This window comes from Mannheimia pernigra (assembly GCF_013377995.1).
Classification (GTDB): Bacteria; Pseudomonadota; Gammaproteobacteria; order Enterobacterales; family Pasteurellaceae; genus Mannheimia; species Mannheimia pernigra.
The window spans coordinates 403,701-461,371 of sequence record NZ_CP055305.1; the positions used below are offsets into that span (position 1 = coordinate 403,701).

The 57,671-nt window shown below is 38.9% G+C and carries 50 protein-coding genes, 2 tRNA genes, 4 rRNA genes and 2 pseudogenes (2 of these 58 cut by a window edge); 32 read left to right on the forward strand and 26 right to left on the reverse strand.

Going from position 1 to position 57,671, the window contains the following annotated elements:
- From rlmH to HV560_RS02035, 7 genes are all read right to left on the reverse strand, one after another.
- Positions 1-342: the 5' portion of a 23S rRNA (pseudouridine(1915)-N(3))-methyltransferase RlmH gene (rlmH, locus tag HV560_RS02005; protein ID WP_159628767.1), read on the reverse strand. It extends 126 nt beyond the left edge of the window; 342 of the gene's 468 nt are visible here — the first part of the coding sequence; the start codon lies at positions 340-342; its stop codon lies beyond the left edge, outside the window.
- 91 nt (positions 343-433) lie between these two features.
- Complete coding sequence (gene rsfS / locus HV560_RS02010; RefSeq protein WP_420371384.1) at positions 434-766, reverse strand: ribosome silencing factor; 333 nt, start codon at positions 764-766, stop codon at positions 434-436.
- Positions 767-1,030: 264 nt separating this feature from the next.
- Complete coding sequence (gene uxuA, locus HV560_RS02015) at positions 1,031-2,215, reverse strand: mannonate dehydratase (RefSeq protein ID WP_176812040.1); 1,185 nt, start codon at positions 2,213-2,215, stop codon at positions 1,031-1,033.
- A gap of 24 nt (positions 2,216-2,239) precedes the next feature.
- A complete protein-coding gene (locus HV560_RS02020; RefSeq protein ID WP_176812041.1) occupies positions 2,240-2,989 on the reverse strand; it encodes an FCD domain-containing protein in 750 nt (249 codons plus the stop codon).
- 29 nt (positions 2,990-3,018) lie between these two features.
- Positions 3,019-5,397, reverse strand: coding sequence for a glycoside hydrolase family 31 protein (locus HV560_RS02025; RefSeq protein ID WP_176812042.1), 2,379 nt, complete (start codon positions 5,395-5,397; stop codon positions 3,019-3,021).
- A 16-nt stretch (positions 5,398-5,413) separates the two neighbouring features.
- Complete coding sequence (locus tag HV560_RS02030; RefSeq protein WP_176812043.1) at positions 5,414-6,715, reverse strand: TRAP transporter large permease; 1,302 nt, start codon at positions 6,713-6,715, stop codon at positions 5,414-5,416.
- 17 nt (positions 6,716-6,732) lie between these two features.
- The gene (locus tag HV560_RS02035; RefSeq protein ID WP_176809472.1) at positions 6,733-7,224 is read right to left on the reverse strand and encodes a TRAP transporter small permease; all 492 of its coding nucleotides are present in this window, start codon (positions 7,222-7,224) and stop codon (positions 6,733-6,735) included.
- Positions 7,225-7,458: 234 nt separating this feature from the next.
- Here HV560_RS02035 and HV560_RS02040 point away from each other — a divergent pair, with 234 nt between their 5' ends.
- The 6 genes from HV560_RS02040 (at position 7,459) to HV560_RS02065 (ending at position 14,044) form a co-directional block, all read left to right on the forward strand.
- Complete coding sequence (locus HV560_RS02040) at positions 7,459-8,457, forward strand: TRAP transporter substrate-binding protein (protein ID WP_176809471.1); 999 nt, start codon at positions 7,459-7,461, stop codon at positions 8,455-8,457.
- Between the two features lie 77 nt (positions 8,458-8,534).
- Entirely contained in the window at positions 8,535-9,380 is an 846-nt protein-coding gene (locus tag HV560_RS02045; RefSeq protein ID WP_025247015.1) for an SDR family oxidoreductase, read from the forward strand.
- A 15-nt stretch (positions 9,381-9,395) separates the two neighbouring features.
- Entirely contained in the window at positions 9,396-10,799 is a 1,404-nt protein-coding gene (gene uxaC, locus HV560_RS02050) for a glucuronate isomerase (protein ID WP_176812044.1), read from the forward strand.
- Positions 10,800-10,808: 9 nt separating this feature from the next.
- Positions 10,809-11,750, forward strand: a complete 942-nt coding sequence (locus HV560_RS02055; protein WP_176812045.1) for a sugar kinase — start codon at positions 10,809-10,811, stop codon at positions 11,748-11,750.
- Between the two features lie 69 nt (positions 11,751-11,819).
- A complete protein-coding gene (locus HV560_RS02060; RefSeq protein WP_176812046.1) occupies positions 11,820-12,458 on the forward strand; it encodes a bifunctional 4-hydroxy-2-oxoglutarate aldolase/2-dehydro-3-deoxy-phosphogluconate aldolase in 639 nt (212 codons plus the stop codon).
- Between the two features lie 134 nt (positions 12,459-12,592).
- Positions 12,593-14,044, forward strand: coding sequence for a surface lipoprotein assembly modifier (locus HV560_RS02065; RefSeq protein ID WP_176809467.1), 1,452 nt, complete (start codon positions 12,593-12,595; stop codon positions 14,042-14,044).
- A gap of 33 nt (positions 14,045-14,077) precedes the next feature.
- Here the strand turns inward: HV560_RS02065 and mutS are convergent, their stop codons facing one another.
- Entirely contained in the window at positions 14,078-16,753 is a 2,676-nt protein-coding gene (mutS, locus tag HV560_RS02070; RefSeq protein ID WP_176812047.1) for a DNA mismatch repair protein MutS, read from the reverse strand.
- 188 nt (positions 16,754-16,941) lie between these two features.
- Here mutS and HV560_RS02075 point away from each other — a divergent pair, with 188 nt between their 5' ends.
- The gene (locus HV560_RS02075) at positions 16,942-18,222 is read left to right on the forward strand and encodes a tyrosine-type recombinase/integrase (protein WP_176812048.1); all 1,281 of its coding nucleotides are present in this window, start codon (positions 16,942-16,944) and stop codon (positions 18,220-18,222) included.
- Positions 18,223-18,229: 7 nt separating this feature from the next.
- Here HV560_RS02075 and HV560_RS02080 read toward each other — a convergent pair.
- The 3 genes and pseudogenes from HV560_RS02080 to HV560_RS02090 form a co-directional block, all read right to left on the reverse strand.
- Positions 18,230-19,375 (reverse strand): annotated as a pseudogene (locus tag HV560_RS02080) (DNA translocase FtsK); the annotation flags it as partial.
- A gap of 347 nt (positions 19,376-19,722) precedes the next feature.
- Complete coding sequence (locus tag HV560_RS02085) at positions 19,723-20,097, reverse strand: hypothetical protein (protein WP_176807771.1); 375 nt, start codon at positions 20,095-20,097, stop codon at positions 19,723-19,725.
- A gap of 6 nt (positions 20,098-20,103) precedes the next feature.
- Complete coding sequence (locus HV560_RS02090) at positions 20,104-20,607, reverse strand: hypothetical protein (protein ID WP_176807772.1); 504 nt, start codon at positions 20,605-20,607, stop codon at positions 20,104-20,106.
- A 107-nt stretch (positions 20,608-20,714) separates the two neighbouring features.
- Here HV560_RS02090 and HV560_RS02095 point away from each other — a divergent pair, with 107 nt between their 5' ends.
- Both HV560_RS02095 and HV560_RS02100 read left to right on the forward strand, forming a co-directional pair.
- Positions 20,715-21,083: a helix-turn-helix domain-containing protein gene (locus HV560_RS02095; protein WP_176809463.1), complete on the forward strand. Its 369-nt coding sequence runs from the start codon at positions 20,715-20,717 to the stop codon at positions 21,081-21,083.
- Positions 21,084-21,136: 53 nt separating this feature from the next.
- Positions 21,137-21,592, forward strand: a complete 456-nt coding sequence (locus HV560_RS02100) for a hypothetical protein (RefSeq protein ID WP_176807774.1) — start codon at positions 21,137-21,139, stop codon at positions 21,590-21,592.
- Here HV560_RS02100 and HV560_RS02105 read toward each other — a convergent pair.
- A complete protein-coding gene (locus HV560_RS02105; RefSeq protein WP_159628786.1) occupies positions 21,582-21,989 on the reverse strand; it encodes a hypothetical protein in 408 nt (135 codons plus the stop codon). The genes HV560_RS02100 and HV560_RS02105 overlap by 11 nt on opposite strands.
- A 145-nt stretch (positions 21,990-22,134) precedes the next feature.
- Between HV560_RS02105 and HV560_RS02110 the strand changes: the two genes are divergently transcribed.
- The 6 genes and pseudogenes from HV560_RS02110 to HV560_RS02135 all read left to right on the forward strand — a co-directional run bounded on the left by HV560_RS02110 (position 22,135) and on the right by HV560_RS02135 (position 27,465).
- Positions 22,135-22,377 (forward strand): AlpA family transcriptional regulator, encoded by a 243-nt coding sequence (locus tag HV560_RS02110; RefSeq protein ID WP_176807775.1) that lies wholly within the window; start codon positions 22,135-22,137, stop codon positions 22,375-22,377.
- 10 nt (positions 22,378-22,387) lie between these two features.
- A complete protein-coding gene (locus HV560_RS02115; protein WP_176812049.1) occupies positions 22,388-23,431 on the forward strand; it encodes a hypothetical protein in 1,044 nt (347 codons plus the stop codon).
- A gap of 333 nt (positions 23,432-23,764) precedes the next feature.
- Positions 23,765-24,394, forward strand: a complete 630-nt coding sequence (locus tag HV560_RS02120) for a BamJ family beta-barrel-assembly machinery protein (protein WP_176812050.1) — start codon at positions 23,765-23,767, stop codon at positions 24,392-24,394.
- Positions 24,395-24,464: 70 nt separating this feature from the next.
- Positions 24,465-24,983 carry a protein disulfide oxidoreductase gene (locus HV560_RS02125; protein ID WP_176809461.1) on the forward strand — a complete coding sequence of 173 codons (519 nt, stop codon included), beginning with the start codon at positions 24,465-24,467 and terminating at the stop codon, positions 24,981-24,983.
- Between the two features lie 78 nt (positions 24,984-25,061).
- Positions 25,062-26,383 (forward strand): annotated as a pseudogene (locus HV560_RS02130) (IS3 family transposase).
- A gap of 146 nt (positions 26,384-26,529) precedes the next feature.
- Positions 26,530-27,465, forward strand: coding sequence for a hypothetical protein (locus tag HV560_RS02135; protein ID WP_176812051.1), 936 nt, complete (start codon positions 26,530-26,532; stop codon positions 27,463-27,465).
- 87 nt (positions 27,466-27,552) lie between these two features.
- On the opposite strand, the gene HV560_RS02140 is transcribed toward HV560_RS02135, so the two are convergent.
- Positions 27,553-28,617 carry an MFS transporter gene (locus HV560_RS02140; RefSeq protein ID WP_176812052.1) on the reverse strand — a complete coding sequence of 355 codons (1,065 nt, stop codon included), beginning with the start codon at positions 28,615-28,617 and terminating at the stop codon, positions 27,553-27,555.
- A 190-nt stretch (positions 28,618-28,807) separates the two neighbouring features.
- Here HV560_RS02140 and mnmE point away from each other — a divergent pair, with 190 nt between their 5' ends.
- Both mnmE and tilS read left to right on the forward strand, forming a co-directional pair.
- Positions 28,808-30,166 (forward strand): tRNA uridine-5-carboxymethylaminomethyl(34) synthesis GTPase MnmE, encoded by a 1,359-nt coding sequence (gene mnmE / locus HV560_RS02145; RefSeq protein WP_176812818.1) that lies wholly within the window; start codon positions 28,808-28,810, stop codon positions 30,164-30,166.
- Between the two features lies 1 nt (position 30,167).
- On the forward strand, positions 30,168-31,430 hold the full coding sequence (gene tilS / locus HV560_RS02150; RefSeq protein WP_176812053.1) for a tRNA lysidine(34) synthetase TilS: 1,263 nt from the start codon (positions 30,168-30,170) through the stop codon (positions 31,428-31,430).
- Here the strand turns inward: tilS and xerD are convergent.
- The 8 genes from xerD to murI form a co-directional block, all read right to left on the reverse strand.
- Positions 31,427-32,320 (reverse strand): site-specific tyrosine recombinase XerD, encoded by an 894-nt coding sequence (gene xerD, locus HV560_RS02155; RefSeq protein WP_176812054.1) that lies wholly within the window; start codon positions 32,318-32,320, stop codon positions 31,427-31,429. The genes tilS and xerD overlap by 4 nt on opposite strands.
- A 102-nt stretch (positions 32,321-32,422) precedes the next feature.
- Positions 32,423-32,499 (reverse strand) — tRNA-Asp (locus HV560_RS02160).
- 10 nt (positions 32,500-32,509) lie between these two features.
- Positions 32,510-32,625 (reverse strand): 5S ribosomal RNA (gene rrf, locus HV560_RS02165).
- A gap of 59 nt (positions 32,626-32,684) precedes the next feature.
- Positions 32,685-32,800: ribosomal RNA gene (gene rrf / locus HV560_RS02170) — 5S ribosomal RNA — on the reverse strand.
- 160 nt (positions 32,801-32,960) lie between these two features.
- Positions 32,961-35,861, reverse strand: a 23S ribosomal RNA gene (locus HV560_RS02175).
- A 221-nt stretch (positions 35,862-36,082) separates the two neighbouring features.
- Positions 36,083-36,158, reverse strand: a tRNA-Glu gene (locus tag HV560_RS02180).
- A 199-nt stretch (positions 36,159-36,357) separates the two neighbouring features.
- Positions 36,358-37,898, reverse strand: a 16S ribosomal RNA gene (locus tag HV560_RS02185).
- Together the 16S, 23S and 5S rRNA genes with 2 tRNA genes alongside form the textbook arrangement of a ribosomal RNA operon.
- Before the next feature lie 349 nt (positions 37,899-38,247).
- On the reverse strand, positions 38,248-39,048 hold the full coding sequence (gene murI / locus HV560_RS02190) for a glutamate racemase (RefSeq protein WP_176807784.1): 801 nt from the start codon (positions 39,046-39,048) through the stop codon (positions 38,248-38,250).
- Between the two features lie 79 nt (positions 39,049-39,127).
- Here murI and HV560_RS02195 point away from each other — a divergent pair, with 79 nt between their 5' ends.
- The 14 genes from HV560_RS02195 (at position 39,128) to cas2 (HV560_RS02260) (ending at position 52,640) form a co-directional block, all read left to right on the forward strand.
- Complete coding sequence (locus HV560_RS02195) at positions 39,128-40,051, forward strand: NAD(P)-dependent oxidoreductase (RefSeq protein ID WP_337790846.1); 924 nt, start codon at positions 39,128-39,130, stop codon at positions 40,049-40,051.
- Positions 40,052-40,195: 144 nt separating this feature from the next.
- Complete coding sequence (gene cas10, locus HV560_RS02200; protein ID WP_176812056.1) at positions 40,196-42,367, forward strand: type III-A CRISPR-associated protein Cas10/Csm1; 2,172 nt, start codon at positions 40,196-40,198, stop codon at positions 42,365-42,367.
- A gap of 9 nt (positions 42,368-42,376) precedes the next feature.
- Positions 42,377-42,769: a type III-A CRISPR-associated protein Csm2 gene (csm2, locus tag HV560_RS02205; protein ID WP_176812057.1), complete on the forward strand. Its 393-nt coding sequence runs from the start codon at positions 42,377-42,379 to the stop codon at positions 42,767-42,769.
- A gap of 11 nt (positions 42,770-42,780) precedes the next feature.
- On the forward strand, positions 42,781-43,479 hold the full coding sequence (gene csm3 / locus HV560_RS02210) for a type III-A CRISPR-associated RAMP protein Csm3 (RefSeq protein ID WP_176812058.1): 699 nt from the start codon (positions 42,781-42,783) through the stop codon (positions 43,477-43,479).
- A gap of 9 nt (positions 43,480-43,488) precedes the next feature.
- Positions 43,489-44,433, forward strand: a complete 945-nt coding sequence (csm4, locus tag HV560_RS02215) for a type III-A CRISPR-associated RAMP protein Csm4 (protein ID WP_176812059.1) — start codon at positions 43,489-43,491, stop codon at positions 44,431-44,433.
- Positions 44,434-44,443: 10 nt separating this feature from the next.
- Complete coding sequence (locus tag HV560_RS02220) at positions 44,444-45,985, forward strand: RAMP superfamily CRISPR-associated protein (RefSeq protein WP_176809451.1); 1,542 nt, start codon at positions 44,444-44,446, stop codon at positions 45,983-45,985.
- On the forward strand, positions 45,985-46,905 hold the full coding sequence (gene cas6, locus HV560_RS02225) for a CRISPR system precrRNA processing endoribonuclease RAMP protein Cas6 (RefSeq protein ID WP_176809450.1): 921 nt from the start codon (positions 45,985-45,987) through the stop codon (positions 46,903-46,905). Before HV560_RS02220 ends, cas6 begins: the two co-directional genes overlap by 1 nt.
- 111 nt (positions 46,906-47,016) lie before the next feature.
- Positions 47,017-47,307, forward strand: a complete 291-nt coding sequence (csx16, locus tag HV560_RS02230) for a CRISPR-associated protein Csx16 (RefSeq protein ID WP_176809449.1) — start codon at positions 47,017-47,019, stop codon at positions 47,305-47,307.
- Positions 47,308-47,315: 8 nt separating this feature from the next.
- Positions 47,316-48,491 carry a Card1-like endonuclease domain-containing protein gene (locus tag HV560_RS02235; protein ID WP_176809448.1) on the forward strand — a complete coding sequence of 392 codons (1,176 nt, stop codon included), beginning with the start codon at positions 47,316-47,318 and terminating at the stop codon, positions 48,489-48,491.
- The gene (gene csm6, locus HV560_RS02240; RefSeq protein WP_176809447.1) at positions 48,491-49,648 is read left to right on the forward strand and encodes a CRISPR-associated ring nuclease Csm6; all 1,158 of its coding nucleotides are present in this window, start codon (positions 48,491-48,493) and stop codon (positions 49,646-49,648) included. The genes HV560_RS02235 and csm6 overlap by 1 nt, the downstream gene beginning before the upstream one ends.
- A 656-nt stretch (positions 49,649-50,304) precedes the next feature.
- Positions 50,305-50,664, forward strand: coding sequence for a hypothetical protein (locus HV560_RS02245; protein ID WP_176809446.1), 360 nt, complete (start codon positions 50,305-50,307; stop codon positions 50,662-50,664).
- 263 nt (positions 50,665-50,927) lie between these two features.
- Positions 50,928-51,212 (forward strand): CRISPR-associated endonuclease Cas2, encoded by a 285-nt coding sequence (gene cas2 / locus HV560_RS02250; RefSeq protein WP_176809445.1) that lies wholly within the window; start codon positions 50,928-50,930, stop codon positions 51,210-51,212.
- Between the two features lie 8 nt (positions 51,213-51,220).
- Positions 51,221-52,291, forward strand: a complete 1,071-nt coding sequence (gene cas1, locus HV560_RS02255; protein ID WP_176809444.1) for a CRISPR-associated endonuclease Cas1 — start codon at positions 51,221-51,223, stop codon at positions 52,289-52,291.
- Positions 52,292-52,349: 58 nt separating this feature from the next.
- A complete protein-coding gene (gene cas2, locus HV560_RS02260; RefSeq protein ID WP_176812060.1) occupies positions 52,350-52,640 on the forward strand; it encodes a CRISPR-associated endonuclease Cas2 in 291 nt (96 codons plus the stop codon).
- A gap of 4 nt (positions 52,641-52,644) precedes the next feature.
- On the opposite strand, the gene HV560_RS02265 is transcribed toward cas2 (HV560_RS02260), so the two are convergent.
- The 4 genes from HV560_RS02265 to asnC form a co-directional block, all read right to left on the reverse strand.
- Positions 52,645-53,130: a chorismate--pyruvate lyase family protein gene (locus HV560_RS02265; RefSeq protein WP_176809442.1), complete on the reverse strand. Its 486-nt coding sequence runs from the start codon at positions 53,128-53,130 to the stop codon at positions 52,645-52,647.
- Between the two features lie 66 nt (positions 53,131-53,196).
- Complete coding sequence (gene udp, locus HV560_RS02270) at positions 53,197-53,952, reverse strand: uridine phosphorylase (RefSeq protein ID WP_176807787.1); 756 nt, start codon at positions 53,950-53,952, stop codon at positions 53,197-53,199.
- 125 nt (positions 53,953-54,077) lie between these two features.
- Positions 54,078-54,575: a PT domain-containing protein gene (locus HV560_RS02275; protein ID WP_176812061.1), complete on the reverse strand. Its 498-nt coding sequence runs from the start codon at positions 54,573-54,575 to the stop codon at positions 54,078-54,080.
- A 79-nt stretch (positions 54,576-54,654) separates the two neighbouring features.
- Positions 54,655-55,128 carry a transcriptional regulator AsnC gene (gene asnC / locus HV560_RS02280; protein ID WP_176807789.1) on the reverse strand — a complete coding sequence of 158 codons (474 nt, stop codon included), beginning with the start codon at positions 55,126-55,128 and terminating at the stop codon, positions 54,655-54,657.
- 178 nt (positions 55,129-55,306) lie between these two features.
- Here asnC and asnA point away from each other — a divergent pair, with 178 nt between their 5' ends.
- A complete protein-coding gene (gene asnA, locus HV560_RS02285) occupies positions 55,307-56,299 on the forward strand; it encodes an aspartate--ammonia ligase (protein WP_176807790.1) in 993 nt (330 codons plus the stop codon).
- A 92-nt stretch (positions 56,300-56,391) separates the two neighbouring features.
- Here asnA and HV560_RS02290 read toward each other — a convergent pair whose 3' ends face one another.
- Positions 56,392-57,671, reverse strand: the 3' portion of a protein-coding gene (locus HV560_RS02290) for a factor H binding protein domain-containing protein (protein ID WP_176812062.1). Its footprint extends 145 nt past the window's final position; the window shows 1,280 of its 1,425 coding nt (coding positions 146-1,425); the start codon falls outside the window, past its right edge — the gene reads right to left on this strand; the stop codon is at positions 56,392-56,394.

The following is a 57,671-nucleotide window of genomic DNA, read 5'->3' on the forward strand; positions in this document are numbered from 1 at the left end:
CGCCTTACATTCAGGCGACAACCCTTCAGGTCCACCAATTAACAAAGCAATATCTCGCCCGTCATTTTTCCAACCATCTAACTGAGAGGCTAACTGCTCTGTCGTCCACGTCTTACCTGGAATATCAAGCGTAACGATTTTTGCCTTACCCGCAGCCGCTAACATCGCCCTCCCCTCAAGCTCTAGAATGCGTTTAGTATCGGCATTCTTACCTCGTTTTCCGGCTGGAATTTCTATCAACTCAAACGGCATCTCTTTCGGGAAGCGACGTTGATATTCTTCAAACCCCATTGTCACCCAAACTGGCATTTTTGTGCCAACTGCAATTAATTGAATTTTCATTTTCTTGATACTCACAAGCGGTTGAATTTACAGAATAATTTGCAAAAAATCTTACAAAAATAACCGCTTGCAATCCTACTCAAAACACAATTTACGCCCAAAGTTTCTCTAATTGATACATCTCACGGCTATCTTCTTGCAACAAGTGAACAATCGCCTGCCCGAAATCTACCACAATCCAATCTGCAACCGCTTTACCCTCATCACCAAAAACCTCAATTCCCGCTTGCTTTGCTTCACTCACCAAACGATCCGCCGTTGAAGCCACATGGCGACTTGATGTCCCAGTTGCTAAAATCATCGTATCCGTAATGCTTGATTTACCTTTCACATCAATGGCTAAAATATCCTTTGCCTTTAAATCATCTAACGTTTTTGTTAAAAATTCGACTAAATTTTGTTCCACTCTATTTTTCTCTCTCATCATAAAAACGTGGGATTTTAACATAAATTGGGCAGCTATAAGACAACAAGCGGCTATTTTTGCAAAAAATCTTACAAAAATAGCCGCTTGCATATATCACCAACTCTTCAAACTTACTATGCCTAAAAAAGCTCAATTATCCTGTTGAAAAATTTTTAATATTGCGGTGAAAATTACTAGAGTAGTGGCAATGTCTCTAACATATTCTCATGAAAACAAAAAAACGGTTCTCCTATTTAAAGAGAACCGTTCAGTTAAAACAATTTAGTCATTAAAATAGACCCTTTTTAATGCAAATTCTAAACCTCGAATTTCCGCCAAACCTCTCAAACGGCCAATTGCAGAATACCCTGGATTGGTTTTTTTCTTGAGATCATCCAACATTTGATGACCATGATCAGGACGCATTGGAATTAAACGGTTATCTCCCTTTGCTTTACGACGACTTTCTTCTGTTAAAATTGCCTTTACTACACCAAACATATCTACATCGCCCGCCAGATGATCCGCTTCGTGGAAGCTTTGTATATTCTTTTCACGTTGAGTCGCTCGTAAATGCACGAAATAAATACGATCCGCAAACTTTTCTGCCATTTTAACCAAATCATTATCGGCTAACACACCATACGAGCCAGTACAGAAAGTAAAGCCGTTCGCAGTAAGCGATTGAGTTTCAACAAACCATTGCATATCCTCAATAGTAGAGACAATACGCGGCAACCCTAAAATTGGGCGAGGAGGATCATCTGGATGAATTGCCATACGGATCCCTACTTCCTGAGCAACAGGCACAATTTCATTTAAGAAATAAGCTAAATGGGCACGGAATTTCTCAGCCGAAATATTTTTATAGCGATCAAGCTGAGCTTGGAACTCTTCTAAGGTATAGCCTTCTTCAGAGCCTGGTAATCCAGCAATAATATTCTTAGTTAATTTTGCTATATCCGCTTCGCTCATTTTTTCAAAATAAGTCTTGGCTTCTACTCTCTCTGCTTCTGAATAGGTTTCTTCCGCCCCTGGGCGTTTTAAAATATAGAGTTCAAATGCCGCAAAAGCAACTTGATCAAAACGCAGAGCTTTTGAGCCGTCTGGCATTTCATATTCAAGGTCGGTTCGGGTCCAATCTAAAACTGGCATAAAATTATAACAAACGGTATCAATACCACATTCCGCCAAATTACGTAATGTTTGCTTATAGTTATCAATCCATTGTTGAAAATTACCAGTTTGGGTTTTAATTTCTTCGTGAACTGGCACGCTCTCAACAACAGACCAAACTAGCCCTTTTTCTTCTAATTGAGCTTTACGTTTATTAATTTCCTCAATAGACCACACCTGCCCATTGGGAATATGGTGCAATGCAGTTACAATACCTGTTGCCCCTGCTTGTCTTATATCGTCTAAAGAGACTGGATCGTTTGGTCCATACCAACGCCATGCTTGTTCCATAGTAAACTCCTGGTTATAGTTATATTAAAAATTAACAGCTAACGGACTAACATTAAACAAGTAACCATCAAAGTTTGGATCGTCTAAATCCGATAACTCAAATAGTTTTTGTTTTACATTTTCTAAATGTTGCCACATCATTTTTCTCGCCATCACAGGATCTTTTCTCTGTATAGCTGCAATAATATTTTCGTGATCTTTCAACCATAAATAGCGGTAACTTTGATCAGGAATATGAGCGTGTAATCCTTTCCACATGGGGCTATTTGTCCTATACTCCCAAAGATCTTTCTGCATACGAATAATCACCTCATTTTGCGTAATTTCTGCAATCGTTTTGTGAAAATCTTCATCTGCAACATAGTCTTCATCACCATGCTCTAGGTTTTTACGTTCACGCTCTAAGATGTCTTTGAGTTGTAAAACATCTGCTCTGGTTGCTTGAATTGCTGCAAATTCAGCAATACTGCTTTCCAATAATTGCCTTGCTTGTAACAATTCAAATGGTCCAACATCGGGTAAATCATCCGTTTCTTCAACATTTACCTTTGGTAAATTGATCACATAAACACCCGAACCTTTACGAACTTCTACTAAATTTTCAAGCTCAAGCATAATAAGCGCCTCACGAATCACTGTGCGACTTACATTGAAGTAGTTTGATAAATCACGTTCTGCTGGTAATTTGTCGCCTACTTTATAAGCTCCACTCAGTAATTCTGCTTTTAGCTCTTGCCCTATTTTTTTATAAGAACGTAAATCTTCAGGTGCCATAATGTTTCTAATAATGCCTCTAATCTAAATTAAATTTCTGAAATGGATAACTTATAGCCATTTTCAACAGGTTTGCCATTTACAATTAATTGACGTTTCTCAGGGTGAGGCAATCTAAAGACAAGTTCTTTATATTGTGGCTCATATTCACCTGTTTTAGTTAAATTGACTTCAACTGCTGTATTTGAGCAATTTAACTCAATGTCTAAGGTTAAATGTGTACCATTTAAATAATCAAAACTTGCTCCATCATCATCAAAAATAGATGATATTGCTTTACCTTGATCAATAAACGGCATAATTAATAATTCACGGTAATTATCTATCAATGTGTTAGAGCGTCCTTTTGAACCAAGAGGAATAATAGAACCAGCTCTTAGGAATAATGGAATACGCTCTATAGGTGCATCAACCGTAATTGTTTCTCCACCATAATACCATTGATGTGTATAAAAATCATACCAACCTGTATAATTACAAGGTAAGTAAACATCTCGTTTACGTTGCCCTTCTTCTACTATTGATGCAATCAACAAATCCTTACCAAACAGATAATCATCGTTTTCAGCAAATGTCTTTGTATCGTGCTCATGATCTAAGAATGTCGGACGTAACATTGGCTCTGCTTGTGTATGTGCTTGCCATAGTAAATTATAGATATATGGCATTAAGCGGTAACGTAACTGAATTGCATCACGGATAATATTAGTTACTTCAGGATACATCCAAGGCTCATTAACTGTTTTATCATCATTCCAAGAATGGATAGTAAAACGAGGGTGCATTACCCCATTTTGAACCCAACGCACAAACAGCTCTGGCTCTGGCTTATTACCAGAGAAACCACCAACATCGTGCCCAACATTATATAGAGCAGATAAGCTCATACCTAAGCCCATTTTGATATTATATTTCAATGTATGCCAACTAGTACGGTTATCACCAGACCAAGTTTGGACATAACGGTTCATACCTGATGAACCAGAACGAGAGATCAAATAAGGTCGAAGATTCGGCGCAAACTCTTTTTGAGCCTCAAAGGACGATTTCATCATCAACAATGGCTGAAGTGGTCGAATAAGTTTAATCGGTAGCCCCTTACCAAAGAAATGGCACTTAGCATAATCGTCCCAAACTTCATACTCATTATTGTCATTCCAAGTTGAACCAATCCCCATTTCCATTAATAGGGTTTTCACATTAGATTTCCACCAATCTACTGTTGCCGGATTGGTAAAATCTAAGTGTGATCCCTCATCGTCCCAAAACATTGAACGCTCTGGATTATCTGACTCTGAATCCTTAATGAATAATCCTTTTTCTGCAATCTCATTATAGCGAGGGTGATCTTGCAATAAACAAGGCTTAATATTTGCGGCCAAATTCATTCCTGCATCCAAAAAGTATTTACTCATTAATTTCGGTTGTGGAACTTTGTCATAATTCCAGTTAAACACATAGCGTTTACCGCTAATCGAAGTATAGCCTGATGATAATTGGAATGAATCACACGGGATATTATGCTCACGACATAAATCAACAAATTTTTTCAGCTGTTCTTGAGCATCAGGTGCATCGGTATAACTCATTGTTGAGCCACTATAGCCTAGGCTCCAACGAGGTCCAAAAATAGTACCACCTGTTAATTGAGTATATTTCTTGGTTACATCTAAAATTTGCGGACCTAAAATCATATAGTAATCTAGATCACCATCTTCGGCTTTGTAATTGCGATAATAAGCGTGGTAGTTATCAATTTCACTACCTAACACAAACCAACAAGGAGCTAAGTTGTCGTAATAAATACCGTAGCTTGCTTCTTCAGCGTGAGTAATATAAAACGGAATATGTTTATAAAGTGGATCCATATGCTCCGCGTTATAGCCCATAGCATCAATATTACGCATCTCAAAACGACGACCGTGTCGGTTTAAATTCCCTGTTTTTTCTCCCAAACCATAATATTGCTCATTCATGCTACGATTTAGATAGTGAGTAACGTTAGTATTAGAAATACCGAATAAATAAGCCCCTGTTTTACGATCTGATGCAAAGGTTTTCCACTCTCCATCAACTTTACGCTGCCATTCCAAATAAAGTGGCTGATGTACAATGACTTTTAAACAAGCGGTCGAAATTTCTAAAGAATTTGCAGATTCATTCACCTCATAATCAGGTAATGAAAAACCTTCTACAGACCACTTATCTCTACCTTCCCATTGCACATCATCTGTATTAGGACTAACCGCCCAAGTTGCAGGAACCCTAAATTCATTGTTACGGGTAAAGGCTATACGGAAAATATCTTTTTCTAATACAAAAATATGCAATCCAATATCACGTTCACATTGGATATCAATGCGATTATTTTCGTGCTTGCTAAACTGCCAATTTTTTAATGTTTTCATATTGACTATTCCTGGATTAATAACCTAATAGCAATTGTGGTAAGGCAAGGCTTAATGAAGGCACATAAGTTACTAATAACAATGCTAAGATTAAGACTGCATAGAAAGGTAGTAATGGTTTGATCACCTGATTGATTCTCACACCACCAACAGAACAACCAATGAACAAGGCACTACCTACTGGAGGCGTACAAATACCAATTGATAAGTTAAATGCCATTAAGATACCGAAATGTACAGGATCCATACCTAAATCGGTAACAATAGGGAAGAAAATTGGTGTAAAGATAAGTAATGCTGGTGTCATATCCATAAATACACCTACAATCAATAAGATAATATTGATGATTAAGAGAATCACGATTGGATTATCTGATATTGCCAATAAACCATCGCTAATAGTATAAGGAATATCTGCATTTGCCATTACCCAAGACATTCCCATTGATGTGCCGATTAAAAGCAATACAATTGCAGTAGTAACTACGGATTCTAAAATCACTTTCGGCAATTCCTTAATTGATACCTCACGATAAATCAATACAGCAAGAATAAGGGTATAAACAACTGCAAAAGCTGATGCTTCAGTTGCTGTGAAAATACCAACGATTATCCCTCCCATAATAACAACAATTAAACCAAGGCTTGGTAACGCATCTAAAGTTTTCTTAAACACCTCAGATTTAGTTGGTTTCAGTGAAACTGGGTAATTACGTTTTTTAGCAATATAACCAATAATCAACATAATCGATAATCCCATTAAAATACCAGGAATATAGCCAGCTAAAAATAATGCACCGATTGATGTGCCACCAGTTACCAATGAATAAACGATAAAAGTATTACTTGGTGGAATTAATAACCCTGTTGGACAAGAAGCAATGTTTACTGCTGCTGAAAATGCAGGATCATAACCTTCTTTCTTTTGTAATGGAGACATAATTCCCCCCATTGCTGCACCAGATGCAACTGCAGAACCTGAAATTGAACCAAACATCATATTAGCTAACACGTTTACGTGAGCCAAAGAACCTGGCAAGCGCCCACCTATTACTTTTGCAAATTCAATTAAACGTAAAGCAATACCACCTCTATTCATAATATTACCTGCAAGGATAAAAAATGGGATTGCAAGCAATGAAAAACTATCTAAGCCAGAAGCCATTTTCTGTGTAATTACAGTAATTGCTGCATCAAAAGGTACAGACATCATTACAGTAATTAGAGATGCTAAGCCGATAGAGAATGAAATTGGTACACCAATAAAAAGGAAGAGAAAGAATGTAGAACAAAGTACAAGAACAACTGACCATTCCATAATATGTTCTCCTTATATTAATTTAATGAGGATACTGGTTTAGCTAACGTAAATAAATCACGAATCACATAAACCAACATAAAGAAACCACTTAATGGAATGGCACTATAAACCAACCCCATTTCTATACCTAATACAGGGGAAATTTGCCCCGCATTTATTGTAGAGACCACTAATTTAATGCCTCCATAACACATAACTAGCACTATGAAACACAAGCTAATTAAGTTCACCACAAAATTTAGGCGTCTTAATTTATCTGGCGAAGATTCTAATCTTGTTGCTAATAAATCAATAGCTAAATGTTTTTTCTGACCAAACGCATAAGCTGCTCCAATTAAACCAACCCAAATAAATGAAAAACGGGCCAGTTCATCGGTATAGACACTCGGGTCCTGTAATACAAATCGTGAAAACACTTGCCAAACAACACAAATAACAAGAAGAATACTGATGATGACACATAAGGCAGATAATGCTTTATCAATCTTAGATACAAAATTATCCATACAACCCTCTTTAACAAGTAATGACTCAATAAACAAAATTGGTAAACCAATTCTGCTCAATATAGTTATTTTTTGCAATAAAAAATTATTAATTTTGTGATCTGGATCACCAATTTAGAAATTTTGGTTTGATATGTAAAAAATAGCTTTGTATGATAGATTAACAATTCAACTAATGGATACATTAACGAATTGTAGATTTTGAAATTTTAACTTTATCTAGGAGAACTCAATATGTTCACTAAAAAAACACTTCTTTCAACTTCATTAGCAACTGTTTTATCACTAGGTTTAGCATTTTCTGCGTCAGCAAAAACAACATTAAAACTAAATCACAATAATGATAAAACTCACCCAGTTCATATTTCTATGCAAAAAATGGCAGATGAAGTCAAAGAATTAACGAATGGAGAAATTGTAATTCGTATCTATCCAAATAGCCAGCTAGGAACACAACGTGAATCTATCGAATTACTGCAAGCAGGCTCACTAGATATGGCGAAATCAAATGCAAGTGAAATGGAATCATTTGAGCCATCTTATGGTGCATTTAATATTCCGTACTTATTTCATAACGTAGATCACTACTACGCAGCATTAAAAGATTCCGAAGTAGGTCAAAAAATCTTAGAAGCTTCTAAAGGTAAAGGTTTCCTAGGTTTAACTTATTATGATGGTGGTGCTCGTAGTTTCTATGCAAATAAAGAAATCAGAACGCCAGCTGATTTGAAAGGCTTAAAAGTTCGTGTTCAACCAAGCCCAAGTGCTGTAAAAATGATGGAGCTTCTTGGCGGTTCAGCAACACCTTTAGCATATGGTGAACTTTATACAGCCTTACAGCAAAAAGTAGTCGATGCTGCAGAAAATAACGAAACAGCACTAACACTTGCTCGCCATGGTGAAGTGTCAAAAGTCTTTAGCCAAGATGAACACACTATGATTCCTGATGTTCTACTAATTAGTGAAAAAACTTGGGCTAAATTAACACCTGAACAACAAAAGGCAATAAAAACAGCAGCGGATAATTCAATGATGTCTCATAAAGATTTATGGACGAAAATGATTGAAGAAGAGAAGAAAAAAGCACAAGAACAAATGGGAGTTAAATTCATTACCGTTGAAAAACAACCATTTATTGATGCAACTAAACCAATGAAAGATGAAGTAAAAGCAGATCCTGTAATTGGCAGCTTAGTAGAAAAAATTGATGCCCTAGCACCAACAGCTAAATAGTTAAAACACACAAAAATCTATTGCCACCTAAGGTAGCAATAGATTTTTATAAGAATATAAATAAAGAGGATAAATTAATGAATATTGCACAAAACCACAATTTAAAAAATAAAGTCGTCGTCGTAACAGGTGCTGGTGGCGTTTTATGTGCATTCTTAGCCAAAGAATTAGCAAAAACCAAAGCAAAGATTGCTTTACTTGATTTAAATTTAGAAGCTGCACAAAAAATAGCTGATGAAATATCTTCCGAAGGTGGAGTTGCTAAAGCGTATCAAACTAACGTTCTAGAATTAGATAATATTAAAGCCGTACGCGACCAAATTACTGCTGATTTAGGAACTTGTGATATTTTAATCAACGGAGCAGGTGGTAATAATCCGAAAGCAACTACCGATAATGAATTTCACGAGGTAGATTTGCCAGAAAATACTAAATCTTTCTTTGAATTGGATAAAGGTGGTATTGAGTTTGTCTTCAACTTAAACTACTTAGGTACATTGTTACCAACCCAAGTCTTCGCAAAAGATATGATTGGTAAAGAGGGCGCAAATATCGTCAATATTTCGAGTATGAATGCTTTCACGCCATTAACCAAAATTCCAGCTTACTCTGGAGCCAAAGCTGCTATCAGCAACTTTACTCAATGGCTTGCCGTTTACTTCTCAAAAGTGGGGATTCGTTGTAATGCAATTGCACCAGGTTTCTTAGTCAGTAACCAAAATCGTGGACTGCTCTTTGATAGCGAAGGTAACCCAACTGCTCGAGCGAATAAAATCTTAACGAATACGCCAATGGGACGTTTTGGTGAACCAGAAGAATTATTAGGTGCATTACTGTTCTTAGTTGATAGCCAATATTCCAGCTTTGTAAATGGTGTTATTATTCCAGTAGATGGTGGTTTTTCTGCTTATAGCGGTGTATAGCCTAACGAGGTTTATATGAAACAATTTTTATATGAAGATTTTTTACTCTCAACGCCAACCGCTAGAAAGCTCTATCACGACTATGCTAAAGATCAGCCCATCTTTGACTATCACTGCCACTTAAATCCAAAGGAAATCGCAGAAAATCGTCAATTTAATGATTTAGCCGAAATTTGGTTAGAAGGTGATCACTATAAATGGCGGGCAATGCGTTCAGCAGGCGTTGAAGAGCGTTTAATCACTGGTGATGCAGATAAATACAGTAAATACTTAGCATTTTCGGAAACTGTACCAAAATGTATTGGTAACCCAATTTACCATTGGACACATTTAGAATTACGCCGTCCATTTGGCATTACGAACACGCTTTTCTCGCCTGAAACAGCAGAAAAAATTTGGCATCAAGGCAAAGAATTACTGCAACAGCCTGAATTTTCAGCTCGTGGCATTATGCAGCAGATGAATGTGAAATTAGTAGGTACAACTGATGATCCTATTGATTCACTAAAACATCACAAAGCGATTGCCCAAGACAACACGTTTGATATTGAAGTAGTGCCAAGTTTCCGACCAGACCGTGCATTCAAAATTGAGTTACCGTTATTCAATGATTACATTGAACAGTTAGGTAAAGTGACCGATATTGAGATCAATACCTTTGATAAATTAAAACAAGCCTTACTAAAACGCATTGAGCATTTTGATCAACAGGGTTGTAAATCTGCTGATCATGGTATTGAAATCGTCCGTTTTACACCTATTCCTGATGAAAAAACTCTCGATCAGATTTTGCAAAAAAGATTACAAAATCAACCGCTTGCAGAAGAGGAAATCGCTCAATTTAGTACCGCTTTATTAGTTTGGTTAGGTACAGAATATCATAAACGAAATTGGGTAATGCAAATGCACATTGGGGCAATCCGTAACAATAATACGAGAATGTTCAAATTATTGGGTGCAGATTCAGGATTTGATTCGATTGGCGATCGTCCATTTGCTGAAGCACTTTCTTGCTTATTGGACAATATGGATCAAACCGACCAACTACCAAAAACCATTTTGTACTGCTTAAACCCTCGTGATAACGAAATGTTAGGCAGTATGATCGGCAATTTCCAAACAGGTGGCATTGCAGGCAAAATCCAATTCGGTTCAGGTTGGTGGTTTAATGACCAAAAAGATGGAATGGAACGCCAATTACAGCAGCTTTCACAATTAGGTTTACTCAGCCAATTTGTTGGAATGCTAACCGATTCCCGCAGCTTCCTATCCTATACCCGCCACGAATATTTCCGCAGAATCCTATGTGAAATGATTGGCGGCTGGGTAGCACGAGGCGAAGCACCAAATGATCTGAAGTTACTTGGCACTATGGTAAAAGATATTTGCTACAGTAACGCAAAACGTTATTTCAAATAGGAGATAACAATGAAAAAACTCTCCATCATCGGGGAATGTATGATTGAGTTAAATGGCGAGCCGTTTGGGAATATGTATCAAACTTATGGCGGTGATTCGCTGAATACCGCCACTTATCTGACTCGGGTGACTCCGCCTGAGCAGATTGAAGTGCGTTATATTTCCGCTCTTGGCACAGATAAACTCAGTCAAGGTATGCTGGACGCTTGGCAGGCGGATAATATCAATACTGATTTTGTGTTGCGTGATGAACACCGCCAGCCTGGACTTTATCTCATTCAGTTGGATAAACAAGGGGAACGGACGTTTCTCTATTGGCGAAATCAGTCCGCTGCTCGTTATCTGTTGCAACACGCTGATTACCCGAAAGCCCTGAATGCAATAGCAGAAACCGATATGGTCTATCTTAGCGGTATTTCATTGGCTATTCTGTCTGAGAATGACCGTTTTCAGCTTATTGAGCAACTGCATGCACTGAAAACACAAGGCGTGAAAATCGCTTTTGATAGTAACTACCGCTCAAAACTGTGGAAAAGTACCGAAACGGCTCAACGGTATTATGCTAATTTGCTCGATTTAGTGGATTTAGCTCTCGTTACATTTGATGATGAACACCTACTTTGGGGTGATACAAACGAGCAAGACACACTTACCCGCCTTGCGCAATATGGTATTGAAACCATCGTAGTCAAACAAGGCTCTCGGGGGGCAACTGTTCAAACTCACAATGAGCAAATTTTTGTGCCAACTATTCCCATTGAGAATGTGGTTGACACTACCTCCGCAGGCGATTCTTTCAATGCAGGTTTCCTTAACGGCTATTTGCTCAGCAAAGATTTAGTCACTTGCTGCCAACAAGGCAACTCCCTTGCAGGTATTGTGATTCAGCACAAAGGGGCAATTATTGATAAATCAGCCACCGCCCATCTAAAACAGCAGTTTGCACAGTAATATAAGCGGTTGTTATTGTAAAAAATTTGACAAAAATGACCGCTTGCATACAACATAAAGAGGTTAGAAATGCGTTATACCACCGAACAAATCGTAGAAAAATTAAGAGAACTCAAAGTTGTCCCTGTCATCGCACTAGACAACGCGGAAGATATTTTACCGCTTGCGAAGACCTTATCCAATAATGGCTTACCTGTGGTGGAAATTACTTTCCGCTCGGCTGCGGCTGAAGAGGCGATTAAGTTAGTCAAAGCAAACTATCCAGAAGTATTAATAGCCGCAGGAACAGTACTCACCAAAGAGCAAGTCTTAACAGCTAAAAATGCTGGAGCAGATTGTATTGTTACACCAGGCTTTAACCCAAATATCGTGCAATATTGCCAAGATCTAAACTTACCAATTATCCCAGGCGTAAATAACCCAATGGCAATTGAAGCTGCACTTGAGCTTGGCATACAAGCGGTCAAATTTTTCCCTGCAGAAGCAAGTGGCGGAGCCAAAATGATTAAAGCATTATTAGGCCCTTACAGCAACTTACAAATGATGCCAACAGGTGGAGTCAGCCTCGCTAATATCAAGGATTATCTTACTATCTCAAACGTCTTAGCTTGTGGAGGATCTTGGTTTGTAGAGCAATCACTAATTAAAGAACAAAAATGGGAAAAGATCAGTGAATTAGTGAGAGAAGTCGTTGAGATTGTTAATTAAGTGAAATTGCTCAAGTATAAAAAAGGGTCTTTTTTTATCTATTTACAAGAGAATACAAATTCGGCATACTCTATTTAATGCCAACTTTAACTATTAAGGGCTATTTTAAATAGCCTTTTCTTTTATAACTCTCTATGAAAAAAATCATTCCTATTTCGTTAATCTTAACTTCACATTTTGCTTTTACCGCCGCTGCCCCAATTCAAATTCAAGAGAAAATAGATAGCCAGCGAATGCAACAAAATCAACCGTTTGAAAGACCCGAGCATAAAGTATCGAAATCACAGCCCCAAATACAACATAGTGATAAAGCCATTTCTCTTTCAAAACAAGAGTTACTTAAACAACCTCATTTACTGAATTCGGCAATGCTCTCTACCTTGATCACAGGAAATGCGGAAGATGTGCTCTTTTTGCTGCCTATTTATCAAAAATTGTCTATTGCTGAGCAAAGTAGAGAAATAATGCAATGGGCAAAAGCCGTTGAGGCTAGAGCAAAGCAAAACTACGCTCAATCTATCAAGCTCTATCGAGAGTTGTTAGCCAATTATCCTGAAAATCAGCCAATCCGTATGCAGCTTGCGGTGACTCTTTTTGAGAATCGTGAAAATGAAGCAGCAGAAGCACAATTTCACAAATTACAAGCGGATAAATTACCGCCAGAAATTGCAAATATCATCCATCATTATTTAGCTGCAATCAATAAACAAGATAGGTGGATATTTCAAGGCGGTTTAACTTTTTTAAACGATCCGAATATTAATAATGCCCCTGCTTCAGGCATCACTCATAATGGCTGGACCGCACCAAGAAAAGAATCCGCACAAGGCGTTGGACTTAACGTTAACGTGGAAAAGAAATGGTCTTGGGGAAATGGTATCTTCCACGAATTTCATCTAAATGGTAATGGAAAATATTATTGGAATAACAAAAAATATAATGAATATTCGCTAAGAGAAAGCTTTGGATTAGGCTATCAAAATGCAAAACAGAAAATCACTGTTTTACCATTCTTAGAGCAAATGTGGTATGCAGGTGGTTCAACTCAAAGTGAAAGCACTAAACGTTATTCCAATGCAAGAGGGGTAAATACCCGTTGGCAATATTGGATTACGCCACAATGGCAATCATCTATCACTTATGAGTATGCCGAGCAGCGTTACACACGCCGCAAGCACTTAGATGGGAATTATCATTTTATTTCCCCAAGCGTTTATTATTATCCAAGCAGCCAGCAATATTGGTTTGTTGGGGCAAACTTTAACCGCAATAGCACGAGAGATTTAGATGACAGCTTTATTCGCAAAGGAATATCTCTAGGTTGGGGGCAAGAGTGGAAGAATGGACTTTCTAGCCAATTAAGTGTCAGCTACGCCCGCAAGCAACATCGTGCTCCAATGCCAATTTTCCTAATTACTCAACGTAATAAAGAATACGGTGTGCAAGTAAGCCTTTGGCATAGAGCTTTACATTTTAAAGGGATTACGCCTCGTTTAACCTGGCAATATAACAAAGTAAAAAGTAATCACGCTTTTTATAACTATGATAAAAATCGTGTTTACATTGAATTTTCCCATACGTTCTAAGCAAAAACCGCCCTGTTTAAGGGGCGATTTTGCTTAATTATCTAATAACTTCTTCAATTGGTATAACGCATCTAACGCTTGTTTTGGCGTGAGTTCATCGGGTTGGATTGCTTTAAGGGCTTTTTCTAGATCGCTTTCTTCTGCAAGCGGTCGAATATTACTCGCTACGCTCGTGCCTTCGGAGCCGTTGGCAAAGCCAACGTTCAAACACAAGTGTTTGTCATCATTTTTTTGCAAATCATCGGAGAAGTCAGCTGCAAAAAGCAAATCCGCCTGTGGGTGTTCATTGGCTTGTTTGGTTTGGTGGGAGATTTCTTCTAAATGTGCCAAACGTTGTTTTGCCAATTGAATAACCTGCTTTGGCACACCTGCAAGTGCTGCTACCGCCAAGCCATAACTTTTACTTGCAGCCCCCTCTTGCACTGAGTGCATAAAGGCAATCGTATCGTTGTGTTCACGTGCATCTAAATGTACATTTGCTACACCTTTAAATTGATGTGGTAGCCCTGTTAACTCAAAATAGTGGGTAGCAAAGAGGGTTAAAGATTGTATTTTCTTCGCTAACCATTCCGCACACGCCCAAGCAAGCGATAAACCATCATAGGTGGACGTACCTCGCCCAATTTCATCAATCAATACAAGGCTTTTTTCTGTGGCTTGGTGTAAAATATTCGCCATTTCAGTCATCTCAACCATAAAGGTTGAACGTCCAGAAGCTAAATCATCACTAGCACCAATACGAGTGAAAATGCGATCAATCGGACCTATCTCCGCACTTTCTGCTGGCACAAAACTGCCGATATACGCCATTAGCGTAATCAATGCAATTTGTCGCATATAAGTGCTTTTCCCTCCCATATTCGGACCCGTTACAATCAATAAATGACGCTGGGCATTCAAAAATACTGGATTAGCAATAAATGGATCCGTTAAGACTTGCTCAACCACAGGGTGTCTTCCACCTTTGATATTAACCACTCTCGTTTGGCTAAATGTTGGACAAACATAATTTAAACTCTCCGCTCGTTCAGCCAAATTAGTCAGCACATCAAGCGTTGATAACGCCATTGCCGCCAGTTGTAACTCGCCTAATCGTGGCATCAAAATATCGAACAATTCGTCATAAAGTTGTTTTTCTAATGCAAGCGATGCCCCTTTCGCCTTTAATACTTTATCTTCATAGGTCTTAAGTTCAGGAATAATATACCGCTCGGCATTTTTAAGCGTTTGGCGACGAACGTAGTGAATAGGGGCTTTGTGAGCCTGCCCTTGACTAATTTGAATATAGTAGCCGTGTACTGCATTAAAACCGATTTTAAGGGAATCAATACCTGTGCTTTCACGCTCACGAATTTCCAGATTCTCCAAATATTGCGTTGCTCCGTCTGAAAGCTCTCTCCATTCATCAAGCTCGGCATTGTAACCTTCGGCGATCACACCACCATCACGCATAAGCTGTGGCGGATTTTCAATCATCGCACGTTCAAGCAAATCGTGTAGCTCACTAAAATCCGCGACTTGAGATAACAACTTATCTAAACTAGCGGTCAGATTTTGCGAATTTTTTGCAATTTCAGGCAATTGTGCTAATGCGGTGCGTAAACGAGTAAGATCTCGAGGACGAGCCGATCGTAGTGCAACACGTGCTAAAATCCGCTCCATATCGCCTACTTGCTGCAGCAAAGGTTGCAGCTCGCTCACTCGATCATATTGAACAAACGCCGCGATGGTCTGCTGCCTTCCTTCTAGTTTGGCATAATCTCGAATCGGTTGATGAATCCAACGCTTGAGCAAACGGCTCCCCATCGGGGTAACACACTTATCCAACACCGCAGCTAACGTATTTTCTGTGCCACCTGCGAGATTTTGTGTTAGCTCTAAATTACGGCGAGTGGCTGCATCTAATAATATGGTATCGCTATGTTGTGCCAATTTAATGGAATTAATATGAGGCAATGCGGTGCGTTGAGTTTCTTGGGCATAATGCAACACGCACCCAGCCGCACAAAGTGCTATCACAGCTTTTTCTACGCCAAATCCAGCGAGGCTTTGCGTACCAAATTGGCGATTTAATAACTGAATAGCTGTCACCAATTCAAATTCCCAAACAGGGCGACGACGTAAACCTTTATAATTGTTTAAAATGCTCGCAGCCGAAAAATCTTCTGCATACAGGATTTCCGCTGGCTGTAAACGCTGCAATTCCGCCGCCAACGCCTCTTTGCTCGGCAATTCGCTCATTAAAAACCGCCCAGAAGTCATATCTAAAGAAGCAATCGCAAAAGTGCCTTTTTCTTCATATACCGCTGCAACCAAGTTGTCTTGACGTTCAGGTAACAAGGCTTCGTCACTCACTGTTCCTGGCGTTACAATTCTAACGACTTTGCGTTCAACTGGTCCTTTTGAAGTGGTAGGGTCGCCCACTTGCTCGCAAATCGCTACACTCTCGCCTAATGCCACCAGCTTTGCTAAATACCCCTCCACCGCGTGATACGGCACACCCGCCATCGGAATCGGCTCGCCTGCCGACTGCCCACGCTTGGTCAATGAAATATCCAACAATGCAGCTGCTCTTTTTGCATCATCATAAAATAGCTCATAAAAATCGCCCATTCGATAGAATAATAAAATATCAGGATTTTGGGCTTTAAGTTGCAAATATTGCATCATCATTGGGGTATGCTGTGTGTTTTTTTCGTTTAAATTCATCTTGTTGTATTAGTTAATATATTGATATTAAATGATTTTATCAAACATATAGGATCTATATCGTTTCTTAAGATTCCATAAAGTCTCATAAAAACCTATGCTTAAATATAGGTTTATTTGTAGGTTATCATAACCCGTAGTATAATATATGTACACAAATAAGCACTTTTCTTTCAAGGAGCTATTTTATGAGTAATGATGTAAAAAAGCCATTAACAACAAAAACAATTGAGATGATGAAACCTAAGGATCAGGATAAAGCCGATGTTGGGGAATACTCAGGATTAAGAGTCACCTGCGGTAAAACTGGTATAAAAACTTTCTTTTATCGTTATTCAAGCCCGATAACAAAGAAACTTACGCAAGTGAAAATAGGTTCATTCCCTACTGTTAGTTTAGCAGATGCAAGGAAACAACTTAAAGAGTTAAAACATATTCGGCTTGCTGGTCGCTGCCCTGCCACAGAACTAAAAGCCTACAAGAAAGAACAAGCCAGTAAAGAAAAACAGCAACAATTTTACGTTAAAGATCTTATAGAACTCTATTTATCCCAATATATTGAAGATCATTATAGTAAAAATGGGCGTTTAATTGCTGGGGCAAGGAAACCAAAAGGGCAAGATGAAGTTCGCCGAACTTTACATAATGATGTAGTAATTCCCTTTGGGGATAGATTAGCATCTTCAATGACGAGAAAAGAAATTGCAGAACATATTTTAAGAATCGTAAATGAGCGAGGCGCTCAAGTTCAAGCAGGTAATGTGCTACGAGAATGGATTTCTGCCTATCGTTTTGCAATTGGATTAGATAAGTTTGATGAAAACTTTGTTAATCCTGCATTTTTAGCAAAAGAAAGCCTAAGAATGACAGCAGTTAAGCTAACTAATAATAAGGGAACAAGAGCCTTTGATCATCGGGAGCTTGAGATATTCTTAAGATGGATAAGAAATTCACGTTTTACGGAAAAAATACAGAATGTTTTCCTATTAACTCTCTTAACAGGTTGCAGAACAGGGGAAATCTGTGCGATATCTTGGGATGATATTGATCTAGAGATGAAAACGATTTTCTTACGAGAAACTAAAACTGGTACATCTCGTTATGTTCAATTATCTACTCAAGCAGTAGAACTAATAAAAACCTTTGATCGTTCTACTAAATATCTATTTCAAATGAGATTACAAGAAAAACCAATTCAGCAAAAATACCTAACAGAAAGGACTTGGACACTCAGAAAAAACGGTTTGATGCTAGATATTGCCCACTGGTCTCCACACGATCTACGTAGAACGGTTCGTACTGGTTTGGCAAGGTTAGGCTGTCCAAATGAAGTGGGCGAAGCAATTCTAGGTCATTCAAAGAAAGGGATTGAAGGAACGTATAACCTACATTCTTATGATAAAGAATGTAGGATTTGGCTACAAAAGTGGGCAGATTACCTAGATGATTTACTAACAGAACAAGAATAGGAAGTTTCTATCTCGCCAGCACTTCTCGCTTTCCGCCCTTGCCCGGCTCGGAAACAATGCCTTGAGCTTCCATTTGATCGACAATTCTCGCCGCTCGGTTAAAGCCCAGTGAGAATCGGCGTTGAATATTACTAATAGAAACAGAACCAGTCTCAATAATATATTCCACCACCTCATCAAATAGCGGATCTAACTCGCCGCCTGCATTGTCATTTTTAGCATCATTATCCTCTGATTTTGATTCCACAATGCTATCCAGATAATTTGGTTTGCCTCTTGCTCGCCAGTTAGCTGCCACACGTTGCACTTCGTCGTCTTTCATAAACGCACCGTGTACACGGATAATATCAGGACTACCTTCTCCAGAGTAAAGCATATCGCCTCTCCCTAATAAGGCCTCCGCACCACCAGAATCTAAAATTGTTCTTGAATCGATTTGGCTGGCAACGGTAAACGCAATTCGGCTTGGGATATTTGCCTTAATTACTCCTGTAATTACATCCGTTGAAGGGCGTTGTGTTGCAAGAATTAAGTGAATACCTACTGCCCTTGCTTTTTGGGCAAATCGCATAATATACTCTTCTACTTCTTTGCCAGCAGACATCATTAAATCGGCAAACTCGTCCACAATTAACACAATATAGCTCAATTTCTGTAGTGGCGGCGGTAAGCTATCCATTGAGTCGCCCGGTCTCCAAGTTGGATCAGGAATTGGTAAGTTCATCGCCGCAGCTTGGTCAATTTTCGCATTGTAGCCTTCAATATTACGCACTTGTAGATGGCTTACTAAAATATAGCGGCGCTCCATTTCTTCTACCGCCCAGCGTAACGCATTGGCTGCCTTTTTCATATCGGTTACCACAGGCGTTAATAAGTGTGGAGTATCGTTATAAATAGAAAGCTCCACCACTTTAGGATCAATCATAATAAAGCGAACTTGTTCTGGAGAAAGTTTAAACAAGAGGCTTAAAATCATCGTGTTCACTCCAAGTGATTTACCACCGCCCGTTTGCCCAGACATCAGTAAATGAGGAGTTTTGGCTAAATCAATTACAACAGGCTCACCTTTTGTATCTACGCCTAAAGCTATCGGTAGTTTAGCATTACTGCCGATAAAAGCTTCTGAACAGATCACATCTTTTAGTGAAATTGTATGGCGGTTATTGTGTGGAATTTCCAAAGAGAACGTACCAAAATCACTCGGAATCATTCTTACTACACGAACATTCAATATTTCTGCCCATTTCTTAGGATTAGAAAGTTGATTGATTACGTTACTTTCTAGGCTATCAAGTTCTAATTTGATATGGTAAGTAATTACCACTGGACCGACAATGTAACTGATATTGGCATTCGTGATACCCAATGTAGATAGAGCTTTCTCCATATCAGGTAACTTCACATTGTAATCCTTCTCTAATAAGTCTATCGGTAATAACAGATTGTCTAAAAACATAAAAAACCTCTGGATGGTTAATTAAAAAAATCTAGGTCGTTTTCCTACGGCTCAACTTGGTTGATATAAATATCTCTACACTCTATTTTTCCATCATTGTGGGCATAAAAGTAACCCTCAAAATACCAAAACTCTCCATCAAATGAAGTCTCTAGCTGTATTGTAGAATTATCTACATCGGGTTTATTTGAAATTAAATTAAAAGCTAATGGATTAGAAGGATCTCGTTTACCCATAAATGTTACGAAAGTCGTCGGCTGACCATCATCTAGCTCATACTCAATTTTAATCCTTAATTCTTCGGTACTACTGTCAAATTTTATCTCGCATAGGTAAGGCTCTCCCCATACAGATTTATCACTTCCTTCTTCATACTCTAGAACTTCAGCAACAATATCCAAATCTTCTAATAATTGCATATAAAATTACTCGTCATTATTAGTAATACGTAGGTTACTAGTACGAAATACTTCGCCATTCCAAGAAATCACATCATCAATTCCTTGTTGGGCAAGATAGATACGTTTTTCACGCTCTTCTCCAGAAGACTTAAACCAATAACTAATAAGTGTAATAGGGCTCGGAATCGTTCGAGTATTTTTTTTATTGATGGTAGGTTCTAAATAATAAGTAAGTAATTTTTCAGATTTATCTAAGTAATACGAGAGTTCTTCGTCAGAAACCGAAGGTAATAAACCTAACCAAATTTCTCTCTCCCTAGTAATAAAATGTGCTCGATGATGCCTACCTAAACGCTTAGCATAAGTTTGGTATTCTGTTTTACCACAATATTGAATATTTGCCACTCGATCTCCTTTTTGCTTACCAGTAATTAGATATAACCCCTTTTTAGCTCCCCATTCTGAACCAATAACTTTATCTAACTCAAACGGACCAAACCAATGAATTAATGCAAGTACGTGTTTCATAAAAAATCCTTAATTAAATAAAAAAACCAAAAGATACTATAACCGATATTTTTAAAAGAGTAAAACAATAACAAAATAGTAATAAAAGATAAATTAGGGCTTGAGTAATGTCGAAACTTTCAGTAACAGAAACAGACAGATTGGTAGGAAAACGAATTCAGCAAAAGCGAAAAGAGCTTGGGTTCAGTGCTGCAGAATTGTCTGAACAAATCGGCATAGCTCAACAACAACTTTCTCGCTATGAACGTGGAGAAAATAAGATCAATGTGGCTCATTTAGTGGAAATCGCTACTGCATTAAATACTGAAATTGGATGGTTTTTTGTTGATTGTATGTCAGAACAAAAAGACGGTAATAACCATCGTTTTATTCCTGTATCAGAAGACAGTATACGAAATCGACTAAACTCGCATTTAGATCGCTTAAGTGCAGATAAAAAACGAGGGCTTTTAGTGTTTTTGGAGACTGTTTTGTAGGTTATTTATTATATGTTAAAATATGTATATATAACCACTACTTAAAGTTAAATATGAAAGCACTATTACAAGGTGAGCTAGATTGTTTATGTGGAATTTATAGTATCGTTAATGCTGTTTATTTCGTATCAAACAAAAAACTCAGGAGAAAACCATTATTTAATGAGTTACTTCTTGCTTATATGAATAATTGGGGAATGTATGATCTCCTTACTGGTGGGATAGATATTTATCAAATGAAATATCTGCTAAACCATATAACTAACATCCATAACCATATCAAAATTACCCCCTCTACAATAAAACAGCGTTCAAAATTACTTTCTGCTATTTTATCCCACATAGAACAGCCTAATACTATCGTGCTATTCTCAACAAACTCTCATTGGAGCTTAATTCATAACTATAAAGATGAAAAACTAATGCTTTTTGATAGCTGTTCTATTGAAAGTGTAAATCTAAAAGAAATCATACCAACATCAGTATTCTTCATATCATTTATTTCTTAAGTAGTAGATACTCAATGACCAATTTTTTATTCCACCTTGTTTCTATTTCGGGAAATTTCCGGTCTAAATATGGAATTAAGTCATCTATACCAATTTCATTTTTAACTAATTTTTTATATATAAATGAGAATAGTTTTTCCAAACTTTCTTTTTTATAGGTATGGATATAGTAAGTAATAGCCAGTGATTTTATCTCACTCTTTCTGTATTTAATCTTTAATTTTTCAAAAATTGCAGTAAATCTCTTAGCTCTTTTCTCAATCTTCTTATTGATAGGTCCATAGGTATAGTAAGTTATCGTCTTAGGGAATTTCTTTTTGATGTCCTCTCTCCGCTTTTTTTGCTCTTTGCAGTTTCTTTTTTGCTCAGCAGTCTGACCTACTAAATTCTTGTGCATATTAATCCCTCTTTAAATTTAACTGACTGTCAGTTTTCAACCCATAAAAAAAGCAAAAATCCAGCTAGTTCAGACTAATTTTCCATATTTGTAAATGCATCTCGACAAAAGGTAATCCCGCCTTTTGATAACTATCGAGGTAGCTATGCAACTCATAAAACTTCGCCAAGTAATGGCAAAAACAACGTTATCAAAATCAACTATTTATCGCTTGATCAAATCATCTGATTTTCCACAACCAAAGAAACTTTCAGTAAGAGCGGTTGCGTGGTTAGAAGAAGAAATTGATGAATGGATTGTAAATAGAAAGGAGGTGTGTACTTCAAGTTCTAGTCACTCTATTAGCACGCTACAAGCATATTTATTGAATAACACTAAAACTCAATAGGAAAAGAATTATGAAAAATGCTGTATTATTGAATATAAATGCTGTTTATAGAAAAAATAACTTTATCTATGTAGGTTCTTTCTACAAATACCCTATTTATATGGGAATTGATAAATTTTCTTTTGTTTCAGATATAACCCCAGCTAAAGACTTTTGGGATATATATAAGAAGTTCGATAGGCTAACTGTTATTGAATCTAGTAACTATAATGTATCTCAAATTAAAGTTAAACATTATAGACGTTGTATTAAGATTACCTCTATGAGAAACCCAGATTTCTATATGCTTTTATCCTACGATTTCTCAAGAAAACTTAGTACCCCAGCAGTTAGATTTGAGCTATCTCCGCAATATGCAAGGAAGAATGATATACCGAATGTGATTAAATGGTTAAAAAAACATATTGGAGGAGAAGCTATCGATATGCTTTTCCAAAATGGTAAAATAACCCGAATGGATATGACTCTTGATATACACGGCAAGAAGTTTTTAAAAAATTTCTACTTCTCAATTCCTAATGCCAAAACAGGGAAAAATTTCTTAGATAATAAAGATAATTGTAAGCACAACTACGCTATTGGTTCTAAACGTTCTAGTAATTATCTTTTAGTATATGAGAAATTAAAGGTTGTAAAAATTAGTGATGTTTGTGAAAAGAACATAAGAGTTAAGAAAAAGCATATTAAGCAACACATTACCCGATTAGAATTAAGAATAAAGCCTTTAGCCCAGAAACCTCTCTTATTATCAGAGGTTTCAATGTTGGAGAATCCATTTAATCAAATTCTTATTTATAGGAGAGCAAAAATAGCATTTAAATTCCAAGATTTTCTTCATTATATAAAACAAGAGAAAAGCCTTCCTCTAGCTATAAGTTCCTATATGCAGAATAAAGAAAATGGAGATAAAAAGGAGAATCGGAACACAAGGCTTAAAATGAACAGACTTCTTGAAAAATGCAAAAGTAAGTTTATACTTAATATTGAATGGGCTAAATACCCAATGATAATCGATAATACTATCAGGCATTTTATCCCTCCTCTTCAGAGATAACTTCATTTCTTAACAATAAAAGCTACATAAGTGTAGGTTATTATGTAGCTTTTCATTTCAAAAGCGTGCCACCCCCTGTAAATCAAGCAACATAGCCTTAATTATCAGGTGTGAGCGGAGAGTTCTTTCGTCATTGATTGTTTGGTTCGTGAGAAATCATTGCCTGCTAGTTTAGCAGATTCAAGAGTTGGAAAAAACAAGCGGTCATTTTCTTGCAAAATTTTGCAAAAAATTAACCGCTTGATCTTTCTTATCTTGTATTTTCAATTTTTGCCCCCATTTAACTATCCGTATTTATTTTTAATACAAAATTCAATTTATAAGGAACAAAAAATGGCATTAGATTTCAATTCAGTTACATTAGACTCATTAGAATCAAAAGGCGGTTATGGCATCGGTTTACAAATCGGTCAGCAACTTTTAAGCAGTGGTATGGACGTAAATGCAGAAGCGGTTGCTCGCGGTATTTACGATGTATTAAATAACAATGAGCCTGCAATTAACATCAACGAAGTAACAACTGCATTACAAGAGTTAGGTCAGCGTGCTGAAGCCGCTCAAGCAGAAGCCTTTAAAGCGATTGATGCAGAAAACAAAGCCTTTTTAGAAGAAAACAAAAAAGCAAATGGCGTCATCATTACTGACAGCGGTTTACAATACGAAATTTTAACTGAAGGCACAGGCGAGAAACCCACAGCAACCTCAACCGTACGTGTTCATTACACTGGTTCATTAATTGATGGTACAGTGTTTGACAGCTCAGTAAAACGAGGTCAGCCAGCAGAATTCCCTGTAAATGGCGTAATTCGTGGTTGGACAGAAGCATTACAACTAATGCCCGTTGGCTCAAAATGGCGCTTAACCATTCCTCATGAATTAGCTTACGGTGAACGTGGTGCAGGTGCATCCATTCCCCCATTCGCTACCTTAATTTTTGAAGTAGAATTATTAGATATTCTGTAATCTCATTAACAACAAAAAGCCTGTAGAGCAACATTCACAGGTTTTTTGTCGCTTTTAGCTAAATCACATTATGACTCAAAAGAAATCGCTCATTTTTCGTTTAATGAAAAATATTTTCGTCTTTGGTGGCTTATTTATCGTGCTCAGTTTTATTGTCGATTGGTACAGAGCCCCCGCTACCCCAACCCAATTTGAACAACAAGTGCATTATGATATTCAAAATCAACCGAAAATTATTGCCCAACTTAGTCACGAAAAACCGATGTTGCTCTATTTTTGGGGAAGTTGGTGCCACTTTTGTAAAGTGGTTTCACCAAACATTCAACAGTTATCCGAAAATGGCACAGAAGTGCTAGGAGTCGCCTTAAAATCAGGTAATGATGCTGAGGTACAAAGCTATCTCAATGAAAACGGCTACACCTTTGCAACTATTAACGACCCGACAGGAGAATTTTCTCAAGGCTGGGATATTCAAGCTACACCGACTATTTTAATTATCAAAGATGGGAAAATTTTTAACCATACCACCGGTTACACCAGCTATTTAAGTTTAAAGTTAAGATTGTGGTTAGCTAAGATTCTACCTTAAAATAAAGCCCTGTAAATAAAATGATCTGACCCCAAAAAGTTAGACTCACTTTCCAACTGATTAAGGTGCAGATTTTTTATGACTAAATACCCCCAAATTTTTAAACAACAAGTCGTGGATTTCTATGTTGAACATCACGAAAATCTTCCTATAACACTTCATCATTTTGATTTATCTAGTAAAACAGTGAGACGTTGGATTGCTCAATATAAATATTCAGGTATCAATGGGTTAGCTGTCCTCCATTGTAAAAGAGCTTACTCTCCAGAATTTAAGTTTCAGGTGATTAAATCAATCCTTGATGGTTTATTTTCTGCTGAAGAGGCGACTCTTCATTTTGGTATTTCCAATAGCGGGGTAATCAGCCAATGGTTGAAAGCCTTTCGGAAAAGCGGTATAAATGGACTCCAACCAAAATCCAAAGGTCGCCCGAGTATGAAGCCTCACTATGCGAAAATGCCGCCACCGCCTAAAACAGAAGAAGACCGCCTACGCTTGCGTATTTTAGAACTAGAAGCAGAGGTAACCTATCTAAAAAAGTTAGACGAGATAATCAAAAGGGGCGAAGCCAAACGGCAGAAACAATCCAAAAGTTAAGAGAACACTATCCGTTAGCTATTCTTCTGCGAATAGCAAAGCTGGCTCGAAGTACATTCTTTTATCATCAACCCCCTAAATTAGACAAAGACAGTGAGCTCAAAAAACGGATTTGTGAAATTAAGCAGAAAGAGCCTCACTATGGTTATCGCCGAGTCACCGCAAAATTAGGCGATGTGAATCACAAACGAGTTCAACGCTTGATTCAAGTAATGGGCTGACAAGTTAGGTCGAAGAAACAACGTAAATATAACGCTTATAAAGGAGAACAAGGCAAAATCGCGCCAAATCTGTTACAAAGAAACTTTAGTGCAACTAAGCCGAATGAGAAATGGCTGACAGACATTAGCGAATTTAAAGTGAAAGAAGAGAAGCTCTATTTTTCGCCGATTTTAGATTGCTTTAACAATGAATTGGTCGCTTATCAAATGAGCCGTAGCCCAAATGGTATGCTTGTACAGAAAATGTTATGACAAGCGGTCGAAAAGCTCCCGAGAAATGCAAATCTGATATGACATTCAGACCAAGGTTTTCATTATCAAATGCATCGTTATCAGAGTCTATTAGCTAAAAATGGTATTCAGCAAAGTATGTCTGGGAAAGGGAATTGTTTAGATAATGCGGCGATGGAAAGCTTTTTTGGGCGAATGAAAACAGAATGCTTTTACGAAAAAACGTTTGAGAGTATTGATGAACTGGAACAAGTCATCAATGAATATGTTCGTTACTATAATGAAGAACGAATCCAACTAAAACTAAAAGGACTGAGTCCGATACAATATCGACATCAGTCCTTTAAATAACAGTCTAACTTTTTGGGGGCAGATCAAAAACTTACAGGGCTTTTATATGGCTATCGTACCGTTTAACGGTTAAAAAATCACATCAAATCGCACAAAAAAAAACAATGATATAATACTATTGTTTTCATTCATATAAGGAGAAATCGATGAAAAAAATAATTTTCGCAAGCATTATTACCACAACCTTTGCATTAACTGGCTGTTCCGAAAAAGATAAAGCCTACTATTTACAAAATATTGATAAGGCGGAAGCAAAAAAAACTGAATGTGAAAATAAAGCCATAGAGGCTTGGCAAAAGAAAGATGAAAATGCGGCCAAAGCTCTCCAAAAAGATGCAGAATGTCATGCTGCTATTGATGCAATCAAAGAAGATCGCAAAATCAAAGCCGAGCAAGAACGTAAGGCAGCTGAAGCAAAAGCACGAGAGGAAATTGACCGTGAAAAGGCAAAAATTAAACAAGAACTAGGGCAATCAGACTGGAAAGCCTCAGCTCACTATATTGTAAATTCAGATTGTGCAAAATATGTTAACCAATTTAGTAAAACGAGTTTTGCCATACCGCGAGATAATTATGCTTGTAAAGCTATCGAAGAAATTCATCTAGAAAATGTAGAGCTTGGCAAAAAAGAGTTAATGAAACTGCCTTATGATGAATTACTCAAACAAGAAAAAGCCTTCTGTGCAAAAGACAAGCGTCCACTTTCTGCTTGCTCCATTTGGGAAACTGCATTAGGCGAACAAGCTGAAAAAGCCTTTGAAACTCAAGATTTACCTGTATTAGAACAGCAACAATCTGAATATGCTAGTTTCAGCAACAAGAAGCCATTAAGAGTAAAAAGAGCATTTGAAAAAGTCTTAAGATCCAAAGAGCAAGCGGTTATTGAAAACTACACTAAAAATCCAGATCTGTTGAAACAAGATTACAATCAATGTGTGGAGAAGGTAAAACAAATTGGCAACCACTACAGCAAACACGAACAACGCTCAGCTGTAACCAATTTTTATCCTTGCTCACAAGCAGAAGCCGCCCGTCAAAAATTGGGATTAACTTATGATAACTTCCAAACGCCAATGGAATAAATAAAAATAAATAAGCCGTTAATGAGTTCCTGTTCACTAACGGCTTTTTATTTGCCAAAAATTGGTGAAAAACGACCGCTTGTTATCTTAAACAAAAAAAATCACGGGTACTAAATTCATCGTAATAACCGTTGTGATTGATAAAATCAACCTTGATGAGCCAAAAATAAACCCTCGATGCGTACCGTTATCAAACTTCACCAATAAATTCGCCATTGCAGTGAGAGCGAAAACTTCAACAAAGGTGAAAATCACAGTGTAAATATAGGCAGCGATTAAGGTAGCAAATTTCACCGCAACAAACCAAGGGGCAATAATCGCCACCGCTAATAAAGGCGAAACCCGAACCAGTTGCTTTTTAGTTAAGTTGATTTTACGCGAAAATGTAGATTGCAAACTTACCGTTAAAATGCCATTAATAAATAACGCAATCGGCGAATGTTCCGGTGCATTTAGCACTTTATCAAACAGATACGGAAAGATAATAAAGTACGAAGAAGCCACACTAAGTGGCACAAATAACATTAAGTGAGCAAATAAAAACTCTTTGGTCACAATTTTTTTAATGTGCGAAAATTGAAATTTCACTCCACCACTAATGCCTTCTACCGCAGAAAATGGTTTAACCATAAACGCAAATAATACCGCCTCCAAAACAAAGCAAATCCAAATCAGCGTATCAATCATTTCAAATTTTATAAATGGAATGATGATAATCGGTGCTAACATTGAAGACATACTGGTGACTTTTAAGTATTTACCTTGTAAACGCGTTTTTGTGGCATATTCATTACCTGCAAGAGCCAGTAAACAAGCTCTCGCATTTGTGCCGAACAAGCAACTGCCTAAGCCGAAACACGTTGTCGCCATCAGCAAAATGATATAGTTATCTGCCGCTAAAAACAGCATATAAGCGACAACATCCAATAAGCAGCCTAGTAACATCATCTTAGCTAAACCATAGCGATCCCCCCAAATGCCAGCAAAAATAGCCAACGCTTGGTTACAAAACAGCAGTAATGAGAGTGAAAAAGCAATTTGTGCGTTATCTAATCCTTTTCCTTCTAAATAAAAGAAAAACACACTTTGCATAGAAAAAAATGCGGTAGTAGAAATAAATCGGCGAACGAGTAATAGTTTTTCTAAAGTCATTAAATTGAGCTAAATTGTTTAAATAAGGAGCGATATTCTACTCTTTCGGCTTAAGGCGAGCAATCGGCTTTTGTTTTACCTTTGGGCCTGGTTTCGGTATTATAACCACTATTAAAAGCGGTACTATTTTGCTGACTTTTTGCAAATTTTTGATGAAATTCGACCGCTTGTAACTATTCAAGGATATAAAATGAAAGACACTATTGTTGCTCAAGCCACCCCGATTGGTCGAGGGGGCGTTGGTATTTTACGGGTTTCTGGTCCACTGGCAGAAAATGTGGCAGAAGCCGTATTAGGCAAAAAATTATCCCCCCGCATAGCCAACTATTTGCCATTTAAAGATGAAGACGGCACAGTGTTAGATCAAGGCATTGCACTATTTTTCAAAGCACCTAATTCCTTTACTGGCGAAGATGTGCTGGAGCTACAAGGGCACGGCGGTCAAGTTATTTTAGACTTGTTACTCAAACGCATTTTGCAAGTCAAAGGGCTACGCATTGCTCGTGCAGGCGAATTTTCCGAACAAGCTTTTTTAAACGACAAGCTCGATCTTGCCCAAGCAGAAGCGATTGCCGATTTAATTGATGCCACTAGCGAACAAGCGGCTCGCTCCGCTTTAAAATCACTACAAGGGGAATTTTCCCATAAAATCAATAAGTTAGTGGATTCTGTCATCTACTTACGCACTTATGTAGAGGCAGCTATCGACTTCCCTGACGAAGAAATAGATTTTTTAGCCGATGGTAAAATTGAGGCAAAATTACACGAAATTATTGCTCAATTAAATGCTGTTCGTCACGAAGCAAAACAAGGTACCATTTTGCGTGAAGGTATGAAAGTGGTAATTGCAGGTCGCCCAAATGCAGGAAAATCAAGCTTGCTCAATGCTTTAGCTGGACGAGAGGCTGCAATCGTCACCAACATTGCAGGCACAACCCGTGATGTGTTGCGTGAACATATTCACATTGATGGAATGCCGCTACACATTATTGACACAGCAGGCTTACGTGATGCCTACGATGAGGTTGAACGAATAGGTATTGCTCGTGCGTGGGACGAAATAGCTCAAGCTGATCAGGTTTTATTAATGATTGATAGCACTGAGCAACAAGCGGATCAATTCCGTAGTGAATGGGCTGATTTCTTAGCAAAACTACCTGCAAATATGCCTGTTACCGTGATTCGCAACAAAGTTGATTTATCAGGAGAGCCTGAGGGATTAATTCAAGTTGATGATTTCACTATGATTCGCCTGTCTGCTCAAACAAAAGAAGGGGTTGATTTATTGCGTGAGCATTTAAAAAAATCAATGGGCTATCAAAGCTCAACAGAAGGGGGATTTTTAGCTCGACGTCGGCATTTACAAGCACTAGAAACTGCAGCCGAACATTTAGAACGTGGACACACCCAACTGACCCGATTTTTAGCAGGCGAATTATTAGCTGAAGAATTACGATTAGTGCAGAACGCGTTAAGCGAAATCACAGGGCAATTTACCTCTGACGATCTTTTAGGCAATATCTTCAGCTCATTCTGTATTGGCAAATAATATGACACTTTTTAATCGCTTCCAAGCAGAGTGCAAAAATCATCTGCCCCAGCAAACCGATTTCTTAGTCGGCTTAAGCGGCGGTGTGGATTCGGTGGTATTGCTCCACTTGTTCTCTCGCACCGCATTGAATGTCAGGGCGATTTACATCCATCACGGATTAAGCCCCAATGCCAACGGCTGGGCAATGTTCTGCGAACAATACTGCAAGCGGTTAAATATTCCCTTTATTTTGCAAAAAGTAACCGTTGATCAAGCTAAAGGGGTAGAATGTGGTGCAAGAGAAGCTCGCTATCACGCCATTCAACAACATTTAAAGCCCAACGAAATATTAGCCACCGCTCACCATTTAGATGACCAAGCAGAAACTTTTTTTCTTGCATTAAAGCGAGGGAGTGGCATTAAAGGATTATCCGCTATACAAGCAGTCAGTTTCTTACAAAATCTGACGATTTTTCGACCGCTATTAACCTTTAGCAAAACAGACATATTGGCTTATGCGAAAAATAAGCAGCTTGAGTGGATTAACGATGAAAGTAACACTAATAATCACTACGATCGAAATTTTCTACGCAATGAAATCCTTCCTTTGCTTAATCAACGTTGGACTCACTTCAGCAAAATGGTGGCTCGCTCAGCCCAACATTGTGCGAAGCAACAAGAGCTCATTGAAGAACTCCTTGAAGAGGAATTAGCAAAAAGACTTGGAGAAAAAAACCAACTTACAATTGATAATTTCAAGCATTTCTCAGTACTCAAACAACAGCAATTAATCCGCCTATGGCTAGCAAAATATAACATAATGATGCCCAGCCAAGCTCAACTACAAGCGGTCATTTCTAAGCTAATTTTTGCAAATCAAGATAAAAATCCACAGGTCAAAATTGGGGAAAAGGTGATTAGACGTTACCAACAAGCAATCTATATTACCGATGAAATCTCAAGAATTCCTAATTTTAAAATCATATTGAAAGCAGAATGCGAAATCGTTCTTCCCTATCAGCTTGGAAAAATAACACGCCATAACCAAGAGATCATTTACAAAAAAAATACAAAAACACACCGCTTGTTATTACCAAAAGAGCTGGCTCAAGAGCCTATTTATCTTAAAATTGGGCAACAAGGCAAGGTGAAATGTTACAGAAAACCGCATCGGGAAGAAATGAAAAAAATCTGGCAACAACATAATGTGCCTGTATGGGAAAGAAACCACACATTACTTATCTTTTGGCAAGATGAATTTGTGGCTTGTATCAATAATTAGCCTCTTGGATGAAATTGTTGATGCAGCGATTTCAAACGAGCTTTTGCAACTTGGGTATAAATTTGCGTAGTGGATAAATCACTATGCCCAAGCAACATTTGCACTACTCGCAAATCCGCACCGTGGTTCACCAAATGAGTAGCAAAAGCGTGGCGAAGAACGTGTGGCGAAAGCTTATCTGGATCAATACCTGCAAGCACCGCATAATGCTTTATCCGATGCCAAAAGGTTTGCCTTGTCATCTGCTGTCCTCTACGACTTGGAAACACTACATCAGATGGCTGATTATTTAATAATAGAGAACGACCATATTGAAAAAACTCTTGTATCCAATAACTAGCTTCTTCACCTAACGGCACCAACCGCTCTTTATCTCCCTTACCAATAATTCTCACCACGCCCTGTTTCAAGCTCAGATTATCTATGGAAAGAGAAACCAGCTCCGTTACACGCAGACCAGTTGCATAAAGCAGCTCTAACATCGCTTTATCCCGCAATTCTATTGGGTCTAAAGTATTAGGCGCATCCAGTAAATCCACCACTTGATCTTCACTTAATGATTTGGGTAAATATACACCACGTTTAGGAGAGCTCAGTGTGAGAGTCGGATCATCTTCGCGAAAATGTTCAAGACTAAGAAAACGAAAAAATTTTCGTAAGCAGCTTAACATTCGTGCTGTACTTGCCGCTTTATAGCCTTGCTCTAACCGCTCTCCTAAAAAAGCTTGTAAATCAAACTGATCGACATATAAGAAAGCCTTAGGCTTAGAAAAATAATCAGAAAAACGCTCTAAATCAAAACGATAAGAGGCTATCGTATTTTTAGACAAACTATGTTCTTGCCATAAAGTATCAAGAAATTGTTCGATAATAGGATCAAGTTCAGCCATACAAGCGGTTATTTTTACTCAGAATTCTGCAATTCTAGCAGAATTTAAAAAAAGCATAAAAAACAAAAAACCGATTAGCATATACTAATCGGTTAAATAAATTGGCGGAACGGACGGGACTCGAACCCGCGACCCCCTGCGTGACAGGCAGGTATTCTAACCAGCTGAACTACCGCTCCTCAATACTTAAATTGATAATGCCCTACTCTCACATGGCGAATCACCACACTACCATCGGCGTTACTGCGTTTTACTTCTGAGTTCGGTATGGAGTCAGGTAGAGCCACAGCACTATGATTATCAATCAAATTCGGTTATTTCCTTAATTCTCTTATCTCTTTATCAAAAAAACTAAGGAAATAAACCCCGACGATGCCCTACTCTCACATGGCGAATCACCACACTACCATCGGCGTCACTGCGTTTTACTTCTGAGTTCGGTATGGAGTCAGGTAGAACCACAGCACTATTGTCGTCGGGAAAATCTGTTGATTTTCTGTCTTTTCTATTTTTTGTTCTTTAATCTAAAAACAAGCTGTTGATTCTGAGTTTATTTGTTTGCCTTTTTTGTTTAGTCTTTACTTTACGTTACTTCGCTTCGTGCTTTCTTATTTTTTCTATAAAAACACTTGAGCGTTGTATAGTTAAGCCTCTCGGGCAATTAGTACACATTAGCTCAACGTATCGCTACGCTTACACATTGTGCCTATCTACGTCGTAGTCTCCAACAACCCTTACAGTCTTATAGACTGGGAGAACTCATCTCTTGGCAAGTTTCGTGCTTAGATGCTTTCAGCACTTATCTCTTCCGCACGTAGCTACTCGGCAATGCGTCTGGCGACACAACCGAAACACCAGCGGTGCGTCCACTCCGGTCCTCTCGTACTAGGAGCAGCCCCAACCAATTCTCCAACGCCCACGGCAGATAGGGACCGAACTGTCTCACGACGTTCTAAACCCAGCTCGCGTACCACTTTAAATGGCGAACAGCCATACCCTTGGGACCTACTTCAGCCCCAGGATGTGATGAGCCGACATCGAGGTGCCAAACACCGCCGTCGATATGAACTCTTGGGCGGTATCAGCCTGTTATCCCCGGAGTACCTTTTATCCGTTGAGCGATGGCCCTTCCATTCAGAACCACCGGATCACTATGACCTGCTTTCGCACCTGCTCGACTTGTCTGTCTCGCAGTTAAGCTTGCTTCTACCATTGCACTAACCTGACGATGTCCGACCGTCATTAGCAAACCTTCGTGCTCCTCCGTTACTCTTTGGGAGGAGACCGCCCCAGTCAAACTACCCACCAGACACTGTCCGAGTACTCGTTCCGAGTACTTCGTTAGAACATCAAACGTTAAAGGGTGGTATTTCAAGGACGCCTCCAACAACACTAGCGTGTCATCTTCAAAGGCTCCCACCTATCCTACACATCAAAATTCAATGTTCAGTGTCAAGCTATAGTAAAGGTTCACGGGGTCTTTCCGTCTAGCCGCGGGTACACCGCATCTTCACGGCGATTTCAATTTCACTGAGTCTCGGGTGGAGACAGCCTGGCCATCATTATGCCATTCGTGCAGGTCGGAACTTACCCGACAAGGAATTTCGCTACCTTAGGACCGTTATAGTTACGGCCGCCGTTTACTGGGGCTTCGATCAGGAGCTTCTCTTTCGATAACACCATCAATTAACCTTCCAGCACCGGGCAGGCATCACACCCTATACGTCCACTTTCGTGTTTGCAGAGTGCTGTGTTTTTAATAAACAGTTGCAGCCAGCTGGTATCTTCGACCGGTTCAACCTTCATCCGCGAGGGATTACAATCTACGCCGGCGCACCTTCTCCCGAAGTTACGGTGCTATTTTGCCTAGTTCCTTCACCCGAGTTCTCTCAAGCGCCTGAGTATTCTCTACCTGACCACCTGTGTCGGTTTATAGTACGGTTTAGTGTAATCTGACGCTTAGTGGCTTTTCCTGGAAGCGTGGTATCGGTTACTTCAACTCCGTAGAGTCTCGTCATCACTTCTCGTTGTTAATAGAAGACCGGATTTGCCTAATCTTCCCAACTACCTGCTTAAACAGGGTAATCCAACACCCTGATAACCTAACCTTCTCCGTCCCCACATCGCAATTACACCAAGTACGGGAATATTAACCCGTTTCCCATCGACTACGCTTTTCAGCCTCGCCTTAGGGGCCGACTCACCCTGCCCCGATTAACGTTGGACAGGAACCCTTGGTCTTCCGGCGAACGAGTTTTTCACTCGTTTTATCGTTACTTATGTCAGCATTCGCACTTCTGATACGTCCAGCAAGCCTCTCGACTCACCTTCTTCCGCTTACAGAACGCTCCCCTACCCAACAATGTTTCCATTGATGCCGCAGCTTCGGTGACTAGTTTTAGCCCCGTTACATCTTCCGCGCAGGCCGACTCGACTAGTGAGCTATTACGCTTTCTTTAAATGATGGCTGCTTCTAAGCCAACATCCTAGCTGTCTAAGCCTTCCCACTTCGTTTCCCACTTAACTAGTACTTGGGGACCTTAGCTGGCGGTCTGGGTTGTTTCCCTCTCCACGATGAACGTTAGCACCCACCGTGTGTCTCCTATGCATTACTCTTCGGTATTCGCAGTTTGCATCGGGTTGGTAATCCGGGATGGACCCCTAGCCGAAACAGTGCTCTACCCCCGAAGGTATTCACATAAGGCTCTACCTAAATAGATTTCGGGGAGAACCAGCTATCTCCCGGTTTGATTGGCCTTTCACCCCCAGCCACAAGTCATCCGCTAATTTTTCAACATTAGTCGGTTCGGTCCTCCAGTTAGTGTTACCCAACCTTCAACCTGCCCATGGCTAGATCACCGGGTTTCGGGTCTATACCTTGCAACTATACGCCCAGTTAAGACTCGGTTTCCCTACGGCTCCCTTATTCAGTTAACCTTGCTACAAAATATAAGTCGCTGACCCATTATACAAAAGGTACGCAGTCACAGAATAAATCTGCTCCCACTGCTTGTACGCACAAGGTTTCAGGTTCTATTTCACTCCCCTCGCCGGGGTTCTTTTCGCCTTTCCTTCACAGTACTGGTTCACTATCGGTCAATCAGGAGTATTTAGCCTTGGAGGATGGTCCCCCCATCTTCAAACAGGATATCACGTGTCCCGCCCTACTTGTTGTGAGCTTAGTACCACGGAAATATTTTCGAGTACGGGATTATCACCCTCTATGATTGAGCTTCCCAGCTCATTCCTCTAATAAATCCGCTATTACTCACTGGCTCTTTCGCGTTCGCTCGCCGCTACTAACGAAATCTCGGTTGATTTCTTTTCCTCGGGGTACTTAGATGTTTCAGTTCTCCCGGTTTGCTTCACTTGCCTATGTATTCAGCAAGTGATAGTAGATTCTTCATCTACTGGGTTTCCCCATTCGGACATCTTGGATTAAACGCCTCTTATCGACTCATCCAAGCTTTTCGCAGATTAGCACGTCCTTCATCGCCTCTGATTGCCAAGGCATCCACCTTGTGCGCTTAGTCACTTAACTATACAACCTCAAATGTTTTTGTTTTTGTATTTCAATTCAATCAAAGGAAAGAAAAAACAACATAACAACACATTTAAAGTCTGTTTTAAACTAAACACTTAGCTGCTTTTGTTCAGCTAAGATTTTATTACATACTCAGACTTTCTTTCGAAAATCTCTCAGTTTTTCAGCTTGTTTCTAAATTTTTAAAGAACATTAAGACAATAAAAATCATCTTTAAATGGCGTCCCCACGGGGATTCGAACCCCGGTTACCGCCGTGAAAGGGCGATGTCCTAGGCCTCTAGACGATGGGGACATCATTTAAAGATGCTTTCCTTTTGCCAGTTGAGCGTTAGGTATTTTAGCGATTTTGCAAATTTCTGCAATATTTTAACCGCTTGAATGCCTAACTTTCATTCATCTCTGTCCTGTCTACTCTATCAAACAATCTGTGTGAACACTTGCTGTCGTCGCGACGCTAAACTCTCGCCTAGCCTCGCACTTGATTTTTTTGGTAAGGAGGTGATCCAACCGCAGGTTCCCCTACGGTTACCTTGTTACGACTTCACCCCAGTCATGAATCATACCGTGGTAAACGCCCCCCCGAAGGTTAAGCTATCTACTTCTGGTACAACCCACTCCCATGGTGTGACGGGCGGTGTGTACAAGGCCCGGGAACGTATTCACCGCAACATTCTGATTTGCGATTACTAGCGATTCCGACTTCATGGAGTCGAGTTGCAGACTCCAATCCGGACTTAGACGTACTTTGTGAGATTCGCTCACCATCGCTGGCTCGCCGCCCTCTGTATACGCCATTGTAGCACGTGTGTAGCCCTACTCGTAAGGGCCATGATGACTTGACGTCATCCCCACCTTCCTCCGGTTTATCACCGGCAGTCTCCTTTGAGTTCCCACCATAACGTGCTGGCAACAAAGGATAAGGGTTGCGCTCGTTGCGGGACTTAACCCAACATTTCACAACACGAGCTGACGACAGCCATGCAGCACCTGTCTCAGAGCTCCCGAAGGCACTCCCATATCTCTACAGGATTCTCTGGATGTCAAGAGTAGGTAAGGTTCTTCGCGTTGCATCGAATTAAACCACATGCTCCACCGCTTGTGCGGGCCCCCGTCAATTCATTTGAGTTTTAACCTTGCGGCCGTACTCCCCAGGCGGTCGATTTATCACGTTAGCTACGGGCACCAAGCTTAAAGCCCAATCCCCAAATCGACAGCGTTTACAGCGTGGACTACCAGGGTATCTAATCCTGTTTGCTCCCCACGCTTTCGCACATGAGCGTCAGTACATTCCCAAGGGGCTGCCTTCGCCTTCGGTATTCCTCCACATCTCTACGCATTTCACCGCTACACGTGGAATTCTACCCCTCCCTAAAGTACTCTAGACCCCCAGTCTGAAATGCAATTCCCAGGTTAAGCCCGGGGCTTTCACATCTCACTTAAAAGTCCGCCTGCGTGCCCTTTACGCCCAGTTATTCCGATTAACGCTTGCACCCCCCGTATTACCGCGGCTGCTGGCACGGAGTTAGCCGGTGCTTCTTCTGTCGTTAACGTCAATCGCCGATTCTATTAAAATCAACGCCTTCCTCGCGACCGAAAGAACTTTACAACCCGAAGGCCTTCTTCATTCACGCGGCATGGCTGCATCAGGGTTCCCCCCATTGTGCAATATTCCCCACTGCTGCCTCCCGTAGGAGTCTGGACCGTGTCTCAGTTCCAGTGTGGCTGGTCATCCTCTCAGACCAGCTAGAGATCGACGGCTTGGTGAGCCATTACCTCACCAACTACCTAATCTCACTTGGGCTCATCTTATGGCAGGTGGCCCGAAAGTCCCACCCTTTCCTCCTTAGAGATTACGCGGTATTAGCGACCGTTTCCAGTCGTTATCCCCCTCCATAAGCCAGATTCCCAAGCATTACTCACCCGTCCGCCACTCGTCAGCATTAGTACAAGTACTAACCTGCTACCGTTCGACTTGCATGTGTTAAGCCTGCCGCCAGCGTTCAATCTGAGCCATGATCAAACTCTTCAATTCAAAAAGTTCAATCGCTCAATAAACTGCTTAGCTAAAGTTCACTTCAACTTCTAAACTTAACTTAAGTCAAGAAATCAAAAATAATGAATTTCTAGTTATAAGCACCTATTAAGACTTCAAGTTTTAAAATATTTTTTTAAATCAAGTCTATCAACAAGTGCCCACACAGATTGTCTGATAATTTGTTAAAGAACAAAACAAAACGACGCACCGTAATCAACATCTAAATAATTCACAACAGCGCGTCGTTGTGTGCCGTGCATTATAGTGAAATATGATACGAACGCAAGGACTTTTTTAAAAAATTTTTCTCAAATGTGCTATTTTTCACCAAAATGCTTATTTTAGTTTAAATATCAAGCACTGATAGCTGATTAAATCCCGATTGCTGCATTATTTTTTGTTTAATTACCAAGTCATCGCCTTGGCTGGTACAAAAAGCCTCGTTTGGCGTATTGCGACCATATTGAGATTGAGCTACTCCTTGAGTTTCTAGCAAGCTCACCACTCGTTTGGCTATACCAATGCCAGGATCAACAAAATATCGAACATTTGGCAAAATTTGTTTTAATTCCGCTTTAACCAATGGGAAATGGGTGCAGCCTAGAATGATCGTATCCAATGTCGGGTGGTTTTTCCACTCTTCTACCACATTCAGCAGGCGATTCATATCCACCTTGCCTGTCCGCTGTTTTTCTTCCACAATTTCCACTAAATCGGTTGTGCCAATTTTTTCCACAACACAATCTTGAGCATATTTTTCGATTAGCTCCGCCACATAAGGACGAGTAACGGTGCCTTTGGTTGCCAGTAAACCAATTGTTTTTGTTTGTGACACTTCCGCCGCAGGCTTGATTGCAGGCACGGTGCCGACAATCGGGAAACTAAAATGCTCTCGTAATGCTGGCAAAACCACAGTGCTCGCCGTATTGCACGCGACTACCACCATATCAAGCGGTCGTTTTTCTGCAATTTTTTGCACAATTTTGACCGCTCGCGTAATCAACACGGCTTCCGATTTCTCCGAATAAGGGAAAAACGCATTATCAAAACAATAGAGATAATAGGCATTGGGTAACACTTTCCGGATCTCATCATACACGGTCAGACCACCCATTCCAGAATCATATAAAAGAATTGTTGGTTTCATTATTATTTGTTGAAGAAAAAATTAGCAAAATGCTACTCTTTTCTCTTTGCATATTCAAGCCATCTATGCGTTTGACTTCATTACTGAAAGCCGTAATAATCAAAACGCTTTTCATAGAAACAAGGAGAAAACAATGCAAACATTGAATACACAACAAATAGGTTGGATTGGTTTAGGCCAGATGGGCGAGCCAATGGCGAAGCACTTACTTAATAATGGTGTAAAAGTAGGGGTTTATAATCGTAGCCCAGAAAAAGCAGAAGAAGTGGTTGCAGCAGGCGGAAAACGATATTCATCGGTAGTGGAGTTAGTAAAAGCTCACGAAGTCATTTTCTTGATGATTGCAGATTATGCTTCTGTTCAGCAGGTGCTAAGCCCTGAAGTGTTAGCAAAAGCAAAAGGCAAAGTGTTTGTGAATATGAGCACCATTTCACCAAGCCAAAACCAAGCGGTGGAAGCCTTATTAGCACAGCACGGAGCGGAATTTGTAGAAGCTCCCGTTTCAGGTTCAAGCAAGGTGGCAGAAGCGGGTAAATTACTCGTGCTTTCGGCGGGTAAAGAAGAAATCATTGCGCAATTAAAACCGCTTTTCGCAGCCTTTAGTACCACGACATTCTACTATGGCGAAGTGGGCAAAGCAGGCGGCATTAAGTTGATGATCAACTCGCTACTCGGTATTTTCATTCAGGCGTATGGCGAAGCGTTGAATTTTGCTAGCCAATACGGTATTCCGAAAGAGCAAGTGATTGAGATGATTTCTGGATCGTTTATGAATAGCCAAATTTTCCAAGCGAAAGTGCCTATGTATTTAGCCAACGAGTTCCAGCCAGCATTCATGATGAAACATATGACAAAAGATTTTAATTTAGCGAGCGAGGAAATTGCAAAACTAGGCAAATCTTATCCGCTGATTGAGCAAGCAACCAAAACCTACAACCAAGCGAACGATTCAGGCTTGAGCGAAGTGGATATGGCTGCGATTTATCAGTTTTTGGCGAAGTAAAAAGGGACTTCAATATTACACTAGCATCTTTGCTAGTGTTTTTTTTAATATATCTCTTAAAAAATTACAAATTTGCAATTATTTATAAAAGATGAAACAAAAGATATACTTAACCTACATTTATTATCAATATGGAGCAATGAAATGAATCACTCAATTTCAGAAAAATCCTGCCATATCGCTTTTCAAGCACTTACCTCTCAGCTATCCATTTTTGCACAAAGAGCGAATGCAGAACATAAATCGATTGCTAGCCACATATTCCCAATAGCTCACGACATTTCAACTTTCATTCAAAAAGCAGAGCAACTGCTTCTAGGTCAGACAATTAAAAATACTCCCAAACAACATCTTTCTACATTATTTGAAAATATCGAATTGGAAAACCACAAAAGTTTGGCACATTTTTATCCTATTCAAGCGGTCAATTCTGACACTATTTTTCCCAGAAAACAGAAAGAAGGACACTATGATAAGCTTTGGCAAGATTTTTTGGCGGGTTTAAACAAAATTCCCAAATCTCACGAAAAGAAGCCCGATCTTTGGCTAGATCATTTCGATACTGCTTACCAAATTTTTACTGGCAATATTCCATCAGCCTATGCTTCTGACATTTCCCTTTATGATTACAGTAAAGCTATTGCAACCTTAGCCACTGCACTCTATTTATACGACCAAACAAACGATAAAGAGGAAAACGGCGAATTCTTACTAATTCAAGGTGATTTTTTCGGGATTCAAGATTTTATTTTTTCCAGCGGAAGTGAAACCAACAAACAGGCGGCGAAATTATTACGCGGGCGTTCTTTCCAAGTTTCGCTTTTCACTGAACTTGCCGCACTGAAAGTATTACAGGCGTGTAAATTACCCTCAACCAGCCAAATAATGAATGCCGCAGGAAAATTCTTAATTATTGCCCCAAATACGCAAGCGGTCAAAAATGCAGTAGAAAATGCAAAATCAGAACTAAATCAATGGTTTGTAAAGCACACCTACGGACTAATTGGTTTGGGCATCGCAACCAAAACAGCCAATCAATCGGATTTTTCTGCAGAGAATTTTTCCACATTACGAAATAGTCTATTTAATGATTTCGAAAAAATTAAATTACAGCGTTTGGATTTATTAGATAGTACGCAGAGCGTGCAATCTGCGGATTATTCACAAGGTGTTTGTCAGTTAAATAGTTATTTTCCGGCGGAAATCGACGGTTTTGCTAAAATGTCGTTGGATCAGATTTTAATCGGTGAGCATTTAGTCAAAAAAGATCGCATTTTAATTTGTGATGAACAAAGTGATATTTACGAAGATCGACACACTACGCCTCTTCATCTGTCTATTTTTGGTTATAAAATCATTTTTACCCAAAATGAAGAGATCAGCGGTAAATTTGGCAAAGTTGATATTCTGCGTTTTTGGGATTTTGAATTGCCAGAAAATCAGGATAGTGAGATTTGGCACGGCTACTCCCGCCGTTATATTAACGGTTATGTAGCCTCTCGAAACGGAGAGATTACGCCGTTTGACACACTTGCCACAACGCATCGAAATGCAGAAACCGGCGAAGGGCAAATTGCACTAATGACACTAAAAGGCGATGTGGATAATCTCGGGACGATTTTCCAAAAAGGCTTAAAACAGCCGAATTTAGCAAAAATGGCTGCACTTTCTCGTCAAATGAACCAATTTTTTAGCTTATGGCTACCTGCGATTTGTTCAGAAAAATTCCCGAATATGTACACCGTCTTTGCCGGTGGTGATGACTTCTTTTTAATCGGTCCGTGGCTTGAAACACAACAATTAGCAGGCGAAATGCAGAGAGAGTTTAAGCGTTATGTAGCAGACAATCCAAATATTCATTTCTCGGCTGGTATGGTGATGGCTAAACTTGGAATACCCATACCACAGCTAGGTGGACTAGCGGAAGACGCCTTGGAAAAAGCCAAAGGCGTCGAGGGCAAAAATGCTTTCACTATTTATCAGCAGTCAGTGCCTTGGTCAAAATGGACGAGTTTAATGGCATTAGGAGAGAATATTGAGCGACTTGCAGAAAAATATCCAATTTCAACCGCTTACCTCTACGCATTAATTCAGTTTGCCGATCTGGCGGCAGATACACAACACATTGAAAGCACAATGTGGCGGAGTCGTTTTTACTATAAAACCAGCCGTTATGTGGTGGATAAATTACCGAAAGATCAACGTCAAAAAGCGTTGGAGGAAATTTCCACATCATTCGGCAATATCGGAATTGAAACGCATAAATCGGCGTTTAAAATTCCACTATTTAACTATTTCTATCAAATCCGAAAATAAGAGGTATTTATGATGATTAAATTTGGCAAAGAGAAAAGTGCTGAGATTTTTTCTGCGGTGGCAGAAAATGCGGCAAAACAAATTAAATCCAAAAACAACAACGCAAATAAAACCTCGCAGTTACGCAAATTTTATGACGAATTGGCGATGTGGAATGATCGTGTTCAAACAACTCGAGAGAACCGTGAAGAAAAATATCAGGAGCTTGAACCTTTTATCAAAATGCTTAAAGCCAAAGTAGCTTATGCACAAGGTCGGAAACATATTGATAGCAATTTCAGCGACGTGTTTAACCGTTGTATTGATGAAGTGAAATCCGCAGAAACCTTGCGTGATGCCAAATTATTTATGGAAGCCGTAATGGGCTATTGCAAATTAGAAGAAACCCGTAAAAACGGCTAAGGAGAAATAGAATGAAACTGATCAACATTATTGAAATAACGGCAACATTGGTGTTAAAAACCGGGTTACATATTGGAGCAGGCGATAGCGAAATGCACATCGGTGGTATTGATAATACTGTGATTAAAAACCCGCTCACCCAATCGCCTTATATTCCTGGTTCAAGTTTAAAAGGTAAAATTCGATCGTTATTGGAATGGAAAAGTGGCGAAATTACCTCGGGTGAACCACTGAAATTAAACGATATTAGTAACGCCAAAGATAAAAGTGCGGTGAAAAATATCCTGAAATTATTTGGTGTCACCGGCGACAGCAAAAATGATGAGACATTATTAAAAGAATTAGGCGTATCTCGTTTAGCCTTTTGGGATTGCAATTTAAATCCGGAATGGGAGGATCAAATTCGTGCAGATAACTTATTGCTGACCGAAGCGAAAAGTGAAAATACCATCAACCGTATTACCGCTACCGCCGATAATCCACGTCAAACCGAACGTGTGCCGGCCGGTGCAGAATTTGATTTTAAACTCACCCTTCGCCAATTTGAGGGCGACAGTGAGGAATTATTGGACTTAATCTTGAAAGGCTTACGTCTTTTAGAACTCGACAGTCTAGGCGGTTCAGGCTCTCGTGGTTATGGCAAAATCGCCTTTGAAAAGCTGACAGTAGGCGGAAAAGAGACGACATTACCTGAAAATCCTTTTGTGTAAGGCGGCAGTATGAAAATCTATCTTTTTACCCTGAAAACGCTCACAGCATTTGGCACACCACTCGTGGGGGACAGCCTCTTCGGGCAATTCTGTTGGGCGGTGTCGCACCGCCTGGGCGAGGCGAAATTAACCGAGTTGCTACAAGGCTACACCACGGGCAAGCCGTTCGCCGTGATTTCCGATGCCTTTCCAAGTGGATTTTTACCGCTACCGGTATTGCCTTCCCAACTCTGGGAAAAAGGCGAAGTTGCCCAAGATCGCAAAGTGTTGAAAAAGAAAGCATTGATTGCTTTTGACACTCACACACAAGCGGTTAATTCTTGGCAAAAATCTGCAAAATCCGATAGCGAAGTAATGTGCAAAACCAAGCACCCCCAGCCGCATAACACCCTCAGTCGTCAAACAATGACCACCGGCAAAGACGGAATGTTCGCCCCTTATGCGATGCCACAAATTTGGTATCAACACGATACCGCATTAGATCTTTATATTGTGGTGGATGAACAGCGTATTTCGGTGGATGAGGTCACACAATGTTTAAGCGATATGGGGCAATTCGGCTTTGGGCGAGATGCCTCGATCGGGTTGGGTAAATTTAAGATTGAGTCCGTGCAAGCAGTGCAATTTGCCACCGAAAATGCAAATGCCTATTTAACGCTGGCAAACACGGCCCCACAAGGGGTGGACTTGGATAAAAACGACAGCTTTTATCAGCTTCACACCCGTTTTGGCCGACACGGCGGTTTGGCTGCATTAGGGCAGAATCCGTTTAAAAAACCGATTATTTTGGCTAAATGTGCCGCCATTTTCCGCCCGACCGAGTGGCAAACACGCCTCTTTTTAGGTAACGGCTTGGGTAATGTCTCTTACGCCCAACCGAATGCAGTACATCAAGGCTACGCCCCGATTGTGCCGGTCTATTTGAATTTTAACGCCGACCATTCCGACAAATAAGGAAGTGACAATGAGCGAATTTTTAACAACACACAAGGTATATCTCACCCCTATTAGCCCGATTCACATTGGCTGTGGGGAAGATTTTGAGCCGACGAATTATGTGATTAAAGAAAATAATATCTATTGTTTTGATGCAAGTAAATTAGGTCTTTCTGAATCTCAACGTAATCAATTAATGGATATTTGCCGAAATATTACTGATGAAAGTATTCAGCAGATTCAGTCTTTTTTTGCTAAAGAAGATGTTATTGAATTAGCTATTAATAATGCTTGCATCAAAATTCCCGTTTCTGCCAAAATTTCTAGTGAATGGAAAAATAAATTAGGTAAAGTCGTACAAAGAGAAAATAATAACAAGCAAGTATTTAATGCTCTTCTTATTGAACGACACGCCTATTTACCTTATTGTAATCAGTCGTATATTCCTGCAAGCAGTGTAAAAGGAAGTGTTATTACCGCTTTATTAGATAGTGAAAATCAGAGCGATAAAACGATTTTTTCAGTTCCTGTTAAACAGCGTTCAGAAAGTCGAGAAGGTTATGCAAAAAAACTAAAAGCATTGAATGATGATTTAGTTCATCAATATATTGGTGATTTTAATTCCAAAAACAATGAAAAGATTACCTCTCAAAGAATCAAATTTAGTGATTTTGTTCCAACTGATAAAAACTCTTCCCTTACAAAAATAATTTACGCAGTAAATGTTAAGAAAACTCTTGGTAAAGATAGAAATGCATTTAAAGGCATTAGTGTTCGTAGAGAATGTATCAGCTCAATGCAATTTAGATCTTACTCAGCTTCTTTAACGTTGTTAAATGAAAACAATAAGGTTTTATTAAAGGATGAACACATAATTAAGGCGTTAAATGCATATAACCTACCTATTTTAGAAAAAGAACTTCAAATTCTAATTGAAAATGATTTAATTAACACTAGAAATTATATAGAAAATGTGAAAACCATTTTGCAAAATGAAAAAGTAGCACTGATTCGTTTAGGGCGTAGCGGTTCTGAAACTAAAATGTATAGTGACCATAATTTAAGAGCTTTATCTGTTAATGGTGAAATCAGCAAAGAATCTCATACTTTATGGGTTGCATCGGATTCCACGGAAAAATCAGAAACAATCCAACCTTTCGGTTGGGCATTATTAGAGTTCTCCAATGAACAAGAAAATAATGCATTGCTAAAAAAATGGTGCTTAAATCCAAAAAATTCATTACATAATTACTTAAAAGAGTTGGAGATTGAAAAAGAAATTCAAGAGAAACAAAACGCTTTGAATTCACTGTCTGAAAATCATAGGAAAGTGATTGAATTAGAAAATAAATTCAATGCTAGTAATGAAAAACAGATAGATAGTTCATCTATTTTATTAAAAGAAGTGAAATTGTTAATTGAAAATGAGGCAGTAAATTGGAGCAAGGAAGATAAACAGTTTATAGCGGAACATATTACCAAAGACCTTATTCTTAAACGCATTGAACTGAAAAAGAAAAATGCAGATAAAGATCTAAATAAATTGCTTAGAAAATTGATGGAAGAATAATGCTCCCAACCGAATTACCCATTATCCGCTACCGCCTAACATTCCAAGTCACCACTCCCTTCGCTTTGCCCGAATATGCCGGTTCCGCATTGCGAGGTGCGTTTGGACGGGCATTGCGAAAAATCAGCTGTATGACAAAGCAAGCCGAATGCCACGGCTGTTGGCTTTATCAAACCTGCCCTTACACTAACATTTTTGAAACACCGGCACCGAATGATCACCCTTTGCAAAAATTTAGCCAAGTACCGAACGCTTATGTCATCGAGCCATTAGAATGGGGCGAACAATGCTACTCAAAAGGCGATATTTTCGCCTTTGATTTGGTGTTATTTGGACGAACATTAGAGCAACTACCACTAATTTTATTTGCGTTTAAACGGGCACTGGAATTTAATTTGGTGGGCGGAAAAGCCACACTGACCGATTTTGCAAAAATTGCGGAAAACCAAACCGCTTTTTCTCTGTTTCAGCAGGAAAAAATTCGGGAACACTCACAAATGTTGTCTGTTCCGTCTGATTTACCCTCATCATTAAAATTGGAATTTATCACCCCATTACGCATTCAAGAAAACGGCAAACCATTGCGAGAAAAGGAAATCAACAAAACCCGACTGTTAATTACCTTAGCAAAACGCATTTCATTGTTAGCCGAATTTCACGCCCAGCAGTTACATTTAGATTTTGAACAGCTCATTACAGAAATTGAGCCGATTCAGGAAAGCAAACAGTTGCAGTGGCAAGATTGGACACGTTATTCCAGCCGCCAAAAGCAGAAAATGAAATTGGGTGGCGTGGTCGGTCATTGGCAGCTCGACAATGTCCCAGTAAATTGGGCAAAATTGCTTTATTTGGGTCAATGGTTACATTGTGGCAAAAATGCAACTTTCGGCTTAGGGAAATATCGGATTACAAATTTGTAATATAGCGATTTTGCATTATTTTCGGGTAAATTTACCGCTTATAGAGTGCATTTGCTATGCACCATTGATGAAACAATTTTTAGTACAGCAGTAACGCCCTTACGGAGAGTGATGACAACTTGGTTTGTTTCCCGCCATATTGGGGCAATTGAATGGATTAAGCAACAACCGATTCATATCGATCGTTTTGTTGAGCATTTGAATGTTGCCAATATACAAGCTGATGATATTGTTATCGGCACATTGCCGATCCATTTGGCGGCGGAGGTTTGTCAAAAAGGGGCGAAATTCTATTTTTTATCTGTTAATGTTGCACGTTATCAACGTGGAACGGAATTAACCTGTGAGCAACTTGTGGAACAAGGTTGTTCGTTACAGCCATTTTATATCGAAAAATTATAGAGGTTTTTATGCAAAAGTATGATGTACATTTTTGTTTAGTTTCTGATCAAGCTGCACCAAATTTATTACCTCTTTTAGACAGTAAATTTAAACCTAAAGAAGTTGTTTTAATTGTTACCCAAAGAATGAAAGAAAAAGGGCAATTTTTAGCGGAAACCTTTAAAAAAGTGGGTGTAAAATCAACTATTACTGTATTACAAGATGAATTTAATTTTGGCTTAATGGAAGACGAATTTTTTAAATTAGCTGAAGAATATGAAGAACAAAATATTGCACTCAATGTAACTGGTGCAACTAAATTGATCTCTATTGCTGCGGAACACGCTTTCTCTGCATTAGGGAAACCTATTTTTTATGTAGATACCGATAATAATAGAATGGTCTTTATTTCAAAAGATGATAAAAATAATTGGGTACCAGACCAAATAATGAATGCCAAAACGTCGTTAGATATTTATCTTTCTTCTTACGGTGGTAGAACATTAAAACAGTCTGATGTTAAATCAAGAGAAAAACTTGTGGAATCGGTAAGTGGCTGGATAAAACAGTATGATAAATACAGAGTAGTAATTCCTATGTTAAATTTACTTGCCACTAAATCTGAACAAAGCGGGTTTAAAACCAGTTTTACTGATGCAAAATGTAAAAAAATTGCGGTGCTGGATGAGCTATTAAGAGAATTAAATGCACTTGATCTCATTGATTACTGCAATGATCGTATTGATTTTAGAAATACAAAAACCAAAGATTTTTTTAGCGGTGGTTGGTTAGAAGATTATACCTATCTGCAAATACAAGATGTTAAACAAATTGATGATTTAGCTTGTGGTATTGAAGTGGCAAATTCAAAATATCAAATAGGCAAAAATGAATATAGCAAAGAAAATAAAGGAAATATGAATGAATTTGATATTGCCTTTATGGCAAACAATAAATTCCATATTATTGAAGTTAAAACGCAACTGATGGGAAAAAATGGCGGTATTAAATCTGAAGATATTTTATATAAATTGGAAACATTAAAAGATTATGGAGGCTATATGACCAAAAAATGTTTGGTTACTTATTTCGATGTACCTGAATCGGTACAAAATAGAGCTAAATTTTTAAAAATTGAACTTATTCAGGCAAAAGACTTACAGCAGTTGAAATCAAAAATTCAAAATTGGATTGGTAAGAAATAATGAACACACCACCCAAAAAAATCCTCCTTTCCGTCACTGGAATGTCCCCTGCTGTCGTGACGGAAACGCTTTATGCCCTTGTGACGGAAAAAGGCTTTATTCCCGATGAAATTCGGGTGATTACCACTCAACAGGGCAAAAATCAGGTGCTAAAAACCTTGTGTGGTATAGAAGGCGGACGAAAAGAGCAAAAAGGGGCGTTGGAAGAATTTATTAGTGATTATGGCGAACAATTCGGCTTTCAGCAGATTCATTTTGATGAAAGTTGCATTGAAATAATTCGGGATCATAATGACCAAAAACTGTCCGATATTCGCTCACCCGAAGAGAATAATTTAGCGGCGGATCAAATTGTAAGCTTGGTAGGGCAACTTTGCCAAAATCCACAGAACCAATTACACGTTTCGATTGCTGGTGGGCGAAAAACCATGGGCTTTTTTATGGGTTATGCGTTATCGCTTTATGGGCGGGAGCACGACAGCCTTTCGCACGTTTTGGTCTCTGCCGAATTTGAGAACTTACCGAGCTTTTATTATCCGAAACCCTATTCGCACAAAATTATGAATAGCCAAGGGGTAGAATTTGATGCCCAGAATGCCAAAGTGATGTTGGCGGAAATTCCTTGGGTTCGGTTAGGATTAGGGATTTCGGATGAATTATTGGGCGGCAGAATTTCATATAGTGATTCCGTGTTAAAAGCTCAACAAATTTTGGCAAAACCGAGCCTAACGTTTTTAAGCCCGATCGATGATCAAAATGTACGATTCGGAAATACGGAAATCAAACTCGCCCCCAAAGAGTATAGTTTTTTATTGAGTTTAGTATTGGCGAAACAGAAACATATAGCATATTCATTATTTAATGAAGACGTTTTTGCGATGTATTTAGCTATTTACACTATTTTAAAAGGCAGCGCAGAAAGTTTGGAAAATCGGGTGAAATTTGTGAAAAATGAAGCTGAATTTGCCGAAGAAACAAAAAAAATCTATTCGGAATCTTGTCATCATTTAGGGAAAAGAATTAAAAAGGAATTTTCAATCGGTCATTGTGAAACACCATATATACCATCTTCTTCACATCAATGTTACGAATTATTGATCGAGGAAGAAAATATTGATATTTCCGCTATTTTGCCAGATTTACAAGGCAAAATTTAAGCCTAAGCAAGCGGTCGTTTTTTTGCAAATTTCTGCAAAATACCGACCGCTATCAAATAACTTTAATCTGACTAGCTGATTTATGCTAAAATAACCACGTTCTTTAATTGTGGAGTTTAATGATTTTGATGAAATTATCACCAAATCAATACCCAGCTATTCAGCCTACTGAATTTTTTGGGAAGCCTATTTTTAACATTCTGAAAAATAAGGAAAATTTAGGTATCCGCAGTCGAAAGACACCGCCCTGCCTGAAAGGGATTAAGACAAAGTAAGTTAGTTTGTTCATAAGTTTCTCCGTTATGTCGAAAGACACCGCCCTGCCTGAAAGGGATTAAGACATACCATAACCTGCAAGCGTCGTAGCTGGGGATGTCGAAAGACACCGCCCTGTCTGAAAGGGATTAAGACATCTACAACTACGGCATATTTGTTTGTGTCGTTGGTCGAAAGACACTGCCCTGCTTAAAAAGGATTTTACGTTTAAACCTGTTTATTATGCGATTCTAGTCCTATAAATTATTGCCGACAGTTTTTGTCGGTTTTTTCTTTTACAAGCGGTGATTTTTCGCACCCATTTTACAAATTTGTATTCTCCTCTTATTTTCCTCATCTCTCCTAAAATAGCGTTATTGTTAAATATTTAGGAGAGAAAAATGTTCGGTTCTAATCGTGATACACAATCCAGATTCGTAGCACAAAACCGTCCATTTACTCCTTACACTTCAAGTGAAATTGAAGCGTTAATTGCTGGTTATGTAGAAGTGGCTGATGATCGTGCTTATAACGGTCGTTGCTTTGTAAAAGCAGGTAAAAAATGGATCCATAACCTAAATGCTCTTCGCAAAAAATTAAGCGATGCGTATGGACGTTATATTGACGATGAAGAGTTAGAAGCAGGCTATCCTGAGGGTTTTGGCTACGATGTCGCAAACTATTACAGCCGCCATAATCGAATGACATTAGCTGAGAACAAGGAATTTCAAAAGTTAATGCAAGCGGTGAAATTACATTAGCTTTTTGCAAATTTGTAATTGGTCAATTTCTGTGAAATACATCTTATTATTCCACAAAAATAATACTATTAATTTGACGACTGAATTTTTAAAACTAAGGAGAGAAATATGTGGCAAGTTGTTTTAACCGCTATAGCTTATAAAATCGGCAAAGAGCTCACAAAAGAGCTATTGGACTCCTCAAAAAGTTCACGGTAAACGGAAACCGAAATTCCTTCATTTTGAATCTATGTAGAGAGAAAATAAGCCGTAAGGACTCTTAAATGGATACTAATCGAACTCGCTATCTGATCGCCTACGATATTGCCGATCATAAGCGGCTTTATCGGGTACATAAGAAAGTAGAAGCCTATGCGATTGGTGGGCAAAAATCGTTTTATGAATGTTGGCTCACTGTTCACGAATTAACACAATTGCGTAATAGTGTCAGCGAAATTATGCAACACGATGAAGATCGGCTTTTTATTTTCCAACTGTTTAACAATACCGAGCCTTTATTATTCGGTAAGGCTAAATTGCAATCTACCCAACCTTTTCTGTTAATTTAGGAGGCATTATGTCCAGCTTATATATTGATCGTAAAGGAACTAGCATTAAATTAAGCGGTGAAACTTTAGTTTGCTATGAAAATGAGGAGCGTGTCGGCACAATTCCGCTTGCACCCATTGAAAGGATTTATCTTAAAGGCGATGTCACATTGCAATCCTCTTTACTAGCTAAACTTGGTGAAAAAGGCATTGGTATTATTTGTCTTTCTGGTCGAAAAAATACACCGACGCTTTTTATGTCCCAACCGCATAATGATGCAGAACGCCGTTTAGCACAATATGAACTATCACAAAATGAAGCTTTTTGTTTAGCCTTTGCCAAAAAATTAGTTACCTTGAAATTAGTGACACAGAAAAATTGGCTATGGCAGGCAGCAAATACTCGTCTAGATAAAAAATGCTTACTTGTACCAAAAGCTGAAGAATTAGATCAGTTAATCGGTAAAATTCACTCACAAACCACTCTTTCCTCTTTGCGGGGTATTGAAGGTAGAGCAGCAAGTGCTTATTTCACCGCACTCAGTCAATATTTACCTCCTTCATTAAAATTTGATGGTAGAAATCGCCGTCCACCAAGAGATCCCTTTAATGCGGTTCTCTCCCTCACTTATACTTTACTCCACAGCGAAGCTGTCCTTGCGATTTATGGGGCTGGGCTTGATCCCTACATCGGCTTTTATCATTCATTAGATTATGGACGTGAATCCTTCGCCTGCGATTTAATTGAGCCTATTCGACCGCTTGTTGATAATTGGTTATTAGGGCTGTTTCGTAATGAGACTTTACGTATCGAATATTTTTCAACAACTCAAGAAGGGTGTCTATTAGGAAAAACTGGGCGAGTGCATTTTTATCAAGAATATGAAAAACAAGTGGCTAACTGGCGAAAAATGCTGACGGAAAATTGCTATGATTTGATCAAAGTATTTAAAATGCAAACGGCAGCAATTTCACCTCAACGCCGTTCAATCCTACCGAATGAAATCATTCAACCCCCAGAAACAGATTGGTTGCAATGGTTAGAAAACTTTTATTTTAACCAACGCACAATGATGAGTGAGATTATCTTCCACTTTTAAGTTTTAAGTTTTAAGTTTTAAGTTTTAAGTTTTAAGTTTTAAGTTTTAAGGAGATATTATGCAATATTTAATTGGCTACGATATTTCTAGCCCTAAGCGACTACAAAAAATCCATCATCGAATGGTAGCATTCTCTACCCCAATTCAATATAGTGTTTTTCTCTACGATGGAGATATTAAAGGACTACAAAAATGTCTGATTGAGGTATTGGAAATCTTCAATAAAAAGGAAGATGATCTGCGAGTATATCCTCTACTAACAGGAGCTAAACAGTGGCAACTAGGTAAAGCCATTTTGCCTGAGGGGATTATTTGGACGGCTTTACCCTTTAACTCATCACTTAATTAGAGAATTATAAATACGGAAATGTCGCCAAAAACAACTCTTTGATTTCAAGCGAATAGCCGTTAATTTCATATACACCACGGCGAGCAAACAAGCCGTTTTCAGCTTGAGTCCATTCTAATTTAGTTCGAGTTGGTTGTTGGGAAAAGAGCCACAAGCCAATCGGCTCATTACCCAACCTTAAGACGCTTTGGGCGATATTTTCAATCGTTTTTTTCGGCACGAGCGTTTGGGCGAAGATCCAATTTGTGTCGCCATCTTTTAATAATACTTCTCGTCGCCAATATTGTTCATTACAAGCGGTCATTTTTTGTGAATTTTTTGCAATCCATTTTTCTTGCACCACTTCCACATTAAAATTAGAGGTAACATCAAGCAACTTTTGGGTGAGCGAGCCTTCGTGCAAAAGCCATTCTTGTTGGGTTAAGGAAAGCGTACCAGCACCCACTTTCCATTTGCAAGCCGACAATATATTGCGATAATTTGTGTACATAAATAAAAAGGATAAATTTTGATTGTGTCAATTTATCCTTTTTTTTATTCCGTTTAAAGGTTATTTTTAAATTAATTTTCTTGCTGCTTCAACCACTACCGAAACCGCCTTATGTTCTGTATCGTGAATGGTTGCTTCATTTGGAATTTCTTGTTGAGTACGGTTTACAATAACCCCCGCAACCATTCCAGCACGCAAGCCTAGTGCAGAGCACATCGTAAAGAGTGTTGCAGATTCCATTTCAAAATTCATTACGTTTAAATCTTGCCACTGTTTTAATGAACCTTGAAAATGGCGATAAATTTTGCCGGTAAAGGTGTCGTAACGCTCTTGCCCTGGATAGAATGTGTCGGAAGAAGCGGTAATCCCAACATAAGGTTTAACGCCAGCATCAACCGCTGCAGCATAAAGAGCATTTGTACATTCAAAGTTTGCCACCGCAGGGTATTCCATTGGGGCAAAGTGCTGACTTGCGCCATCTAAACGCACTGCACCTGTGGTAATTAAAATATCGCCCACGTTAATATGTTCTTGAATTGCTCCTGTTGTGCCAATGCGTAAAAAGGTTCGAATACCTAATTGGGCTAGCTCTTCAACACAAATAGAAACGGATGGACCACCAATGCCTGTTGAGCAGACTACAACTGGCTCTCCATCTAAATAACCTAACCAAGAGGTAAATTCACGGGTGGACGCTAAAAACTCAGGGTTTTCCATTTTTTTCGCAATACGCTCAGAGCGTGCTGGATCACCTGGCACTATCGCAATTTTTGCACCTTTTAGCATCGCTTTTGTTAAACCTAGGTGGAATACATCAGACATAATCTTCTCCTTTGTCTTTAAATATAAAGTAATGGCATTCTACCCCAGCAAGCGGTTGATTTACGAAGATTTTTTGCAATGAATGTTTAATTTTGTGAAGTAGATCAAAGGCAAACGGTTTCGTTTTATCTTGATTTTTTTATTTGAGCTTCGATATAAGTAGCTGCAAAAGAATTATCTTCAGGCAAATAGAAAACAAAATCCTCTCTTACCAACATTGAAATCAGTTGATCAATATCGTAAATACCTATCGGCGAATAAATCACAGTTAAATGATTAAATTTTTGAATGATTTCCGATGCAGATCGGTAATATTGCTCGCCATTAACAAAAATATAGTGTTTGCAAGGGTACGTTTGCTTTTTCACGCTTTCAATTGCGTTGCTCAATGCGGGATTCGCTGTTGTTAAGCTAATAACCGCTACCGTTGGCTTGGTTGGTTGGTTGGTTGGTTGGTTGGTTGGTTGGTTGGTTGGTTGGTTGGTTGGTTGGTTGGTTGGTTGGTTGGTTGGTTGGTTGGTTGGTTGGTTGGTTGGTTGGTTGGTTGGTTGGTTGGTTGGTTGGTTGGTTGGTTGGTTGGTTGGTTGGTTGGTTGGTTGGTTGGTTGGTTGGTTGGCATTCATTCTATTTCCTTTACTTGAAAAATAACAATTTTTTTGAGCTTATTTACAAAAATTAATTCTTTTTTAACCGCTTGTACTTTTAAGGCAAAATATCTCGTAAAATCGGATTTTGTAGCGAAATCAACGTTTCTGTTGATTGAATTTCATCAATAGATTGGATTTTACCTGCTAAAACTGAATGCAACTCTTCAATGGTGTGCGTCATCACTTTAATAAAAATCGAATAGTTGCCCGTTGTATAATATGCTTCAACCACTTCATCAAATTCATTGAGTTTCGCAATTACTTTATCGTAATCTTTTGCTGATCTTAGAATAATTCCAATAAAGCAACAAACATCATAGCCTAGTTTGCGCTCATCTACTACAATTTTTGTTGACTCAATAATGCCCGCTTGTCGCATTTTTTCTACTCGAACGTGAATCGTTGCTGCACTTACGCCAAAATTTTTGCCCATTTCGGTATAAGGCGTGCGAGCATCTTTAATTAAGCAGCGTAAAATTTGCTGATCGAGTTTGTCTATTTCTAATTTTACATTATTTTTATTGTGCATTTTTCCTCCTAAAAACCAAATTATTTAAATATCATCTAAACATAGACACATTATTTTAAAATAAATTTAATACATTTGCTTTTTTATTTGATAAACATTGCTTTTTTAAGATAATTCTTTAAATTATCAGCCATCAATTAAACAACAATCACTTAATATTTAATTAGGAAAGCAGAAAATGGAAAATTCATTCATATTACAACAGCAAGAAATCAGTTTTGTAAAAAACACCTTTACCCAATATTTAATCGATAAATTAGGTATTATCGAAGTTCAAGGCCCAATCTTAAGCGAAGTTGGCAACGGTATGCAAGATAACCTTTCTGGTATTGAAAAAGCAGTGAGAGTAAATGTTAAATGTATTCCAAACTCTACCTATGAAGTCGTTCACTCTTTGGCTAAATGGAAACGTCACACTCTTGCTCGTTTTGGTTTTAAAGATGGGGAAGGATTGTTTGTGCATATGAAAGCCCTTCGCCCAGATGAAGATTCTTTAGATCGCACTCACTCTGTTTATGTTGATCAGTGGGATTGGGAAAAAGTAATTCCTGAAGGCAGACGTAATTTCGATTTTTTAAAAGAAACCGTAAATGAAATTTACAAGGCCATTCGTTTAACTGAATTAGCGGTAGAGGCTCGTTTTGATATTCCATCGGTTTTACCAAAACAGATCACTTTCGTACATAGCGAAGATTTAGTGCAACGCTATCCAAATATGACAGGAAAAGAACGTGAAAACGCCATCTGTAAAGAGTACGGCTCTGTATTCTTAATTGGTATTGGCGGTAAATTATCAGATGGAAAATCGCACGATGGTCGTGCTCCAGACTACGATGACTGGACAACAGAATCTGAGCAAGGCTACAAAGGCTTAAACGGCGATATTTTAGTGTGGAACGAAGAATTAGGCACAGCGTTTGAACTGTCTTCAATGGGTATTCGTGTGGACGAAAAAGCGTTACGCTTGCAAGTTTCCCTCACTGGTGATGAAGATCGCTTAGAAATGGATTGGCACAAAGATTTATTAGCAGGTAAATTACCACTTTCAATTGGTGGTGGTATTGGGCAGTCACGCTTAGCGATGTTCTTATTACGCAAGAAACATATAGGTGAAGTTCAATCCAGCGTGTGGCCGAAATCAGTTCTTGAAGAATTTGAGCATATTCTCTAATAAGTTTAAAGCGAACGTTCAGTTCGCTTTAACTTTCTACAAGCGGTCTGTTTTTGCAAAAAATTTACCATTTTTGACCGCTTGTAATCATATTACTGCCGTTCTCCCGCTATACCAAACACTGTACCTCGCTCACTATCACTATATTTTTTAGCTGTACGGCTGTCTGTTGTAATTCCACCCTCGAATTGTTTATAGAGATAGGCTTCTCCTGCGATAGATTGAGCATTATCTCCATAAAAACCTAACGCATATTTACCTGTAACGCCATTTTCAGCAGAGGCATTTGCCTGAATCATTCCATCAACAATATTACCTTTTTCTAACTGAATCGTTGGAATGGAAGCGTTATTAAATTGTGAGATCGAGCCCACACCAGTTTTCTCCGCAAAATTCACTTTGTAATTTAACAGCCCCACATTATCTGAGTTGAAGCCTTTTCCAATATAAGTTGCTTCGCCGTTTAATGGAAGGTTTTCTGTTTTTTTGCCATTAATACGTTCTACTCTAAAACTACTTTGTTTTGGGGCAGAATCTCCCGAACGTGCTTTAGTATCACGGCTTATCAGCGTGACATTGGGTGTCAGATAAATATAGTGATCGCCCACAAAAATACCATCTAAATTTTCTGCAGACATACTAATAAAGGCGTGCTTGCTTAATCCTTGTGGTAGAGATGATTCTGTGTAACCCACCCAAGAATACTCTCGCCCCTGCTCATTGGTAATTTCTGCGGCTTTACGGACGATTTCTTTAATCACCTTATTTTTATTTTGCAATGCCATTTCTGCCTCAGATTTTGCTTTTTCTGCTACAGCTAATTGTGCTGCCGTTGTGTTTTTATCCGCTTGAGCTTTCGCTAAATCTGCTTGGGCTTGTTGTAAATCGCTCTTCGCTTTAACCAGATCGCCATTTGCAGAATTTAGCTGATTTTGCACCGCTTGTTTTTCATTATTCGCAACAGATAACTTGCTTTCTGCAATTTCTTTCGCTTTTTCTGCGTTCGCTAAATTTGCTTTCGCTTGAGCTAATTGTGCTGCCGTTGTGTTTTTATCTACTTGAGCTTTCGCTAAGTCTGCTTGGGCTTGTTGTAAATCGCTCTTCGCTTTAACCAGATCGCCATTTGCAGAATTTAGCTGATTTTGCACCGCTTGTTTTTCATTATTCGCAACAGATAACTTGCTTTCTGCAATTTCTTTCGCTTTTTCTGCGTTCGCTAAATTTGCTTTCGCTTGAGCTAATTGTGCTGCCGTTGTGTTTTTATCCGCTTGAGCTTTCGATAAATCTGCTTGGGCTTGTTGTACAGTATGAGCTGCTTTTGAAAGCTCGCTTTGTGCTGAACTTAGATCTTGATTTGCTTTTACTAATTCTG

Coding starts and splice junctions, on each gene's coding strand:
- rsfS (WP_420371384.1), bottom strand. CDS start 766: ATGAGAGAGAAAAATAGAGTGGAACAAAATTTAGTCGAATTTTTAACA.
- uxuA (WP_176812040.1), bottom strand. CDS start 2,215: ATGGAACAAGCATGGCGTTGGTATGGACCAAACGATCCAGTCTCTTTA.
- HV560_RS02020 (WP_176812041.1), bottom strand. CDS start 2,989: ATGGCACCTGAAGATTTACGTTCTTATAAAAAAATAGGGCAAGAGCTA.
- HV560_RS02025 (WP_176812042.1), bottom strand. CDS start 5,397: ATGAAAACATTAAAAAATTGGCAGTTTAGCAAGCACGAAAATAATCGC.
- HV560_RS02030 (WP_176812043.1), bottom strand. CDS start 6,715: ATGGAATGGTCAGTTGTTCTTGTACTTTGTTCTACATTCTTTCTCTTC.
- HV560_RS02035 (WP_176809472.1), bottom strand. CDS start 7,224: ATGGATAATTTTGTATCTAAGATTGATAAAGCATTATCTGCCTTATGT.
- HV560_RS02040 (WP_176809471.1), top strand. CDS start 7,459: ATGTTCACTAAAAAAACACTTCTTTCAACTTCATTAGCAACTGTTTTA.
- HV560_RS02045 (WP_025247015.1), top strand. CDS start 8,535: ATGAATATTGCACAAAACCACAATTTAAAAAATAAAGTCGTCGTCGTA.
- uxaC (WP_176812044.1), top strand. CDS start 9,396: ATGAAACAATTTTTATATGAAGATTTTTTACTCTCAACGCCAACCGCT.
- HV560_RS02055 (WP_176812045.1), top strand. CDS start 10,809: ATGAAAAAACTCTCCATCATCGGGGAATGTATGATTGAGTTAAATGGC.
- HV560_RS02060 (WP_176812046.1), top strand. CDS start 11,820: ATGCGTTATACCACCGAACAAATCGTAGAAAAATTAAGAGAACTCAAA.
- HV560_RS02065 (WP_176809467.1), top strand. CDS start 12,593: ATGAAAAAAATCATTCCTATTTCGTTAATCTTAACTTCACATTTTGCT.
- mutS (WP_176812047.1), bottom strand. CDS start 16,753: ATGAATTTAAACGAAAAAAACACACAGCATACCCCAATGATGATGCAA.
- HV560_RS02075 (WP_176812048.1), top strand. CDS start 16,942: ATGAGTAATGATGTAAAAAAGCCATTAACAACAAAAACAATTGAGATG.
- HV560_RS02085 (WP_176807771.1), bottom strand. CDS start 20,097: ATGCAATTATTAGAAGATTTGGATATTGTTGCTGAAGTTCTAGAGTAT.
- HV560_RS02090 (WP_176807772.1), bottom strand. CDS start 20,607: ATGAAACACGTACTTGCATTAATTCATTGGTTTGGTCCGTTTGAGTTA.
- HV560_RS02095 (WP_176809463.1), top strand. CDS start 20,715: ATGTCGAAACTTTCAGTAACAGAAACAGACAGATTGGTAGGAAAACGA.
- HV560_RS02100 (WP_176807774.1), top strand. CDS start 21,137: ATGAAAGCACTATTACAAGGTGAGCTAGATTGTTTATGTGGAATTTAT.
- HV560_RS02105 (WP_159628786.1), bottom strand. CDS start 21,989: ATGCACAAGAATTTAGTAGGTCAGACTGCTGAGCAAAAAAGAAACTGC.
- HV560_RS02110 (WP_176807775.1), top strand. CDS start 22,135: ATGCAACTCATAAAACTTCGCCAAGTAATGGCAAAAACAACGTTATCA.
- HV560_RS02115 (WP_176812049.1), top strand. CDS start 22,388: ATGAAAAATGCTGTATTATTGAATATAAATGCTGTTTATAGAAAAAAT.
- HV560_RS02120 (WP_176812050.1), top strand. CDS start 23,765: ATGGCATTAGATTTCAATTCAGTTACATTAGACTCATTAGAATCAAAA.
- HV560_RS02125 (WP_176809461.1), top strand. CDS start 24,465: ATGACTCAAAAGAAATCGCTCATTTTTCGTTTAATGAAAAATATTTTC.
- HV560_RS02135 (WP_176812051.1), top strand. CDS start 26,530: ATGAAAAAAATAATTTTCGCAAGCATTATTACCACAACCTTTGCATTA.
- HV560_RS02140 (WP_176812052.1), bottom strand. CDS start 28,617: ATGACTTTAGAAAAACTATTACTCGTTCGCCGATTTATTTCTACTACC.
- mnmE (WP_176812818.1), top strand. CDS start 28,808: ATGAAAGACACTATTGTTGCTCAAGCCACCCCGATTGGTCGAGGGGGC.
- tilS (WP_176812053.1), top strand. CDS start 30,168: ATGACACTTTTTAATCGCTTCCAAGCAGAGTGCAAAAATCATCTGCCC.
- xerD (WP_176812054.1), bottom strand. CDS start 32,320: ATGGCTGAACTTGATCCTATTATCGAACAATTTCTTGATACTTTATGG.
- murI (WP_176807784.1), bottom strand. CDS start 39,048: ATGAAACCAACAATTCTTTTATATGATTCTGGAATGGGTGGTCTGACC.
- cas10 (WP_176812056.1), top strand. CDS start 40,196: ATGAATCACTCAATTTCAGAAAAATCCTGCCATATCGCTTTTCAAGCA.
- csm2 (WP_176812057.1), top strand. CDS start 42,377: ATGATGATTAAATTTGGCAAAGAGAAAAGTGCTGAGATTTTTTCTGCG.
- csm3 (WP_176812058.1), top strand. CDS start 42,781: ATGAAACTGATCAACATTATTGAAATAACGGCAACATTGGTGTTAAAA.
- csm4 (WP_176812059.1), top strand. CDS start 43,489: ATGAAAATCTATCTTTTTACCCTGAAAACGCTCACAGCATTTGGCACA.
- HV560_RS02220 (WP_176809451.1), top strand. CDS start 44,444: ATGAGCGAATTTTTAACAACACACAAGGTATATCTCACCCCTATTAGC.
- cas6 (WP_176809450.1), top strand. CDS start 45,985: ATGCTCCCAACCGAATTACCCATTATCCGCTACCGCCTAACATTCCAA.
- csx16 (WP_176809449.1), top strand. CDS start 47,017: ATGACAACTTGGTTTGTTTCCCGCCATATTGGGGCAATTGAATGGATT.
- HV560_RS02235 (WP_176809448.1), top strand. CDS start 47,316: ATGCAAAAGTATGATGTACATTTTTGTTTAGTTTCTGATCAAGCTGCA.
- csm6 (WP_176809447.1), top strand. CDS start 48,491: ATGAACACACCACCCAAAAAAATCCTCCTTTCCGTCACTGGAATGTCC.
- HV560_RS02245 (WP_176809446.1), top strand. CDS start 50,305: ATGTTCGGTTCTAATCGTGATACACAATCCAGATTCGTAGCACAAAAC.
- cas2 (WP_176809445.1), top strand. CDS start 50,928: ATGGATACTAATCGAACTCGCTATCTGATCGCCTACGATATTGCCGAT.
- cas1 (WP_176809444.1), top strand. CDS start 51,221: ATGTCCAGCTTATATATTGATCGTAAAGGAACTAGCATTAAATTAAGC.
- cas2 (WP_176812060.1), top strand. CDS start 52,350: ATGCAATATTTAATTGGCTACGATATTTCTAGCCCTAAGCGACTACAA.
- HV560_RS02265 (WP_176809442.1), bottom strand. CDS start 53,130: ATGTACACAAATTATCGCAATATATTGTCGGCTTGCAAATGGAAAGTG.
- udp (WP_176807787.1), bottom strand. CDS start 53,952: ATGTCTGATGTATTCCACCTAGGTTTAACAAAAGCGATGCTAAAAGGT.
- HV560_RS02275 (WP_176812061.1), bottom strand. CDS start 54,575: ATGAATGCCAACCAACCAACCAACCAACCAACCAACCAACCAACCAAC.
- asnC (WP_176807789.1), bottom strand. CDS start 55,128: ATGCACAATAAAAATAATGTAAAATTAGAAATAGACAAACTCGATCAG.
- asnA (WP_176807790.1), top strand. CDS start 55,307: ATGGAAAATTCATTCATATTACAACAGCAAGAAATCAGTTTTGTAAAA.